The sequence below is a fragment of the Microbacterium sp. Gd 4-13 genome (assembly GCF_003095395.1).
GTDB lineage: Bacteria > Actinomycetota > Actinomycetes > Actinomycetales > Microbacteriaceae > Microbacterium.
Window position 1 is genome coordinate 1 of record NZ_QEIJ01000003.1, and the last position, 56,403, is coordinate 56,403.

Below are 56,403 nucleotides of genomic sequence, written 5' to 3' on the forward strand. Positions count from 1 at the left end.
ACCTGCAACTCAGCCTCATCAGCCTCGCCCGCAGGGCAACTTCACTACCTTATCCCACCCACACCGACTGTCAAATCGACGTTTCCGACTCCGTAAAGAGCCGAGAGCGCGCCGAATAGACGCCCATGTGGCGGGCAACCCGATTCCCTGACCTGACGGCCAGCCGCACTCTACGTGCGAAGGATTCGGGAGGTGTTCTCCGCTTGAGGGTGGGGCAAGTCTTTCGGACTTTCCGCTCTTCCCTGTGGGGCGAACAGATAGAAACTTACGCGGGATGCGGCGTCTCGGCGAATCGTGCTGCATCCCGGGCGTGTCGCGGCGTCGGAACGGCCGTCATCCGGTAGTAGATCCGCGTGATTCCGCGGATCGAGAGCGAATCACCGTCACCACTGCGGCGAGCACGAGCGTTGCCGCTCCCCACGCGCCGGCAGCCGCCGGAAGAACGCGATACGCCAGGTGCTGGATCGTCCACTCCGGCGTGATCGGTCCGTACGTGACGAGCCCCACCGCCCACGCGGAGACGAGGACGAGCGGCAGGGACAGCCACCACACCGCACGAACAGCCGACGGCAGCATCCGGTGCACCTCGCTCGCGTCGCGACGGCCGATCCACACCGCCGCCCAGATGCCGATGATCACCAGGCCGATGACCGACGAGCCGTGCTGGAGCCACTTGTAGCCGATCATCGGACCCCAGGTATCGGCGAGCGCCGGGAACAGCGCAACGCCCCACCGCCCCTCGTGGGTGAAGAGATCCCAGACGATGTGCGTGATCACGCCGAACAGCAGCGACACGACGAGCAACACCACCGACGGCACCGTGATCCTGTCGCGGGCGTCGGCGAAGGTTTCGCGGAGCGCGCCCCGCGGGCCGGCCGACCACGACGCCGGAAGCCGCTCGGCGACCCATCGCGGCGAGAGCTCCCCCGCCGCCGGGCGCAGCACGCAGCGCCACACCAGCAGCAGCACCAGGGCGACGGCGACCGTCACCGGGAGTGCCGACGCGCTGTGCGTGATGCCGTAGAGCGGGAGCCCGGTGCGGACGAACAACGGAAGATCGGGCGTCATGGCGCCGATCGCGATGGCAGCGGGGATCAGCGGAGTGCGCACGAACGGCAGAGCCACCACGGCATGGCTCGGCGTGAACGGCATGATGCGCCCCGGTCAGCCCGCGACGAAGAGGCCGGCGAGGGTCTTCTTGCCGCGCCGGAGCACCGACACTCCCCCGGGCAGGCTCCCGGTGACCACCGCGTCGTCGGCCTCGATCCGTTCGCCGTCGAGCGAGACGCCGCCCTGGGCGATCGCCCGACGCGCTTCGCCCAGGCTCGAGACGAGTCCGGTCTCCACCAGCGCCTGCACCACCGTCGTCCCCGGCGCGACCTCCGCGTGCGGCAGCTCGTCGAGGGCTTCGCGCAGCGTCCGCGCATCGAGACCCGACAGGTCGCCCTGCCCGAAGAGGGCGTCGGATGCGGCGATCACGGCCGCCGTCGCATCTGCACCGTGCACGAGGGTCGACACCTCCGACGCAAGACGCTTCTGCGACGCACGCCGGAAGGGCTCGGCCTCGACGAGACGCCCGTACTCCTCGATCTCGGCACGGGTCAGGAACGTGAACACCTTCAGTCGCTCGACCACGTCGGCGTCGTCGGTGTTGAGCCAGAACTGGTAGAACGCGTACGGGCTCGTGAGATCGGCGTCGATCCAGATCGCGTTGCCCTCGCTCTTGCCGAACTTCGTGCCGTCGGAGTTCGTGATCAGCGGTGTTCCGATCGCGTGCACCGAGGTGCCCTCGACGCGGTGGATCAGATCGGTACCGCTGGTGAGGTTGCCCCACTGGTCGCTGCCGCCGGTCTGCAGCACACAGCCGTACTGGCGGTGCAGCTCGAGGAAGTCGAGCCCCTGCAGGATCTGGTAGCTGAACTCGGTGTAGCTGATCCCCGCCTCGGAGTTGAGACGCGCGCTCACGGCGTCTTTCTTCAGCATCGTGCCGACGCGGTAGTGCTTGCCGATCTCGCGGAGGAAATCGATCGCGCTGAGGGGCGCGGTCCAGTCGAGGTTGTTGACCATGCGCGCGGCGTTCTCGCCATCGAAGCTCAGGTAGCGCTCGACCTGCTCGCGCAGGCGTTGCACCCACTCCGCGACGGTCTCGCGGGAGTTGAGGGTGCGCTCGGCCGTCGGTCGCGGGTCGCCGATCAAGCCGGTCGATCCCCCGACGAGCCCGAGCGGACGGTGCCCGGCCAGCTGCAGGCGTCGCATGGTGAGCAGCTGCACGAGGTGGCCGAGGTGCAGACTTGGAGCCGTCGGGTCGAACCCGCAGTAGAAAACGATCGGCGGCCCGGCGAGCGCCTCGCGCAGGGCCGACTCGTCGGTCGAGACGTGCACGAGTCCTCGCCAGACGATCTCGTCCCAGACGTTGTCGAAGGTCGGATCGATCATCGGTTCGGCGGCGTCAGACACGACGTCGAGCGTATCAAGCGGGACGGTGACCGCCCGACGTCACAGCCCGAGCTCGTGGGCGAGTGTCTGGGCGCGGGCGACGAGCTGCGCGCGCTGCTCGGCGACGCGCTCGGGAGCGGTGCCGCCGACCCCGGTGCGACGGCCGACCGAGCCTTCGATGGACAGCACCTCGCGCACGGCCGGCTCCAGCAGGGGCGAGACCGACGCGAGCAGCGCGTCGTCGGCGTCTTCGAGCCCGATCCCGCGGTCTTCGCACGCGCGCACGAGCTCGCCCGACACCTCGTGGGCGTCGCGGAACGGCACGCCGCGGGTGACGAGCCATTCGGCGACGTCGGTCGCGAGCGAGAAGCCCTGAGGGGCGAGTTCGGCCATGCGGTCGGTGTCGAAACGCAGGGTCGCGATCATCCCGGTGAAGGCGGGAAGCACCGTCTCGAGGGTGGCGACGGTGTCGAAGACCGGCTCCTTGTCTTCCTGCAGGTCTCGGTTGTACGCGAGCGGGAGCCCTTTCAGCGTGGCGAGGAGCCCCGCCACGTTGCCGATCAGGCGACCCGACTTGCCGCGCGCGAGCTCGGCGATGTCGGGGTTCTTCTTCTGCGGCATGATGCTCGAGCCGGTCGAGTACGCGTCGTCGAGGGTGACGAAGGAGAACTCCCGCGTGTTCCAGAGGATGATCTCCTCCGACAACCGTGACAGATCGACCCCGATGAGCGCTCCGACGAAGGCGAACTCGGCCACCACGTCGCGCGCGCTCGTGCCGTCGATCGAGTTCTCGGACGGGCGGGCGAGACCGAGTTCGTCGGCCACCAGCTGCGGGTCCAGGCCCAGCGTGGACCCGGCGAGCGCACCGCCGCCGTAGGGAGAGACCGCCGCGCGCGCCGACCAGTCGCGCAGTCGTTCGAGGTCGCGCACCAGCGGCCAGGCGTGCGCCTGCAGATGGTGTGCGAGCAGCACCGGCTGCGCGTGCTGCAAGTGCGTGCGCCCGGGCATGATCGCGTCGGCGTGGGCGTCGGCCTGCGACACGAGGGCGTCGATGAGCCGCACGACGTCGCGGGCGATCACCCGGGCGTGGTCGAGGAGGTACAGACGCACGAGGGTCGCGATCTGGTCGTTGCGGCTGCGCCCGGCGCGGAGTTTGCCGCCCAACGCAGGACCCACGATGTCGATGAGGGCTCCTTCGAGGGCGCCGTGCACGTCTTCGTCGTCGGGTGCGGCGACGAGCGAGCCGTCGGCGACGCGGCGACCGAGCTCGTCGAGCCCCTCGTGCATGGCGGCGGCTTCGTCGGCGGTGAGGTAGCCGGCGGCGGTGAGCGCGGTGGCGTGCGCGTGCGATCCGGCGATGTCGTACGGCGCTAGCACCCAGTCGAAGTGGGTCGATCGGCTCAGGGCGGCGAGCTCGGGCGACGGCCCCCCGGCGAATCGGGCGCCCCAGAGCGCTCCCTCGTTCGTACCGTGACCGCTCGTCGTGCTCATCCTCTCAGCCTACCGAGGGCGCCACGCGGCTCCCGTCCGGGTCGCGCACCATCCAGCGCGCCGCGCGGTCGATCGCCGCCTCCAGCGGCCCGCGCCCGATGAGGAGCGCCCACAGCGTGCACCCGACGATGAGGCCGAGGGTCAGCGGCCAGAACGGTTCGAGCCCCCGGAAGGCGGTCAGCGCACTGGTCTCGCCGAGGACGGATCCGGCCCAGAGCGCCCACACGATCAGCTGTGCGCTGTACGCGGTGAGCGGCATCGCCCCGACTGCGCGCAGCGGCACGACGACCCACCGCAGCGGTGTTCGACACAGCAGCAGGCACCCGGCGATCACTGCCACGGCGAAGGCACCCGAACCGACGACCTCCAGCAGACCCGTCGAGTGCGCTTCGGCGGTCCAGACCGAGGCGAGGTAACCGCGATCGAACGTCGGGTCGGCCCCCGTGGTCACGGCGAGCGCCGAGAAGACGGTGGCGATCCCGGCCCCGACGGCGAGCATCGCCCCTTGCGCGGACAGGGAGCGCAGATCGATGCGGCCGAGGGCCATTCCGGTGAGCAGGAAGGCGATCCAGGTCGGGAACGGGTAGGCCCATCCGATCGAGACGGCCACCGTCTCTCCCAGGGTCGTCTCCCAGAACGGGAGGGCGTCGAGCCAGGCCTGCGCGAACGGCATCACCACCGCGACCGCCGCCGCGATGCCGAACAGCGCTGGCGCACGAAGGCCCAGGAACGGCAGGGACAGCAGGAAGAGGATCGCGTAGGCGGGAAGGATGACGTAGACCGGAACGCCGGTCGCCGCGAGCAGGAGACCCAGCACCCACAGCACGCCCGCCCGCACGGCGAGCCTGCCCGACGCACGGGCGCGGGCCCCGCCGCGCAGCGGCGTGCGCCCGCCGGTCACCAGCGCGATCGACACTCCCGCGAGGGTCGCGAACAGGATCGACGACCGCCCGTTCGCGATGTCGACCCACGTCTCGGGGCGCGCCGAATCCCACGGCTCGATCGACAGGAGGTGGGCGGCCAGCATCCCGACGACGGCCAGGCCACGTGCGAGGTCGAGCCCGGCCAGACGGCCGGGCCCGTCGAGGCGCGCCCATCGCGAGCGCACCCAGGAGGTCATTCCTGCCGCAGCAGCCACACCAGGAGGGCCTTCTGCGCGTGCAGACGGTTCTCGGCCTCGTCCCAGACCACGCTCTGCGGTCCGTCGATGACCTCGGCCTCGACCTCGTACCCGCGGTCGGCGGGCAGGCAGTGGATGAAGATCGCGCCGGGGTCGGCGAGCGTCATGAGCTCGCGCGTGACCTTGTAGGCGCCGAGGTCGCGCAGGCGCGCCTGCTTCTCCTCTTCTTTGCCCATCGACACCCAGGTGTCGGTGACGACGACGTCGGACCCTTCGGCCGCGCGCACCGGGTCGGCTTCGAGCACGACCGAACCACCCGTGCGGGCGGCGATCGCCTGCGCATCGGCGACGACGTCGGCCCGCGGGGCGTACTCCGCGGGAGAGGCGACCCGCACGTGCATTCCGGCGGTGACCCCGGCCAGGAGGTACGAGTGCGCCATGTTGCTGCGCCCGTCACCGAAGAACGACAGCGTCAGCCCGGTGAGCTCCCCCTTGTGCTCGCGGATCGTGAGCAGGTCGGCCAGCAGCTGGCACGGGTGGAAGTCGTCGCTGAGGGCGTTGACCACCGGCACCCGCGTGCCCCGCGCCATCTCCTCGAGCCCCGACTGCGCGTAGGTGCGCCACACGATCGCGGCCACCTGACGCTCCAGCACGCGCGCGGTGTCGGACGGGGTCTCCTTGCCGCCGAGCTGGCTGTTCGCCGTGGAGATGATCAGCGGCGAGCCGCCGAGATCGGCGATGCCGACCGCGAACGAGACCCGCGTGCGGGTGGAGGACTTGTCGAAGATCACCGCGACCGTCTGGGGTCCGGCGAGCGGCTTCTGCGCCCACCGGTCGCGCTTGAGCTCGATCGCGAGGTCGAGGATCTCGGCCTGCTCGGCCGGGGTCAGGTCGTCATCGCGAAGCAGATGGCGGGTCACGCGGGTACCTCCGCAGGTGTATCGGGTGTGGCGTCGGGCGTCTCGTCGAGGATCAGGGCGTCACCCACGGTCGCCAGCGACGCGGCGAAGAGGGCGAGGAACTCGCTCACCTCGGCATCGCCGATCGTGAGCGGTGGGGCGAGGCGGATCGTGTCGTCGTTCGCGGCGTTGACGATGAGCCCGTGCTCCTGGGCCGCAGCGACGACGGCCTTGGCGACCGGGTGGGTCAGCGCGACGCCGAGCAGCAGACCCGCCCCGCGGATGCCGCCGACGAGCGGCGACCCCAGGCCCATGATGCCTGCGCGGAGCTCTTCTCCGCGCGCGGCGGCGTTCTGCACGAGACCGGCCCGCTCGATCTCGTCGAGCACGGCGCCGGCGACGGCCGTCGCCAAAGCGTTGCCGCCGAAAGTGGAACCGTGGGTGCCGGGGAAGAACAGGTCGCTCGCGTGGCCGAAGGTCACGAGCGCGCCGATCGGGAACCCGCCGCCCATGCCCTTGGCGAGCGTGATCGCATCGGGCACGATGCCGGCGCGCTGGAAGGCGAACCACTCCCCCGTGCGCCCGGCGCCGGTCTGGATCTCGTCGATGATGAGCAGCGATCCGGATGCTTCGGTCAGCCGTCGAGCGGCCTCGAGGTATCCCTCCGGCAGCTCGACGACGCCGGCCTCGCCCTGGATGGGCTCGACGAGCACCGCGGCGACGCGCTCGTCGAGCGCCGCCTCGAGCGCCTCGATCGTCGGGTCGATGTGCTCGACGCCCGGGGTCATCGGCAGGAAGTCGGCCTGGAGCGCCGGCTTGCCGGTCAGCGCGAGGGTTCCCATCGTGCGTCCGTGGAAGCCGCCCTTGAGCGTCAGGATGCGGGGTCTGGCCGAGCCGCCGTGCAGGCGCGCCAGCTTGAAGGCCGCTTCGTTGGCTTCGGCCCCGGAGTTGCCGAAGTAGACCCGGCCCTCCGGCCCCGTGCCGGCGAGACGCTTCAGCCGAGCGGCAAGCGCCAGCTGCGGCGGGGTGGCGAAGTAGTTCGACACGTGCGCGAGGGTCGCCGCCTGCCGTGACACCGCGTCGACGAACACCGGGTGCGCGTGCCCGAGCGAATCGACCGCGATACCGGCGAGGAAGTCGAGGTACCGACGCCCCGTGTCGTCGAAGAGGTGGGAGCCTTCGCCGCGCACGAACAGCGCCATGCGGTCGCCGAAGCTCCGCACCAGGTCGCGTCCGGCGTCTTCCTGCCAGGTGGTGTCGGTCATGCGACGACCTCCGTTCCGATTCCCTTGCTGGTGAACAGTTCGACGAGCACCGAGTGCGGCACGCGCCCGTCGACGATGGCGGCCGTCGGAACGCCCCCGTCGACGGCATCGAGGCATGCCTGCATCTTCGGAATCATGCCCGACTCGAGCCGCGGCAGCATCGCGCGCAGTTCGGTCGAATCCAGGTGCGAGACGAGCGACTCCCGGTTCGGCCAGTCGGCGTACAGGCCCGCGACGTCGGTGAGCACCACGAGCTTCGTCGCGCCGAGCGCGACGGCGAGGGCCGCGGCCGCAGCATCCGCGTTCACGTTGAGCGAATGACCCGGGTGATCGAGATCGGGGGCGATGCTCGAGACCACCGGGATGCGCCCGGCGTCGAGGTGGTCGAGCACCGGGCGCGGGTCGACCGACACGACGTCGCCCACCCGTCCGAGGTCGTGCTCGACGCCCGCGACGGTGACACCGCGGCGCCGTCCGCCGAAGAGCCCGGCGTCCTCGCCGCTGAGCCCCGTCGCGAGGGGCCCGTGTGCGTTGATCTTCGCGACGAGCTGCGGATTGATCTGACCGGTGAGCACCATGCGCACGACGCTGATCGCCTCGGTCGAGGTGACGCGGTAGCCGCCCTTGAACTCACTCGGGATGGCGAGCCGGTCGAGCATGGACGAGATCTGCGGACCGCCACCGTGCACGACGACAGGCTTGACGCCGACGTAGCGGAGGTAGGCGATGTCTGCGGCGAAGGCATCCTGCAGCTCGTCGCTAACCATCGCGTTGCCGCCGTACTTGACCACCACGATCTGGTCGCGGAACTTCTGCAGCCAGGGCAGCGACTCCACCATGGTGGCCGCCCGCGCACTGGCGGTCGCGGGATCGGTGTCTTGCAGGTCGATGTCGCTCATGAGGAGTAGGCGCTGTTCTCGTGGACGTAGTCGTGCGTGAGGTCGTTCGTGTAGATCGTCGCGGTGGCATCGGCGACCTTGAGGTCGATGACGACGTCCGTCTCGCGCGGCGTCAGGTCGACCTCCTCTCGGGGCCGGTCGGGCCCGCCGTTCGAGCACACGCGCACCCCGTTCATCTCGACGTCGACCGCGTAGGGATCGAACTCCGCCTGGGTGGTGCCGATCGCGGCGAGCACCCGGCCCCAGTTGGGATCGTTGCCGAAGATCGCGGCCTTGAAGAGGTTGTTGCGGGCGACGGAGCGCGCCACCTCGACGGCTTCGTCTTCGGTGGCGGCGTGCACGACGGTGATCCGGATGCTGTGGCTCGCACCTTCCGCGTCGGCCTGCAGCTGCACGGCGAGGTCGAGACAGACCTCGGTCAGCGCACGCCGGAACGCGTCGGGGTCGGGGACGACGCCGGAGGCGCCGCTGGCGAGGAGCGTGACCTGATCGTTCGTCGACATGCAGCCGTCGGAGTCGAGCCGGTCGAAGCTGACGCGAGTGGCGGCACGCAGGTGCGCGTCGGCGTCGGCCGCGTCGAGGACGGCATCGGTCGTCAGGACGACGAGCATCGTGGCCAGGCCCGGCGCCAGCATCCCGGCACCCTTCGCCATACCGCCGATGGTCCATCCGTCGTGGCTGCGCACGACGGTCTTCGAGACCGAGTCGGTCGTCATGATCGCCTCGGCGGCGGCCTGACCGCTCTCGGCGTCCAGCGCCGCGACGCTCTGGGCGACACCCTCGAGCACCTTGGCGCGGAAGACCTCGTCACCGGTGCCGATGAGTCCGGTCGAGCAGACGAGCACGTCGCCCGCGCCGACCTCGAGCAGTTCACCGACGCGCTCGGCCGTCAGGTGCGTGGTCTGGAAACCGAACGCCCCCGTGAAGCAGTTGGCCCCGCCGGAGTTGAGCACGATGGCTTCCACGACACCGTCGCGGATCACCTGCTCCGACCAGAGGATGGGGTTCGCCTTGGCCCGGTTGGAGGTGAAGACGGCAGCGCCGACCTTGAGCGGTCCGCGGTTGACGACGAGGGCGACGTCGCGCTTTCCGGTCGACTTGAGGCCGACGGCCACTCCGGCCGCGTCGAATCCTGCGGGGGCGGTCACGCTCACGGGGCGACTCCGTTCACGGTGAGGGCACGGCCTTCGGGAAGACCGAGCGCGATGTTGAGCGACTGCACGGCGGCGCCGGCGGTGCCTTTGACGAGGTTGTCGAGCGCGGCGACGACGACGACGCGGTTCGCCGCCCGGTCGATCGCGAGGCCGAGAAGAGCGGTGTTCGCACCCAGCACGTCGGCGGTGCGAGGGAATTCGCCCTCGTCGAGCAGCTGGACGAAGGTCTCGCCCGCATATGCGTCGGCCCATGCCGCACGGATCTCGGCGTCGGTGACACCGGGGGCGATCGGCGCGGTCGAGGTGGCGAGGATGCCGCGCGCCATCGGGACGAGGACGGGCGTGAACGAGATGCGCACGTCGCCGACGGCTCCGGCGCCCACGAGCGCCTGCCGGATTTCGGGAATGTGCCGGTGCGAGCCCCCGACGGCGTAGGGGTTCGCCGACCCGAGGATCTCGCTCGCGAGCAGGTTGGTCTTGAGGCTCTTGCCCGCACCCGACGGGCCGACGGCGAGGACCGTCACGATGTCGGACGCATCGATCACTCCCCCGGCCACGCCCGGCGCGAGGCTCAGAGCGACGGTGGAGGCGTTGCATCCCGGGGCGGCGATCCGCGTCGCACCCGCGAGGAGGTCGCGCTGCTTACCGCCGTCGACGATGAGTTCGGGGACGCCGTACGCCCACGGCGCGTGGAACTCGCCGCCGTAGAACTGCGCCCAGGCCGACGCGTCGGTGAGGCGGTGGTCGGCACCCGCGTCGATCACGATCGGTGTCTCGGCCAGCGCGTCGGTGTACTGACCCGACTGCCCGTGCGGGAGCGCGAGCACCACGATGTCGTGGCCGGCGAGCACCTCGGGCGTGGTGTCCTGCAGCGTGAGGTGCGAGAGGGAGCGCAGGTGCGGCTGGTGACGAACGAGCGGCTGGCCGGCGTTCGAGTGCGCCGTGACGGTGCGGATCTCGATGTCGGGGTGCGCGGCGAGCAGGCGCAGGATCTCGCCGCCGGCATAGCCGGATGCGCCGGAGACGGCGACCGAATAGGTCATGCTTCCACCTTATTGTCTGGGTTCACGGGCCAAAGACGGCGACGCCCGTGCCGCACGACGGCGGGAAGCGGGGTCGCCTAGAGTCGGCGGCCGCGGCGCACGCCCACAACGCTCGTGACGAGCGAGACGGGGGCGGCGGAAAGCATGTCCCGACGATAGCCGCGCGGCCGCAGCATCCGCAAATCCTGCCACCGAAGCGGCGAATCCACACTCACGCGCTCGAATCCACACCCACGCGCTGCCGCGGAGTGCGGATTCGAGCGAGATCGGGTGGATTCGCTCGCGTGATGCTATTCGCGCAGGGTCGCACCGAAACGCTCGGCGGCGACGGCCACGCCCGCCAGGCGCGCCTCCGACGCCTCGGCCGCGGTAAGGGTGCGGTCGGGCGCGCGGAAACGCAGTGCGAACGTGAGGCTCTTGCTGCCGTCGGGGAGCCCCTGACCGCGGTAGTCGTCGACGAGGCGGAGCGACTCGAGCAGGCCTCCGGCCCCCTCGACGAGGGCGGCGCGCACGTCGCCCGCGGGAAGGGTCGCATCCACGACGAGCGAGACGTCCTGGGTCGCGGCGGGGAACCCCGAGAGCGACGCGGCCACAACGCGGTCTCCGCCGAGCGTCAGGAGCAGATCGAGATCGAGCTCGGCGACAACGACGCGACCGGGGAGGTCAGCGGCTTCGGACACGGCGGGCAGCAGCTCGCCGACGTAGCCGACCTCGGTCGCGCCCACCGTGACCACGCCCGCGCGCCCCGGGTGCAGCGCCGCACGGGTGGTCTGCGCCAGCTCGATCTCGACGCCGGCGGCCCCGGCGATGATCCGCACGGCGTCGATCGCGTCGGCGAGCCCGGCCGTGACGGCCGGCTGACCGGGCTGCTTGTCGACGATCGGCCCGGTGAGGAGCACGGCGACGTGACGGCGCTGCGGCGGGATGGATGCGTCGAGCGCGACGAGCGTCGCCGCGTCGGGACGCGCGCCCAGCGGCGGCACCGAGTCGGTGCCGTAGGTCACGCCGGGCTCGGGGAGGAACACCGCGCCGGCTTCGAAGACCGCGAGGTCGGTGAGACCGCGGGCGACGTTGCGGTGCGCCGCCTGCAGCAGAGCCGGCACGAGCGAGCGCCGCAGGAACGGCGCCTGCCCGTCGAGCGGGTTCGCCATCTTCACGCTCGGCAGGTGCTCACCGGTCGGCGAGCCGTGCAGATCGTTCTGCTCCTCCGTGGTGAACGGGAACGAGGGCGTCTCGACGTAGCCCGCAGCCGCGAGAGCGTTCGAGACCCGGCGACGACCCTGCTGCGCGGCGGTGAGGCCACGGCCCGAGGGCGGAACGGGCAGCACCGAGGGGATGAGGTCGTACCCCTCGATGCGCGCCACTTCTTCGGCGAGCGTCCACTTGTCGGTCACGTCGGGGCGCCACGACGGCGGCACGACGGCCCACGGTTCGACGGAGGTGTCGACGTCGCAGCCGACCAGGCGCAGGGCCGCGGCGATCTGCTCGTCGGTGTAGTCGACGCCGATGAGGCCCGAGACGAAACCGCGCGGCAGGGCGATCGCGTCGCGCTCGTACGTCGCTGACAACGATCCGCCGAGTTCGGTGTCGAGCGTGCCGCCGGCCAGCTGCACCATGAGCTCGGCGACGCGTTCGGCGGCGACGAACGGCACGAGCGGGTCGACGCCGCGCTCGAAACGACGGGATGCTTCGGACGGCAGCTTGTGACGGCGTGCGGTGCGCGCGATCGAAACCGTGTCGAAGGTGGCCGCCTCGATGAGCACGTTGCGGGTCGCGTCGCCCATCTCGGTCGTGCCGCCGCCCATCACCCCGGCCAGGCCGATGGGGCCCGACTCGTCGGTGATCAGGAGGTCTTCGGGGTGGAGCGTGCGCACCTGGCCGTCGAGGGTCTTGAGCGACTCCCCCGGCTCGGCGCGACGAACGGTGATGCCGCCGGTCAGGGCGTCGAGGTCGTAGCCGTGGATGGGCTGGCCGAGCTCGAGCATCACGTAGTTGGTGATGTCGATCAGCACGCCGAGCGAGCGGATACCCGCGAGCGACAGGCGCGCGATCATCCACGCCGGCGTGGGCCTGGTCGCATCCACGTCGCGGACGATGCGGGCGACGAACTCCGTCGCGCCCACACGGCCCCGGATGGGGAGGCGGTCGTCGACGACGATCGAGAATCCCGAGGGGGTGCGTGACGCCGCATCCGCGTGCCCGGCTCCGGGATCGCGGAAGGCGGCTCCCGTGGCGTGGGAATACTCCCGCGCCACACCGCGCATCGACAGCGCATACCCGCGGTCGGGGGTGACGTTGATCTCCACGGCGACGTCGTCGAGCCCGAGCAGCGCGATCGCGTCGGTACCGGTGGCCGCGTCGATGCCCAGTTCGGCCAGACGCAGAATGCCCGAGTGCTCCTGGCCGAGCCCGAGCTCCTTCGCCGAGGCGATCATGCCGTCCGAGACGTGCCCGTAGGTCTTGCGCGCCGCGATCGGGAAGGGCCCGGGAAGCACCGAACCCGGGAGGGTCACGACGACCTTGTCACCGGGGAAGAAGTTGCCCGCGCCGCAGACGATCCCCCGCGGGGAGTCCTCGCCGACGTCGACCTGGCACCAGCGGATCGTCTTGCCGTTGGACTGCGGTTCCTCGACGAACTCGAGCACCTGTCCGACGACGATCGGCCCCTGCAGCTCGAAGCCGTGGACGTCCTCCTCCTCGAAACCGACGCGCACGAGCGAGGCGAGCACGTCTTCGGGCGTGGCCTCGGGGGCGACGTCGACGAACTCGCGCAACCAGGAGAGCGGGACGCGCATCAGACCACCATTCCGAACTGTTCGCTGAAGCGCACATCGCCCTCGGCCATGTCGCGCATGTCTTGCACGTCGCTGCGGAACATCAGGGTCCGCTCGATGCCCATTCCGAACGCGAAGCCGGAGTAGACCTCGGGGTCGATGCCCGCCGCGCGCAGCACGTTGGGGTTGACCATCCCGCATCCGCCCCACTCGATCCAGCGCGCACCGCCCTTGAACGTCGGGTGCCAGAGGTCGAGCTCGGCGCTCGGCTCGGTGAAGGGGAAGAAGTTCGCACGGAACCGGGTCTTGGCCTCCGGGCCGAAGAGCACGCGGGCGGCGTGGTCGAGGGTTCCCTTGAGGTTCGCCATCGTGATGCCCTTGTCGATGACGAGTCCTTCGAACTGCGTGAACACGGGCAGGTGGGTCGCATCGAACTCGTCGGTGCGGTAGACCCGCCCCGGGCACAGCACGTAGATGGGCAGATCGCGCTCGAGCATCGATCGCACCTGCACCGGCGACGTGTGCGTGCGCATGACGAGGTGGCGATCGACCGGGTCGACGAAGAACGTGTCCTGCATCTGACGCGCCGGGTGGTCGACGTCGAAGTTGAGCGCGTCGAAGTTGAACCACTCGTGCTCGAGCTCGGGGCCTTCGGCGATCTCCCACCCCATGCCGACGAAGATGTCGGAGATCTGCTCCTGCAGGAGCGAGATCGGATGCCGCGCGCCCACGCGCGCGCGGCGCGGCACAGCGGTGATGTCCACGCGCTCGGCCTCGAGCTTCGCGGCCGTCTCAGCCTCGGCGAGCTCGGTCTCCCGGGCGCCGAGCGCCTGGGTCACGCGCCCGCGGGCTTGGCCGACCAACTTGCCGAAGGCGGCCTTGTTCTCGGGGGCGACCTGGCGCAGTCCCGCGTTCAGCCGCGCCAGGGGCGAGCCTTCTGCGGTGTGCGCCGCTCGCGCGGACTTGAGTTCGGCGGTGGTGGTCGCGGCGGCGATGGCAGCGAGGGCTGCATCGACCGCGGCGGCTACCGCTTCAGGGGTGATCTCGGGGGCATCGGACACGAGAGACGAGTCTACCGACGGGCGGATGCTGCGTTCCGCGCACCGTCCGCGGTCCGGCCCTCGGCGATCGCTTCGCGCCGCACCCGACCGCGGGCCGGACCGTCGCCGGCCGGGCTTTCCCGGTCGCGACGATCAGCGAGCGTTCGCGCCGCCGCCGAGTCCGCCGCCGCCCAGACCGCTGCCGCCCATGTCGTACTTGCCGAGGCCGCGCTGCGCCACGATGAGCTCGGTGTCCGTGACCTCCTGGGTCGCCTGATTCGCTCCGGCGACGTTGCCGCCGGTCTTCGCCGAGCGACGCAGTCGCTTCTCCACGGTGGTGGCGACGAGCGAGAGGAGAAGGCAGAGTCCGATGTAGATGGCGCCGATGATGATCGTAGCCGGCACGATGGGCGAGCCGTAGGTCGCCTGCCCGCCGATGTAGCGGGCGTAGAAGAGCAGCTCGGGGTAGGTGACGATGAAGCCGAGGGCGGTGTCTTTCAGGGTGACGACGAGCTGGGCGATGATGACGGGCATCATGGCGCGAACGGCCTGCGGCAGGAGCACGAGACGCATGACCCCGGCTTTGCGGAGTCCGATCGCGTAGCCCGCCTCGTGCTGGCCCCGCGGCAACGATTCGACACCGGCACGGATGACCTCGGCGAGCACCGAACCGTTGTAGGCGACGAGGGCGATGACGACCGCCCAGTAGGGCTCCATCCTGATGCCCAGGACGGGCAGCCCGTAGTAGAGCAGGAACATGAAGATCAGCACCGGCACGGCGCGGAGGACCTCGACGATCGCCGTGAAGGGCCAGCGGATCCAGCGGTGGTTCGACATGCGTCCGATGGCCAGCACGAAACCGAGCACGAGCGCACCGACGGCCGCCGAGGCGAAGGCACCGAGGGTCGCCAGCGCGGCCTGGCCGATGCTGAGCCAGACGTTGGAATAGGTGAACGCCGACCACTTCTGCGCGGTGAACTGGCCCGTCACGGCCAGGCGCCAGACGAAGAACCCGAGGATCGCCAGAACCACGAGCACGGTGACCACACCGAAGATGCGGTTGCGCGCGATCGCGCGCGGACCCGGGACGTCGAACAGGACACTGCTCATCGCGCCACCCTCCATCGGTTCTCGAGACTGCGCTGCAGCCAAGACAGAAGCAGCACGAGCGCGACGAAGATGACCGCGACCCAGAGGATCACGAACAGCTGATTCTCACCGCGCTCGCTGAGATAGCTGCGGACGGAGCCGAGGTTGATCACGCTGAATCCGGCGGCCACGGTGGTGTTCTTGAGGAGGGCGATGAAGACGCTCATCATCGGGGGGATCACCGAGCGGAATGCCTGCGGCATCACGACGGAGCCCATCACCTGGCCGAACGTGAGACCGAGGGCGCGTGCGGCCTCCGCCTGCCCGACGGGCACGGTATTGATGCCCGACCGGATCGTCTCGGCGACGTACGTCGCCGTGTAGATGCCGAGCGCCGCCACACCGAGGATGAGCGGGTCGATGCGAATCTGCAGCAGGGGCGGAAGGGCGAAGGCGAACCCGAAGAAGACGAGCGTCAGCGGGGTGTTGCGGATGGTGTTCACGTAGAGCGTGCCCATCCAGCGTGCGATCGGAATCGGAGAGACCCGCATGCCGCCCACGATGATGCCGAGGACGAGAGCCAGGAGACCGCCGCCGAAGAAGAGGATGAGCGTGCCAACCAGGCCGTCCCACCAGATGTCGGTGTTGTCGGTGATGATGTTCACGACATCGCCTTCCTACGTGTTCGAACGGACGAGGGTGGGGGCGGCCGGAGCCGCCCCCGGGGATCACTCGTCGACCGCGGGCTGCGTTCCGGCGATGCCGGCCGGCTCGAGGTGGAGGTCGAACAGGGACGTCCAGACGTCGCCACCGTCGGTGAGGAGGGTGTTGATGTGGCTCTTCAGGGCGGTGTCGCCCTTCTCCAGGCCGATGCCGTAGCGCTCCTCGCTGAACGGCTCTCCGGCGATCTTCAGGGCGTCGGGCTCGAGAGCGACATAGCCGGCGAGGATAGCCTCGTCGGTCGTGATCGCGTCGACCTGACCGCCCTTGAGCTGCTCGACGCACTGCGAGTAGGTGTCGTACTCGACCGTGTTGCCCGGGCTGTACTCGTCGCGGATACGCTGCAGCGGGGTCGAACCCGTCACGGAGCAGACCGTCTTGCCGGCGAGGTCGTCGGGACCGTTGATCGAGTCGTCGTCAGCGGCGACGAGCAGGCCCTGGCCGGTGATGAAGTACGGACCGGCGAAGTCGATCTGCTCTTTGCGCTTGTCGGTGATCGAGTAGGTGCCGACGTAGTAGTCGATGTCACCGTTGACGATGGCCTGCTCACGGTTGGCCGACGGGATCGTCTGGTAGGTGATCTTGTCTTCGTCGAACCCGAGCGAGGCGGCGACCCAGCGAGCGATGTCGACGTCGAACCCGGTCCGATCCCCCGAGGCTGCGTCTTCGTAGCCGAGACCGGGCTGGTCGTTCTTGACGCCGATGACGACGCCGTCGCGCTCGACCATGCGGTCGTAGGTGGGGCTGTCGGTCAGGGAGACATCGGTGGCAACGTCCCAGAGTGCGTCGTCGCTGCCCGCTTCAGGCGCGCCGGGACTGGTGGGTGACCCGCTGTTGCAGGCGGTGAGCACGAGGGCCGCGACGGCCGCGAGGCCGAATCCGGCGATCATTCGTGTCTTGCGCATGGAATCTCCTTGGTGTGGGTGCTGTGTGGTCGCGGATCTGTTGTGCAGATCCGACGTCAGGGAGGGAGGTGCCGACGTCCTCCGAAATCAGTGGGTGATGAGCTTCGAGAGGAAGTCCTTCGCTCGCGCGCTTTCCGGTCGCGTGAAGAACTGCTCGGGCGCGGCCTCTTCGACGATCTGGCCGTCGGCCATGAAGATCACGCGATCGGCGGCCTTACGCGCGAAGCCCATCTCGTGGGTGACGACGATCATCGTCATGCCGTCGCGAGCGAGGCCGACCATGACGTCGAGAACCTCGTTGATCATCTCGGGGTCGAGGGCGCTCGTCGGCTCATCGAAGAGCATCAGCTTCGGCTTCATCGCGAGGGCACGCGCGATCGCGACGCGCTGCTGCTGCCCGCCCGACAGCTGCGCGGGCAGCTTGTCGGCCTGCGCGACGATCCCGACCCGCTCGAGCAGCACGCGCGCCTCGCGCTCGGCGTCGGCCTTCTTCATCCCGCGAACCTTGATCGGTCCGAGCGTAACGTTCTCGAGGATCGTCAGGTGGGCGAACAGGTTGAACGACTGGAAAACCATTCCCACGTCGGCGCGCAACTGCGCGAGGCCCTTCCCTTCTTTGGGAAGCTCCTTGCCGTCGATCGTGATCACACCCGAGGTGATCGTCTCGAGACGGTTGATGGTGCGGCACAGGGTCGACTTGCCCGAACCCGACGGGCCGATCACGACGACGACCTCACCGCGCGAGACCGTGAGGTCGATATCTTTCAGCGCTTGGAAGTCGCCGTAGTGCTTCTGCACATCGCTCATCACGACGAGCGAGTCGCCGGCCGGCCGTGGATCAGAGGTCGCCATGACTTCACCCTACGAGTCCTGTGAGACCCGCGACACGTATTGACGCGAGCCTTAACCGATCTGTAACAGCAGCAGTACGCGTCGTGTCACTGATTCGCGCGCTGCGCGAACGCCGTCTCGTACAGGCAGACGCTCGCCGCGGTGGCGAGGTTCAGCGACTCCGCCCGACCGTAGATCGGCAGTCGGAGCGCCAGGTCGGCGTGGGCCAGGGCCGGCTCTTCGAGCCCGCGTGCCTCGTTGCCGAACAGCCACGCGGTGGGCTCGGCGAGCAGGTGCCGTGAGGCGAGGAAGTCGGTGCCGTCGACGTCGGCGGCGACGACCCGCATGCCGGCGGCGTGGGCACGCTCGACCGCCGCCTCGAGCTCGCCCCCCACCGCGATCGGCAGGTGGAACAGCGATCCGGTCGTCGACCGCACGACCTTCGGGTTGTAGGGATCCACGGTGCGCCCGGTGAGGACGACGGCGTCTGCGCCCGCAGCATCCGCCGCTCTGATGATCGTGCCCAGATTGCCGGGGTCGCGCACCTCTTCGCAGATCGCCACCAGCCGCGGGTTCGAGGCGAACACCTCGCGCATCGACGTGGGCTGCTGACGCGCGACGGCGACGATCCCCTGCGGGGTCACCGTGTCGGCCATCGCGTCGAGCACCGCCTCGGTGGTGTACTCCACCTCGAGGTCGGCGGCGCGCGCCGCGTCGCGGATGTCGGAGTGCTTCTCCATCGCCGTCGGCGTCGCGAAGAGGTCGACCAGCGACTCGGGCGCATACTGCAGCGCCTCGCGCGCGGCCTGCGGACCCTCCAGGAGGAAAAGACCCGTCTCTTCACGCGCACTGCGCTTGGCCAGCTTCGCGACCGCGCGGACGCGCGGCGAACGGGGATTCTCGAGCACGGGGCCAGCCTAGGGCTCCCGCGCCGTCCGCCCCGCGACCGACGCGGTCGGTGCAGCAGAAAGGGCGCCCTCCCGGAGGAGGACGCCCTTTCGCGGAAACGGATGCTTACGCGGTCTTGGCTGCGTTCACATCGGCCGGGAGCGCGGCCTTCGCGGTCGCGACGAGCGACGCGAAAGTGGCGGGCTCGTTGACCGCGAGCTCGGCGAGTATGCGACGGTCGACCTGGACACCCGCGAGGCCGAGGCCCTGGATCAGACGGTTGTACGTGAGGCCGTTCTGACGCGATGCCGCGTTGATGCGCTGGATCCACAGACGACGGAAGTCGCCCTTGCGCTTGCGACGGTCACGGTACGCGTAGACGAGCGAGTGGGTGACCTGCTCCTTCGCCTTGCGGTACAGGCGCGAACGCTGTCCGCGGTAACCGGAGGCGCGCTCGAGGATGACGCGACGCTTCTTGTGGGCGTTTACTGCCCGCTTGACTCTAGCCATTTCTTATCGTTCCTAACGTGCGTCGGCGCTCAAAGGCCGAGGAGCTTCTTCGCGACCTTGGCGTCGCCCTTGGCCAGGACCTGCTCCTGGTTCAGACGGCGGGTCCGCTTCGAGGCCTTGCCCTCGAGGTTGTGCCGCATGCCGGCCTGCTGCTTCATGAGCTTGCCGCTACCGGTCAACTTGAAGCGCTTCTTGGCACCCGAGTGGGTCTTCTGCTTCGGCATCTGTCTTTCCTTCGTTGGGTTTCCCGCGAGGCGGGAGTCTGGGGGCCTACTCGGCGGATGCCGCGGCAGGCTCGGAGTCGGAGGAGTCCGGGCGCGAACCCGAGCGGGCCGCTTCCTTCGTCGCAGCGCGCTGAGCGTTCTGCTCCGTCTTGACCTCGGACTTGTTCTTGTGGGGTGCGACCACCATCACCATGTTGCGGCCGTCGATCGTCGGGTTCGACTCGACCGTGCCGAACTCGGCGACATCCTCCGCGAACTTGCGGAGCAGGCGCACACCCTGGTCGGGACGCGACTGCTCGCGACCACGGAACAGGATCATCGCCTTGACCTTGTCGCCCGCCTGGAGGAAGCCCTCAGCGCGCTTGAGCTTGGTTATGTAGTCGTGGGCCTCGATCTTCAGACGGAACCGCACCTCTTTGAGGACGGTGTTCGCCTGGTTGCGACGCGCTTCCTTTGCCTTCTGCGCAGTCTCGTACTTGAATTTGCCGTAATCCATGATCTTGACCACGGGCGGCTTCGAGTTCGGGGCTACCTCGACGAGATCGAGGTCGGCCTCCTGGGCCAGGCGCAGTGCCACCTCGATGCGGACGACGCCGACCTGCTCACCAGCGGGACCCACGAGGCGGACCTCGGGGACGCGGATGCGGTCATTGGTGCGGGGATCGCTGATGCGGGACTCCTCTTACGTTGCGGGAGACCACCGCGACACGGGAGCGTCGCGGGCGGAAGAAGACGCATTCCACCCGACTCGACGTGCGAAACGCCGGCTCTACACCCGTGCAACCCCGGGCGACCGGAGCGGAGTGCGTGGACCCGGTAGCCTTGAGCGGCAAGCGCGGGTGGGATGTGATCCTCTTTCGTTCGGAACAGAAAAGCTCCGAAGCCCGCCACAGTCTAGCAGAGAGAAACACGTGCACACGATTCCCGGTAACGACGCCCCCTCCGACTCCCCCGAGGGCGGCGACGAACGACTCACGCGATGGGAGGAGGACGGCGAACGCTCGGCCGAATCAGCGGGACGCGACCTCGCCGACGTCCCCGCCGTCGAGGTGATCACCACCACCGCCGTGCACCTCATGAGCGCCGCCGCCGTCAAGGTCGGTCTCGCCGACGACCCGGCGCACCAGACCGACCTCGACGAGGCCCGCAAGCTCATCAACGCACTCGCGGGCCTCATCACCGCCGCCGCGCCCGAGATCAGCGACATGCACGCGCGCTCGCTCCGCGACGGCCTGCGCTCACTGCAGCTCGCCTTCCGCGAAGCATCCGTCATCCCCGACCCCATCGGCAAAGGTCCGGGCGAGAAATGGACCGGGCCGGTCAACTGACTCGTCGTTCCAGGAGACCGTGACGGGGTTCCGGTCTGCGGGCTGCGACTCCGGGCTCCGGGATGTCGCCCCCGAACCAAGAGAGGGGCCCCTACCCCGATTGGCTCGGGGACGACATCCCTGCACCCTCCGGCGCGGCCCGCAGACCTCGCCGCGTCGCGCGCTCCCGGCCGCGATCGTCCACCTCGGGAGAGAGGCGGATGCGGTGCATCCGATTGGCTCGAGGGGAACATCCCTGCGCCCTCTGTCGGAGTCCGGGGCGCTCCGTCGTGCCACCCACCCCCGGCCGCGATCGTCGACCTCGGGAGAGAGGGGCGGATGCGGCGCATCCGATTGGCTCGGGGACGACATCCCTGCACCCTCCGGCGCGGCCCGCAGACCTCCCGCGTCGCGCGCTCCCGGCCGCGATCGTCGACCTCGGGAGAGAGGCGGATGCGGCGCATCCGCGGGCGTGGGAGCGGGGCTACTCGCGGTGGAGTTTGACCGTGAGGGAGTCGACCAGCACGGCAATGCGGTCGTCGGCGGCCCAGCGGCGGGCGAGACGGGCGAGGACGGCGTCGAGCTCGTCCTGCTCGAGACCCTGCATGAGCTGCAGGTGGACGATGAGCTCGGGCCCCCGGAGGCGATCGGTCGGGTCTCCCGGCTCGACGGCGAAGTCGAGCACCGCGAGCTCGGCTCCGACGCTCTGCTGCAGCCCCGTGAACACCTCGGCCGACGTGTGACTGGGCTCCCACGCGATGCCCTGGCCGATCGCCCACACCGCTGGCCGACGAAGCACGAACTCGGTGTCGGAGCCCGGGTCGATCACGATCAGCTCGGTGTCGTCTCCGGCCGCGGCGACCGCCGTGCGCACGCCGTCCGCGGGGATGGGCCTGGCCACAGAATCCCACCGCTTCATCGCGTCCACCGACGTGAAGACCGGCAGCACCTTGCGCCCGTCGGGGGCCGCCACGGTGACGATGGAGAGTTCCTGCGTCTTGTCCACGACGAGACCGTGCTGACCTACGCCCTCGTCGCCCTTGTCGGCGACCAGCGGAATGAGCAGGCGAGCGGTGCGATAGGCCTCGACGACCGCGCGCGCATCCCGCGCACCGTCGGCGTCGGCGGTCAGCGCGACCAACAGCGCCGGATCGGCGGAACCGTCGTCGGCCGCGTGGCGATTGTCTTCGAAGCGTCGCCCCTCCCAGGGGACCCCTGCGGAGTCGCCCGCGGGAGTGTCAGCCTCCGGCGACATCCAGTGCCTCGGCCAGGGTGAACGCCCCGGCGTAGAGTGCCTTGCCCACGATCGCGCCTTCGACGCCGAGCGGCACGAGTTCGCGAAGGGCCGCGATGTCGTCAAGGCTCGAGACGCCGCCCGAGGCCACGACAGGCTTGGGTGTGCGCTCGGCGATCTCGCGGAGAAGGTCGATGTTCGGGCCCTTGAGCGTGCCGTCCTTCGTCACGTCGGTGACGACGTATCGGCTGCAACCGGCGTCTTCGAGACGCGCGAGGACGGTCCAGAGGTCACCGCCGTCGCGGGTCCATCCCCGCGCGGCGAGTGTCGTCCCACGCACGTCGAGGCCGACAGCGATCGCGTCGCCGTAGCGGCCGATGACGTCGGCGGCCCACTCGGGGTTCTCCAGCGCCGCGGTACCGAGGTTGATGCGGCTGGCGCCGCTGTCGAGAGCGGCCTCGAGCGAGCGGTCGTCTCGGATGCCCCCGGAGAGCTCCACCTGGACGCCGCGCACCTGCTTGATGACTCGACGCATCACCGCGGTGTTGTTGCCGCGCCCGAAGGCCGCATCGAGGTCGACCAGATGGATCCAGCCCGCGCCCTGGCGTGCGAAGTCGGCGGCCGCATCGACCGGATCGCCGTAGTTCGTCTCGGTACCCGCCTCGCCCTGCGTCAGCCGCACGGCCTTGCCGCCTGCGACATCGACGGCGGGGAGGAGGATCAGCTCGGGTGTTGACGCGAAATCGTTCATGGCTCCTCGTGCACGCGGACGCCGGTCGCTCGCTGTGGCACGAGGTTAGACAGTAGCGGCGCCGAGGCCGTCGATCCAATTGGCGAGCAGGCGGATGCCCGCATCCCCCGATTTCTCGGGGTGGAACTGCGTCGCGGCCAGCGGACCGTTCTCGACCGCGGCGAGGAACGGCTCGCCGTAGTCGCACCACGTCAGCGACGGCGCCGGGAAAGGCGGCTGCACGTCGAGTTCCCAGCGCTGGGCGGCGTACGAGTGCACGAAGTAGAAGCGCTCGTTCTCGATGCCGGCGAACAGGCGCGACCCCGCATCGGGGCGAACGGTGTTCCACCCCATGTGCGGCAGGACAGGCGCCTCGAGCTGGGTCACGGCACCCGGCCACTCCCCCAACCCCTCGCTGTCGACGCCGCGCTCGACGCCCCGCTCGAACAGCACCTGCATACCGACGCAGATACCGAGCACGGGGCGGCCTCCGGCGAGGCGCCGATCGATCAGATCGCCCCCGCGGTGAGCGCGCAGCGCCCCCATGACGGCCTCGAAGGCACCGACCCCGGGCACGACCAGGCCGTCGGCCTCCAGCACGAGGTCGCGATCACGAGTGAGGCGCGCGTCGGCACCGGCTGCCACCAGAGCCTTGACGGCGGAGTGGACGTTGCCCGATCCGTAGTCGAGCACCGCGACGACGGGACGCGCGCTCACAGGGCGCCCTTCGTGCTCGGGATGCCGTCGACCAGGGGGTCGAGCGCCTTCGCCTGGCGGAATGCACGCGCGAACGCCTTGTACTCCGCCTCCGCGATGTGGTGAGGGTCACGGCCGCCCAGAACGCGGACGTGCACGGTGAGGGCGCCGTTGAACGCGATCGCCTCGAACGTGTGGCGAACCAGCGAGCCTGTGAAGTGCCCTCCGATGAGGTGCTGCTCGAAACCGTCGGGTTCACCCGAGTGCACGAGGTAAGGGCGTCCGCTGATGTCGACGACCGCCTGAGCGAGGGCCTCGTCGAGCGGCACCAGGGCATCGCCGTACCGCGAGATGCCGGCCTTGTCGCCGAGGGCCTCGCGGATCGCCGTGCCGAGCACGATCGACACGTCCTCGACGGTGTGGTGGGCGTCGATGTGCGTGTCACCCGCCGCGCGGACGGTGAGATCGGTCAGCGAGTGCTTCGCGAACGCCGTCAGCATGTGGTCGAAGAAGGGAACCGACGTGTCGATCGAGCTCTTGCCCGAGCCGTCGAGGTTGAGCTCCAGCTCGACGCTCGACTCGCTGGTCGCGCGGCGGATCGAGGCGGTTCGGGAGGGGCCGGTCATGAGCCCGATCCTACCGAGGCCAGTGCGTCGAGGAACGCGGTCGTCTCGTCGGCCGTGCCTGCCGTGACTCGCAGGTGGTGAGGGATGCCGATGTCACGGATCAGCACTCCACGGTCGTACAACGCCTGCCAGGTCGCTGCCGGGTCGGATACGCCCCCGAACAGCACGAAGTTCGTCCACGACTCGTGCGCCTGATATCCGAGGGCTTCGACGGTCGCGGAGATCCGGTCGCGCTGCGACACGATCTCGTCGACCATGCCGAGCATCGTGGCGGCGTGTCCGAGAGCCGCCGTCGCCGCCGCCTGGGTGAGCGCACTCAGGTGATACGGCAGCCGTACGAGTCGTAAGGCGTCGATCAGCGCGGGATCGGCCGCGAGGTATCCGACCCGTGCTCCCGCGAAGGCGAAGGCCTTGCTCATCGTGCGAGACACGACCAGGCGCTCTCGCCCGGGGAGGAGGCTGACCGCCGAGGGCGCGTCGTGCGGGGCGAACTCCTGATACGCCTCGTCGACGATGACGATGCCCTCGGTCGCGTCATAGGCGGCCTCGATCACGTCGAGCGACATCGGGGTTCCGGTTGGGTTGTTCGGCGCGCAGAGGAAGGTCACGTCAGGGCGCACCTCCGAGATCTGCTCGGCCGCCGAGGCGGCCGACACGGTGTAGTCGTGCGACCGCGCACCCGACACCCATCGGGCGCCCGTGCCTCGCGTGAGCAGCGGGTACATCGAATACGTCGGATCGAACGAGAAGGCGGTGCGACCGGGCCCCGCGAAGGCCTGCAGCAGGTGCTGAAGTACCTCGTTCGACCCGTTGCCGGCCCAGATCTGCTCGCGAGTGAGCCCCTCGCCCAGGTAGTCGGCGAACGCTTCGCGAAGTGCGGTGAACTCGCGGTCGGGGTAACGGTTCACATCGCGCAGGGCACGTGCCACCGCGTCGAGGATGTCACCGGCGACGTCGTCGGGCACCGGATGCGTGTTCTCGTTCACGTTCAGAGCTACCGGCAACGCCGCCTGGGGCGCACCGTAGGGTTTCATTCCGCGCAGATCGTCGCGGAGCGGAAGGTCATCGAGCCTCGTGGTCACCCTTCGATGGTAGGGCGGGCTCAGGGGGCCGAGGAGTACTCCGCCGGAATGGCGAGCCGCTGGCCCGCGGAGAGCGCCACCCCATCGAGGGCGTTCAGCCGCACGATCGCGTCGACCACGTCGCGCGGATCGGCGGACGGCGCGACCTCCTGGGCGATGCCCCAGAGCGACTCACCCGCCATGACGGTGACCTCGGTGAACGTGCCCGCTGGCGCACCCGCATCGCGGGATGCCAGCGCAGAACCGCCGCTGATCGCCGCGACGGCGATGGCCACCACGAACGGGAACGCGGCGAGACCGGTGAGCACCCGGCGACCGCGCGCAGTCAGACGAAGACGCGTGGTCGGGACGACGGGGGCGATGCCGATGCTGGTCATGGGGTTCCTCCTCAGGTGAGAGATTCGCATCCGGCGCTCGGGCCGGAGTACCGGATGCGAAGCTCTCTTCCGAATCTATCTTCGATACAGTCAGGGTGTCAACACCGTTCTTCTCGGAGATGGATCGAACGCGACACGCGGCAGGCAGCCGCTGAGTGCGTGCGAATCCGTATACGGTTTCGACAGGGAGACACCATCACGGACCTCCGACATTCGAAGACCGGCGCCCCTCGGGCGCGAGAGGGAGCAGCCAGAATGAGCGACGCGATGCCGTCCGGCGCCCGGGACAAACCGCAGACCCGCCGCCGCAAGAGCCTGAGCGACAAGCAGATGGCGATCCTCGAAGTGATCCAGCGCTCGATCAGCCGTCACGGGTACCCGCCCAGCATGCGAGAGATCGGCGACGCGGTCGGACTCAAATCGCTCTCCAGCGTCACGCACCAGCTCAACCAGCTCGAATTGAGCGGCTACCTCCGTCGCGACCCCGGCAAGACGCGCGCGATGGAAGTGCTGATCGACCTCCCCGGCACGTCGGTCGAGAACCCCGCCGACAACGCCCCGGCCGTGGGTGACGCCGCGCTCGTCCCCCTCGTCGGGCGCATCGCCGCCGGGGTTCCCATCACCGCCGACCAGCAGGTGGATGAGATCTTCCCCCTGCCCCGACAGCTCGTGGGCAAGGGCGATCTGTTCATGCTGAAGGTCTCGGGCGAGTCGATGATCGACGCCGCCATCTGCGACGGCGACTGGGTGGTCGTGCGTTCGCAGCAGAACGCCGAGAACGGCGAGATCGTCGCGGCGATGCTCGATGACGAGGCCACGGTGAAGACGTTCCGCCGACGCGACGGCCACACCTGGCTCCTCCCGCGCAACAGCGCCTTCGAGCCGATCCTCGGCGACGACGCCGTCGTCCTCGGCAAGGTCGTGGCGGTGCTGCGGGCCGTCTGATCCCCGTCCGACCCCCGCCCTAGGGTGAGGGGATGGATTCCCCGCTCCCCTACGGTTCCTGGCCCTCCCCCTTCCGTGCGACGTCTGTCGCCGCTGCGTCTCCGCGCACCGACGGAGCACGTTTCGTCGGCGACGACATCTGGTGGGGTCAGACGATGCCCTCCGAGGGCGGACGAACGACGGTCCTGCGCCGGCGACCCGACGGATCGATCGACGATCTGCTCCCCGCTCCGCTCAGCGCGCGCTCGCGCGTCCACGAGTACGGAGGCGGTGCGTGGACGGCCGCCGACGGCGAGCTGGTCTTCTCCGAGAAATCCGACCAACGCGTGTGGGCACTCACGCCCGGCGGTCGCCCGCGCCCGCTCACCCCCGATGACCCCTCCGCGCGATTCGCGGGACTCACGTGGGGCGCAGGGACGCTGCTGGCCGTCCGCGAACGCCACGAAGGAGCCCCGGTACCCGCTCGCGACATCGTGCGGATCCCGCTCGACGGGTCGGCCGCCGACGATGCCGATCGCCTCGTGAGCGTGGCGGGCGGCACCGACTTCGTCGCGCAACCCGCGATCTCTCCCGACGGCGCGCGTCTGGCCTGGGTCGCGTGGAACCACCCCGACATGCCCTGGGATCGCACGCAGCTGCGCATCGCCGAGATCGTCGACGGCCGCGCATCCGCTCCGCGGACGATCAACGCCCGCGGCACGGCCGCGCTGCAGCCGGTGTGGACGGCCCCGAACGAGGTGACCTACGCCGATGACCCGACCGGACGGTGGAACCTCTGGCGTGCAGACGGCGACGCCGCGCCCGTCGCCCTGGCTCCGGCAGACGCCGACACCGGCGGCGCGCTCTGGGTGCTCGGTACGCGCTGGTTCGGAGCGCTCGACGACGGTCGCCTCGTCGCGGTCCGCACGAACGGGGCCGACGAACTCGTCATGGTCGACGGCGACCGGGTCGACCCGCTGCCGGTACCGATCGTCGCCGGCGCTGCCGTCGAGGACGTCTCGACGACGCGCGCGCTCGTCTCGGGTGCGACCGCCTCGGGCGGCGCAGGTCTCTGGCTCGTCGACGCGAGCGATCTCGGTGCTCCGACGGTGGAACGCCTCGCCGGCGGCTCGAACGGCCCGGGCCCGGAGTGGTTCCCGACCGCGCGGTCGATCACCGCCCCCGGACCCCACGGGCCGGTTCACGCCTTCGCCTACCCTCCGACGAATCCCGAGGTGACCGCCCCGGCGGATGAGAAGCCGCCGTACCTCGTGCTGGTGCACGGGGGTCCGACGTCGCACGTGGGTCCTGCGGCGTCGGCCAAGATCGCGTACTTCACAAGCCGCGGAATCGGTGTGCTCGACGTCAACTACGGCGGTTCGACCGGCTACGGACGCCCCTACCGCGATCGCCTTCGCGGGCAGTGGGGCGTCGTCGACGTCGACGACGTGGCCGCCGCCGCGACCGCTCTCAGCGACGACGGGCTCGCCGACCCGTCGCGGATCGCGATCGAGGGCGGCTCCGCCGGCGGATGGACGGTGCTGTCGGCCCTCGTCCGCACCGACGTCTTCGCGGCCGGTATCTCGCGGTACGGCGTCGGGGACGCCCGTGCCCTCGCCGCCGACACGCACGACTTCGAAGCGCGCTATCTCGACGGCCTCATCGGCCCGCTCCCCGAGGCCGAGCCGCTCTACATCGAGCGCTCACCGCTGACGTCGGCCGACCGATTCCGTGTGCCGATGCTCATCCTTCAGGGGTCGGAAGACGCCGTTGTACCGCCCGCGCAGGCCGAGGCCATCCGCGATGCCCTCGTCGCGCGAGGGGTCCCGCACGCGTACGTCCTGTACGACGGCGAGGGGCACGGCTTCCGCACCGCCGAAACGATCGTCCACGCTCTCGAGAGCGAACTGGCGTTCCTCGGTGCGGCCTTCGGATTCGACACGCCCGACGTGCCCGAGCTCACTCTCGACTGACGACTCGTCCGCAGCATCCGGCCCCGGCACAGACGGATGCTGCGGAGACGGATGCTGCGGAGAGGTCAGGCCAGGAACGGCTGCAGGTCGGAGGCCAGCTTCGCCCCGACGTGGGCGTGCAGGAATGTTCCTTCGGCCTGGTGCTCCTGCGAGACGATGATGCCGCTCTCGTGCGCCGCGGAGACCAGATCACCGCGGTCGTACGGCACCACGGCGCGCACCTCCACGGCGGGCAGAGGCAGGGCCTCCTCGATCACCGCGCGCAGCTCGTCGATTCCCTCGCCGGTACGCGAGGACACGAACAGCGCGGAGGACTCGAGGCCGCGCAGCACGAGACGCGAGTCGGCATCGATGAGATCCGCCTTGTTGAAGACGACGATCTCGCGTGTCGATCGCGCACCGACGTCGCCCATGACATCGCGAACCGTCGCGAGCTGCGCGGCGGGGTCGGGGTGCGAGCCATCCACCACGTGCACGATGACGTCGGCGTCGCCGACCTCCTCGAGCGTGGAACGGAACGCCTCGACCAGCTGGTGCGGGAGGTTGCGTACGAAACCGACGGTGTCGGTCAGCGTGTACACGCGCCCGTCTGCGGTCTCGGAGCGGCGCACGGACGTGTCGAGCGTGGCGAACAGCGCGTTCTCCACGAGGACACCGGCGCGAGTCAGACGGTTCAGGAGGCTCGACTTGCCCGCGTTGGTGTATCCCGTGATCGCGACGGCCGGAATGGTGTTGCGCTTGCGCTCGGCCCGCTTCGCTTCGCGCGCGGGCGCGAAGTCGCGGATCTGGCGGCGCAGCACGGCCATCTTGGTGCGGATGCGCCGGCGATCGAGCTCGATCTTCGTCTCACCCGGACCACGAGACCCCATACCGGCACCGCCGGCACCGACCTGGCCACCGGCCTGGCGGCTCATCGAGTCACCCCAGCCGCGCAGGCGCGGAAGGAGGTACTCGAGCTGGGCGAGTTCGACCTGCGCCTTGCCCTCGCGGCTCTTGGCGTGCTGGCTGAAGATGTCGAGGATGACGGTGGTGCGGTCGATGACCTTCACCTTGATGACGTCCTCGAGCGCGCGCCGCTGGCTGGGTGCGAGCTCGGTGTCGACGATGACCGTGTCGGCGCCGACCGATGCGACGATGTCGCGCAGCTCCTGCGCCTTCCCACTGCCGATGTAGGTCGCGGGGTCGGGGTTCGGACGCCGCTGCAGCACGCCGTCGAGAACGACCGCGCCCGCGGTCTCCGCGAGGGCGGACAGCTCGCGCAGCGAGTTCTCGGCCTCTTCCTGCTGTCCTTGCGGGTGCACGCCGACGAGAACGACGTTCTCGAGGCGCAACTGTCGGTACTCGACCTCGGTGACGTCTTCGAGCTCGGTGGACAGACCGACCACGCGGCGCAGGGCGGCGCGGTCCTCGCGGTCCCACTGGTCGCCGTCGGTGTCACCGTACGAAACGGTTCTGTCGTCCTGGAGCGCCTGGGCTGCTCCGAACACACGCACCCCGGAGTGCGCTTCGGCGCGCGCGAGCACTCGATCCACCGGGTCGACCGGCATCTCATCCGCGCTCTGGGGGATTGTGGTGTCTGTCATCTGTTCCTTCCATCGCGCCGCCCTCGGCCGAAGGCCGGGGCCGCAGCATCCATAAACTCTAATCCTCCCGTCGGGAGGACGATCTCTCCGATACGCTCTCCGCATGGGGAGCGACCACTACTTCACCGGGTCTCCCTCCAGCGCAGAGAACCTCCGGCGCCTGCGAGTGACCCTCGCCGGCCGCGATGTCGAGGTTGTCACCGCTGGTGGCGTCTTCAGTCCCGACCGTCTCGATGCCGGCACCGCCGTGCTGCTGGCCAACACGCCGTCGCCCCCTGCAGGCGGCGATTTCCTCGACCTCGGGAGCGGGTGGGGGCCGATCTCGCTGTCCCTCGCACTCGACGCCCCGCACGCCACGGTGTGGGCGGTCGATGTCAACGAGCGAGCACTCGACCTCGTGCGTCGCAACGCGGAGATTCTCGGGCTCACCAATGTGAACGCCGTGCGGCCCGAGAATGTTCCCGCCGACGTGGCCTTCCGCACCATCCGCTCGAATCCCCCGATCCGAGTGGGCAAGAACGAACTGCACGGAATGCTGGAAACCTGGCTCCCCCGGCTCGAGGAGAGATCGGACGCGTGGCTCGTCGTGCAGCGCAACCTCGGCTCGGACTCCCTGCAGCGCTGGCTCGGTGCCACGCTTCCGCGGGGCTTCAGCGTTCAGCGCGCGGCGACGGGGCGCGGGTACCGCGTGCTGAAGGTGCGCCGACACGGTACGCCCGCGACCGCGGCGATCGACATCGTCTCGGCCGACGACGGCGACGTTCAGACCAGCGAGACCTCACCCGAGTAGACGAGCACCGCCGGTCCTGACAGCAGGACGTGCTCGCCGTCGGACGCATCGACGATGCGCACGCCCAGCGTGCCGCCGGGTACGTCCACCTGCCACCGTCGCGGAGCCGCAGGACCCGCCCAGTGCCGCACCGCGAGAGCGGCGGCCGCGACGCCCGTGCCGCACGAGAGGGTCTCGCCGACGCCCCGTTCGAACACGCGCATCCGCACTTCGCCGACCCCGTCGCGCACCAGCGGGTCGCCGGGCACGACGAACTCGACGTTCGCACCGTGGCGCGGCTCGGGGTCGAGGATCGGGCGGTAGGCCAGGTCGAGCGCATCGAGCTCGGTGTGCGACGACAGAGCGACCACGACGTGCGGGTTGCCCACATCGATGCCCGTGCCCGGCCGGGCGACGTCGAGGCCGCGTGCGCGCACCAGGATGTCGTCGGGCTCCGCACGCCAGACCCCGAGGTCGACCTCGAATCCGCGGTTACTGCGGGTGAGCGTCTTCACGCCCGCTCGGGTGCCGATGCGCAGGCCGCCGTCGATGGAGGCGAGACCGGCGTCGACGAGGTAGCGGGCGAACACTCGCGTTCCGTTGCCGCACATCTCGGCCTTCGAACCGTCGGCGTTGCGGTAGTCCATGAACCACTCGGCCCCGGATGCTGCAGCCTCGGCTCCTTCGTCGATCGCCGTGGAGCGGACGACGCGGAGGAGGCCATCGGCGCCGATGCCCATGTGCCGATCGCAGAGCGCGGCGATTTGGTCGTCGGTGAGGTCGAGGGAGCCGTCAGGGTCGGCGATCACGACGAAATCGTTGCCGGTACCGTGACCCTTCGTGAACGGGAGGGTGCGCGACATGCGACCCAGTCTACGAGTCGTGCGAACCGGGGTCGGGAGCCTGGGTCGCGCCGACAAGAGTTCGCTCGACGAGCGCCGCGGTGTCGACTGAGCGGGAGTCGACCCACGCGACGTCGCGATAGCGCCGGAACCACGACACCTGTCGTCGGGCGTAGCGGCGGGTCAGCGCCTGCGTCTGGGCGATCGCCTCCGACTTGGTGAGTTCGCCTCTGAGTTGCCCGAGGGCCTGCGCGTAACCGATGGCCCGACGCGCCGTGACGCCATCCTCGAGCCCGCGTTCGCGCAGCGCCGCGGCCTCGGCGACGAGGCCGTCGCGCCACATGCCCTCCACGCGCGCGTCGAGCATGGGCACGAGCTCGGCGCGTTCGATACGTGTTCCGACGGCGGTGGTCGCCTCGTGCCACAGCACCGGCTCGTCGGGCAGCGCGGCGCCATGGGTGTCCTCGCCCTGCGCGAGCACCTCCAGCGCGCGCACGATGCGTCGGCCGTTCTTCGGATCGACGCGTGCCGCCGTGACCGGGTCCTGTTCCTGCAGCCGGGCGAAGAGCATCCCGGGTCCGAGACGCTCGAGCTCGGCCTCGAGCTCGGCGCGGACGGCGGCGTCGCGGGGCGGGAACGCGAAATCGAACACCACGCTGGAGACGTAGAGCCCCGAACCCCCGACGAGCACCGCGTCTGCTCCGCGGGCGTGGATGCGACGCACGACATCTCGCGCAGCATCCTGGTACCAGGCCACGGCGGCTTCGTCGGTCACCTCCAACGCGTCGAAGAGGTGGTGCGGGATGCCACGTCGTTCGTCGTCACGCAGCTTCGCCGTTCCGATGTCCATGCCGCGGTACAGCTGCATCGCGTCGGCGTTGACGATCTCGGCCGCCGTTCCCCGGGCGGCGAGCGCCTCGGCGAGCGCGAGGGAGAGCCCGGTCTTGCCGGTGCCGGTGGCACCGACGACGGCCCAGAGCCTCGGCGGGCGGCTCACACCCCGACGCGCAGCGACGGCAGGCCGAGCGAGATCGCGCGAGGCGCGCCCGCTTCGCCGGCGGGGGCCGGTACACCGCACGACTCCGCCTGGGATCGATCCCAGGCGTCGCCCGCACGCGTGCGCCGGATGCGCAGCGGCGCACCGTCGGGCGCGTCGGCGAGGAGGTAGTACGGTGCCGCGCGGGTGATCCCGACCGTCACGATGTCGCCCGGGCGCGGGACGGCAGATCCGGCCGGCAGTTCGAAGTGCACGAGGCGGTTGTCTTCGGCTCGACCGGTCAAGCGGTGCGTCGAAGCGTCTTTCTTGCCCTCGCCCGTCGAGACGAGCACCTGGACCTCCCGGCCCACCTGCATCGCGTTCTCCTCGAGCGAGATGCGGTCCTGCAGGGCGAGGAGACGTTCGTAGCGCTCCTGCACGACGGCCTTCGGAACCTGGTCCGCCATTGTCGCCGCCGGGGTGCCCTCGCGAATCGAGTACTGGAAGGTGAAGGCGCTGGAGAACCGGGATGCTTCGACCACCCGCAACGTCTCTTCGAAGTCGGCCTCGGTCTCGCCCGGGAATCCGACGATGATGTCGGTCGTGATCGAAGCCTGAGGGATGAGCGCGCGCACCCGCTCGAGGATGCCCAGGAACTTCTCGCTCCGGTACGACCGGCGCATGGCTTTGAGAACGCGGTCGCTTCCCGACTGCAGCGGCATGTGCAGCTGCGGCATCACGGCGGGCGTCTCGGCCATGGCGGCGATCACGTCGTCGGTGAAGGCGGCCGGGTGCGGGCTCGTGAACCGGATGCGCTCGAGCCCTTCGATCTGACCGGCTGCTCGGAGCAGTTTGCCGAACGCGAGGCGGTCACCGAACTCGACGCCGTACGAGTTGACGTTCTGCCCGAGCAGCGTCACCTCGATCGCGCCGTCGTCGACGAGCATGCGGATCTCGTTGAGGATGTCGCCCGGACGGCGGTCCTTCTCCTTGCCGCGGAGGCTCGGCACGATGCAGAACGTGCAGGTGTTGTTGCACCCGACCGAGATGGAGACCCAGCCTGCGGCGACGCTGTCGCGTTTGGTCGGCAGGGTCGAGGGGAAGACTTCGAGCGCCTCGAGGATCTCGAGCTCCGCATCGCCGTTGTGACGCGCGCGCTCGAGCAGGCTCGGCAGCGATCCCATGTTGTGCGTTCCGAAGACCACGTCGACCCAGGGCGCCTTGTCGAGCACCGCCTGCTTGTCCATCTGAGCCATGCACCCGCCGACCGCGATCTGCATGCCCTCGCGGACGTCCTTGCGCGATTTGAGGTGACCGAGGGTTCCGTAGAGCTTTCCGGCGGCGTTGTCGCGTACCGCGCAGGTGTTGATCACGACGACGTCGGCGTCCGTGCCCGCCTCGGCGGGCAGGTAGCCCGCGCTCTCGAGCGAGCCCGAGAGGCGTTCCGAGTCGTGGACGTTCATCTGGCACCCGAAGGTCCGCACCTCGTAGGTGCGCGGCTGACCGTCGAGGCGCAGGGCCGCGGGCGACCGATCGATCACCGTCGGGGTGCGAGAAGGCATGCTCATGATGGGCCCATTCTACGAGCCGCGCCCCGTGCGGGCCCGCGACCCGGTCGGCTCGACCGGGTCGCTCACGGTGCCGTGACCGGCCCTGCAGAAGCCGTGCCGAGGGTGACGCGCGCCATGCTCGAGGGGGTCAGCGCATCGGCCAGCCCGATCCGCAACGCCGAGACGAGGTACTGCGGCGTGGAGTCGTCGGTACCGGCGATGTACGTCGATCCGGGCGGTGCGCCCGGGCGGTCGGGTTGCACGTTGACCATCAGCGACAGGATCGACGGCAGCACGTTCACGACGGAGCCCACGCGAGCGACGATCGTGTTCACGGCGGTGGAGAGCGTCGCGCCGAGCGCGGTGATCGCGCCGAGCGCGGTTGTGGTGATCTGGTTCGCCACGGCGGCGACCAGCACGGACGAGAGCAACTCGACCGAGGCGATCAGCTCGTCGACGGTCGGAAGGCCCAACCTCTGGAGGAGGATGTTGATCGCCCCCACCGCGCCCGCGGCCTCCGCATCGATCGCGAACGTCGCCGTGCCGTCGAGCACCGCGCCGACCGTGCCGACATAGTCGATCGACACGTCGAGCACGTCCAGACCGGGCAGGATGCTGATCCCCGGTGCGCCGATGACGGCGCTCAGATCGATCGTCAGGGTGGCCGCACGCAGGTTCTGCTGCAGCGCTTCGGTGATCTGCGACGTCCAGGTGTTCAGCAGATCGCCGACCCGGGTGACGATCGGCGCCAGCACGTCGGAGTTCACGACGATCTCGGTGTTGGGTGGGGCGTCGTTGAGCGACGGGAGCACAGCATCCAGATCGATGTCGACCATGCCGCTCTGCAGATCGACCGTCACCACGCCGTCCGTCAACGGCGTGGACAGCAGCGACGCCACCGCTCCCCCGAGATTCAGCCCGGAGAGGGTGACGTTTCCGCCGATGCTCGTGGTCAGGATGCCGGGAAGAGCGAGATCCAGGCGGGCCCCGATCGCCGACGAGATCAGACCCGACGAACCGAGGAGCGAGGCGATCGCCGAGTTGACGTTCGTGATCCCCGTCGTGGCGGTGCCCGCCAGCTCGCCGACAGCCGGCACCTCGACGTCGAGACCGAGGCCCGCGACGGCATAGCTGCGCGTGCTCCCCGTGACCATGCCGTCGCCCCACGTCGACGACCTCAGCGCGGCGCAGCCGTCCAGCTCCGAGCTCGCACCGACGGCGCCCACCCGCAGATCCGCGCCCGCGATCCCCGTGAGGAGGGGAAGCAACTCGTCTAGGCGGATGGTCGCCGGCGACGGCAGGGAACCGCTCGGAGTCGTTCCGGCCGTGACGACGCCGCTGTCGTTCACCAGGCCCGAGGCACCGGCGGCTGACCCGAATCCCGACACCCGCGCGTACTGGTTGGCGGCGCCGAGCGCCGCGCCGGGCACCGGCACCTCGAATCCGCTCATGTCGACCCCCGCGATGCCCAAGAGGTCGACGTCGAAGGGATTGGCGTAGGTGAGGGCGGCGAGATTCACGGCGTCCGGGGGCTGAACCGACAGCACGCCGTCGGCCCCGAGCACGAGCCGCATCTCTTCGAGGTCGGCCACAGGGTCGAGGTCGGCGCCGAGCAGATCGCCCGAGAGGAAGCGCCCGTGCGACGTCGACGCGAAGCCGGCGTATTCCCCGCACCGCAGCGACGACGTGCCGATATCTCCGTTCGCCCACTCCTCGTCGGTCCACGCGGCGGTGGTCGCCGTGACCGACAGCGGAACGACGACGACCGCGACCGCGGCGAACGCGAGCGCCGTGAGCGACCGTCGCATCACCGCTCCCCTCGGAACGGTCGCATCCGCAGGGCCGCACCGAGACCCAGAAGACCTGCCGCCATCGAGCCCACCGCCACCCAGAGCCACACGTCCGCCCCCGTCGCGGGAAGAACGCCGCCCCCTCCCGGCGGACCGACCGCAGGATCGACCGCGACGGCGGTGAGGCCGATGCCCATCGTTCCGACCAGGCCCATCAGCGACGCATCCGCTCGCGCATCGGTCGAATCCTCCACGGCCAGGGTCACGAGCAGGAACACCGGGGCGGATGCTGCGCGCGACCCGAGCTGGAACGTCGGGCTCGACGCCGCGTACTCGTCGGACCGCGTCGCGACGGCGACCGGTGTTGCCGCGCCGGCGCACACCGGGGCCTCGCCCAGGCCGGTCCAGGGGACGTCGCATTCGTCCACGGTCATCTCGAGCCCCCGCGGGTGCGATACGAGTTCGCCGGTCTTGCGCAGTTGCACCGAGAGTGTGGCTCCGACGGCGTCCTCGAGGCGGGCGGCCACCTGCCAGTAAGACGGATCGCCCGGGCTGAGATCGAGGAACTCCGCGGGGTACGGATCGGAAGACAGCACCAGTCGGCCGGGATGCCCCGTGGGCGGGACGTCGACCAACGCCGCGCGGGCAGCGGCGCCGGCGATGAGGCCCCCGCCGACCAGCAGCGCGAGTGAGACCACGGCGGTCAGCACCGCCGCGACGGTGCGTCGCAGAGGGAGGCGTGGGAAGGGCATCCGGGGTTCCTCTACTGCGGTCGCGGGACGCGAGAAGCGGGGGCAGGCCACAGCGCCCACGCGACCGCGGCGGCGACCACGAGAGTGATCCCCCCCATCGCGGCGGGAGTCTTCGCCGCGATCACCACCCACCCCGCTCCGGGCGCACCGACCATGACGCGACGCACGTCCTCGACGATGTACGGGTCGGGATCGTCGATCGTGTTCGCGTCGCCGCGAAGCACGAGGCTGCGGGCCTGCGCGTTGCCGGGTACGCCGTCGATCGCCACGACCCGGTGGGTGACCGGCGCCGTGGAGTTCGGGCGTGGCACCGTGACGATATCTCCCACCGCGAGTTCCGACGCCGCGACCTCCCGGACCACGGCGGCCGATCCCGTCGGCAGCGACGGGCCCATCGATCCCGTCACGAAGACGATGATCGACAGCCCGAGCGCGGCGGACGCGACGAGCCACACGATCGTGAGGATCCCGACCACTCCGAGCACCGCGATGACGGCATCTCGAACGACGTCCCGACGTCGCGGAGTCGCTGCCGCGTGCGCCGCGACCGGCCCGCCGGCCCGCGCGTGGTGCGCGGGTCCGCGGGCCGGCGCCTCGGTGAGAGAGGGCACGACGGGTGTCAGGACGTGGCCGCGAACTGCCAGGCGGGAGCGCCGGTGAGGCCCATGTAGTCCTCGACGTCCACGCCTGCGGCCGGGACGAAGGGGTCGGGCAGCGAGACCTCGAAGCAGTAGTACTGGGTGGAGTCCGCCGCAGCGAGGAGCGACTGCGCAGACGTGCCGCCGGACGCGAGCAGCGGCCCGTCGGCGATGAGCACGGGCGCGCCGGGTGCACCGCTGAATGCGGTGGCGTCGCACGTGAAGGGGGCGTCGTCGGTGACGACACGCACACCGAGGGCGGCAAGGAGCAGGTCGTCGGGGTCGGTCACCGCCACCCCGGCGGCGGGGACGGCGGGCTGGAGCTCCACCTCACCGGCAACCGACGCGACAGTCGTTCGCAGGGCGACCGGCGCGTAGACCGCGTCGCCGGGCGAGAGCGCCAGCGCGGCGAGGCCGAAGACGATCTCGCCGCCGGGGTTCTCCTCCTCGTCGGTCCACGTCGCGTCCGCGAAGGGTGGCACGGTGTTCTGCTGAACCTCGAACGTCGACGTGCCGACCCCGGGCCCGCCGGCGCCGTTGCCGCCGAACACCCACTCGGTGTCGGTCCACGCGGCCAGCGTGGCCGATACGCCCAATCCGAGCACGGCGGCACCCGCCGTGACCGCGAAGACCTTCCGTCGCGTCGCTCGACGCCGCTCCTGTGTTTCCATGTCTACTCCCGCTCGTCTCCTGCGTCCGGAGGGCCCTACGCACACCGGCGATCGTGTGATCTGTGAGGACGCTAGAGCGCGGTGGGCCGACGCACGCGCCCCGCGCAGCGTTCCCGGTGAAAGATGCGAAAGCCGATCCGGATAGGGAGCGCAACCCCTTGGACCCAGAGCACGATGCGGGTAATTTTCGCGGTACTGGTGTCGTACCCCAGTGGTCGGTTGGGGGGATTCTTCCGCTACCGGGTAGTACGAGATCAGTAGGGTTGAAGATCCGCGCGGCAGGGCTGAGCCGCGACTCTCTCTGTCAGGTGCACAAGTGGGGGCCGCGAAAGCATGAGAACTCATCGAGATGACGACGGCGTCATAGGTGACGATCGCGATGTAGCGCGCGTCATCGATCTGCTGGAAACGGGCACGAGCATCGTTCTCGTCGGTCCGCTCGGAAGTGGGAAGAGCCACTTTCTCCGGCAGGTGATAGGCCGGTTGTCGACGACCTCGGACGAGCCTGTCGTCCTGCGCTCGATCGGGCCGCACGCCGCGGTGCCGCACGGAGCGCTGACGGCGTCGAGAGACCCGCGCGCCGCGCGCCTCCGCGACGGCCGGCCCGAGGAGACCGAGCGTCCGATCGTCATCATCGACGACGCGCAAGAGCTGGATTCGGCTTCGGTGTCTGCCGTCGTGCGTGCGGTCTACAGCGGGCACGCGACCGTACTGTTCGCTCTCACGGTGTCGCGCGAAGGGTCGACACGGCCGGCCGACGGCAACCCCGATGCGGCTCAGATGGCAACCGATCTCTGGCTGCGGGGCCTCGCGGAACGAATCGACCTCGCAGCCCTCACACCACGTGACGCAGATCTTCTCCTCGACCAGTTCGCTGCACCCGAACTCGACGCCATGACGCGTGCGTCGATCGTCGCCCTGGCCGACGGTTCCCGGATGCTGCTGAGAGAACTCGCCGCCGAGGCCGGTCACGCCCTCCGGCGCGGCCGGGATCCCATCGATGCGATGCGTGAGAGCCTGCCCAACGGGCGTCTCTCCGACGCCCTCGCGGCACACGGCGCTCAGCTGACGTCCGTGGAGAGGAGCACGCTGGCGACGCTGGGCAGGGTTCCCGGCATCTCCCGGGCCGACGCCGCGCGGTTCCTGCCCACGGCCGCCCTCGACTCACTCGTCAACGCGCGCCTCGTGCACGACGACGCGACCCCGACCCATCGCCTGACGGCCAACGCCGCACTTGCTCACGAGGTCGAGCGACGAAGGGGAGCCGACGCGGTCACGCCGCTCCTGGACGGCGCGATTCGTCGAATGTTCGCACCGTCGAGCGAGTGGTGGTGCCCGCCGCTCGCCGTGCTCGCCGCACAATCATGGCTGCAGGAGGGCTCCCTCGGACCCGACTACGAATCGGTACCGCCCGCGATCCGCAACAAGGCCTCGCTCGAGGCGGCCCGACGGGCGAACGACCAGGGCGAGCCCGCGCAGGCCGTCGCACACGCGAGCCTCGGCCTGCGGGACGACGATGACGCCTTCCTCCTTCTGGAGCATGAGTTCGGGCGGGCGGCTCAGGGCGGCACCATCGACGTCGATGCGTTGATCGAGAGTCTCTCGGGGGTCCTCGTCGACGCCACGACCCTCCTTCGGTGCGTCCGCGTGGTGGGGCTCGCCGGACCGACGAACGCCGATGCCCTCGAGGCAGCCGTCGACCGGGTGGCCGCGGTGGAGTGCCCCGACCCCCGCGGCTCCGCAGAACTCGCCATGATGCGCGCCGACATCCTCGGCGCGCGTATGGAGTGGTCATCGGCCGTGGCGATCGCCGAGGCGGTCTTCGCCCAGCAGAGCAACTCGGCGTCCCTGCGCGTTCGAGCGGCCGCCCTCGCCGGGCTCGGGCACTCGTGCCTCGGAGCCGTGAGTGAGGCGCAGACATGGTTCCTGCGGGTTCACCGCACCGCCGGAGAGCGTGGAGGCATCACACCGATCACGACGGTCGACCGGCTGCGGATCGCCTGCAGCGAGATCGTGGCGGGCGCGGTGGCTGATACCGATCTCGGTCCGGTGCTGGCGAGGCTCGGCGGCGAGGTCGACGCGGCCGCCCGCCAAGGCGATGCGGAGTCGATTGCGACGGCCGGCCTCGTGCTGTCGTGCGCCTACGCCGTCACCGCAGACCCCGAACGCGCCGCGCGCGAGCTGGATGTCGCGGTGCGCCGGGCACGGCCACCCGCCGCCGCAGACCTGGTGCCGCTGGCGCAGATCGCCGTCGCGCATTCGCTCGCGCTCTTCGACCACGCCCACGAAGCGCGCCAGCTGCTCGACCGTATGGACCCTGCGGCCTTCGACGGTCTGCCGACCCTCGAGCACGCGCGAATGGTCGCGCAGACGTATGTCTTCACCGCACTCGGTCAACCCACCGAGGCCCTCGACGCCGCCCGCTCCGCTGTCACGGCCTCCGAGACAGCACCCGCGCTCCAGGCGCGCGATCTCTTCCAGATGGTGGCCCTGGGTGCCGATGACGACGCCCTCCCCCGGATGCAGCGGATGGCCGCGTCCTCCGACGCACCGGCGACGCAGAGGCTGTCCGCCGCAGCCGAAGCGTTGTCGGCACTCGACGACCCCGAGCGCGACCTCGTCGCGGCCATGCGACGAGCGACGACGTGGGGCGACAACGGTCCCACGCGCGGCATCGGTATCGCGCGCGACTCACCGGCACCGAACGGCGCTCAGCGCGGCGCGTCGTCTGCCACCACCGACGTGGAGCTCACGCGTCGCGAACGCGAGATCGCGCTGCTGGTCGCAGAAGGCCTCGGCAACCGCGAGATCGCCGAGCGTCTCTATCTCTCGGTGCGCACAGTCGAGTCCCACGTCTACCAGGCGCGCACGAAGCTGGGCGCGGCGTCGCGCGTGGAACTGGGGCGGACCGTCGCTCCGCGCGGCGGCACGTCGCAGAAGACGCACACCGTGCGAGGCCTCTGAGACGAGTCGATCGACGCGAGGTCGGATGCCTACAGCTCGTCGAGCGCCTGACGAGCGGCAGTCATCGACACCGACGAGGGGTAGCCGCGTCGGGCGAGCTGACCGAGAAGCCGCCGCAAGGCCGTCTCTCGGTCACGCGCTCCCAGAGAACGCGCCTTGGTGCGTGCGAACTCGAGAGCGCGTTCGAGATCGTCATCGGGCATCTCCGACAGGACGGTCTCGACGACGTCACGCGGGATGCCTCGCCGTGTCAGAAGTGGCGAGATGGCCTGCCGCCCCTGCCCCTTGCGCTCGACGGCCGCCCGCACGAGCTGCTGGGACAGCGACACATCATCGAGGTACCCGAGGCGTTCGAACTGGTCCAAGAGCTCGTCGGCGGCACCGCCGGTCATTCCCGCAGCGATGAGCACACCCCGCGACTCGGAAACGGACAACTGCCTCGTCCGGAGCTTTCGAAGCAGACTCGCCTCAGCCGCGTCGCGCACCTCGCTCGGATCGACCGCCTCGGCACCGGGCGCTCCGTCGTCGGCCGACACCTCGGCGGCCCTCCGGCCCTCCGACGATCGCCGAGCGTTGGATTCGGGGGTGACCCAACTCGCGTGCCACGGGATCTCGGTGTCGCCGCGGGATGCCTCCGCCCGTGGCGCCTCCGGTGGCACCGAACGCGGGCGGTCGCTGCGCGGGGCTTCCCGGCGCCCGGAATACTCACCGCCGAAAAGCGGGATCACGGGGGCGAGAGCGGATTCCTCGCTCTCACCCCCGTCGATCGGCGCCATGTCAGGCGGGGCGGCGAGCCGCGAGCTCGTCTGAGACGGAGGCGTCGTCGCGGGCGCCGCCGATACCGAGCTTGCTCTTGATCTTCGACTCGATCTCGGTGGCCATGTCGGGGTTCTTCAGCAAGAAGTTGCGGGCGTTCTCCTTGCCCTGCCCGAGCTGCTCGCCGTCGTAGGTGTACCACGCACCCGACTTCTTGACGATCGCGTGTTCGACCCCGAAGTCGATGAGGCTGCCCTCGCGCGAGATTCCGATGCCGTAGAGGATGTCGAACTCCGCCTGCTTGAAGGGCGGGGCCATCTTGTTCTTGACGACCTTCACACGCGTGCGGTTTCCGACCGCCTCGGTGCCGTCCTTCAGGGTCTCGATGCGTCGGATGTCGAGGCGCACCGAAGCGTAGAACTTCAGCGCCTTTCCGCCGGCGGTCGTCTCGGGCGAACCGAAGAAGACACCGATCTTCTCGCGCAGCTGGTTGATGAAGATCATCGTCGTGTTGGTCGTGTTCAGGCCACCGGTCAGCTTGCGCAGTGCCTGCGACATGAGACGTGCCTGCAGACCGACGTGGGAATCGCCCATCTCGCCTTCGATCTCGGCGCGCGGCACGAGGGCTGCGACGGAGTCGATGACGACCAGGTCGACGGCACCCGAACGCACGAGCATGTCGGCGATCTCGAGGGCCTGCTCACCGGTGTCGGGCTGCGACACCAGCAGGGAGTCGATGTCGACACCGAGCTTCTTCGCATAGTCGGGGTCGAGGGCGTGCTCGGCGTCGATGAACGCGGCGATGCCACCGGCTCGCTGGACATTGGCGATCGCGTGGAGCGTCAGGGTGGTCTTACCCGAAGACTCGGGACCGTAGATCTCGATGATGCGGCCGCGCGGGAGTCCGCCGACCCCGAGAGCGACGTCGAGCGCGATGGATCCGGTGGGGATGACCTCGACGGGAGCACGGTCGTCGCTGCCCAGTCGCATGACCGAGCCTTTTCCGAACTGCCGATCGATCTGGGCGAGTGCCGATTCCAGGGCCTTCTCGCGGTCTGCGGGTGATGGCATGACGTGCTCCTCTTGTTCGCGTTCCGTCGCCTGTAGGCTGTCGCGCTCCTCGCCGACGGCGGGGATGCAGAGACAAGGCGTGGGTGTCATCCGACGATGTCCACGCTAGGGAGGGCCACCGACATCGAGCCGGGGCTGCGCCCGAACGCGGACACTCACGTCCTCGAACACCACTGTGCAGGAGACTACGCCGGTATCGAACACTTCTTCGATGACACGCCGACGGGAGCGAGGTCGGATTCGTCGGTGATTTCCGTCAGCGCCGACGCGGTTCGAGGCGTCCTGCGCCGTACCGGCGACTCTCGGGGACGTCGGTCTCGGCGCACAGCGCCAGCCAGACGTCTCGCGGAGGCACGCCCGCCGTCAAGGCCTCACGCGCGGTTCGGCCGCCGAGCGCCATCAGCGACAGGTCTGCGGCGAGCGAATCGCCTTGCGGGCCGAACTCGTCGGAGACGGCTCGATCGAACTCGCTACGACGCACAGTCGACGAAGAGTGCGCTCAGCGCAGGGACAGCTGGGGCTCGACAGAGGCCACCAGGTCGTCGGGAACGACGTCGGGGAAGGTCTGCAGGCCCTCGATCACCGAGAGCCGGTCGCCGACCTCGCGCATGATCGTGGAGATGGGCACGTCGAGTGCCTCTGCAACCGAAGCGAGGATCTCGCTCGACGCCTCTTTCTGACCCCGCTCGACCTCGCTGAGGTAACCCAGCGCCACACTCGCACGGCTCGCGACCTGACGAAGGGTGCGACCCTTCTGCTGGCGGAGATCACGAAGGACTTCACCGATCTCTTGACGTACCAGGATCATTTGGGGCCCCTCCTCACTTCGATTCCGCCGTCTATCCGAGTGGACAACGGTACAACACCTGCTCTGCAAATCTAGCGCCGTGCGCTGGACAAAGGGTGGGAATCGCCGAATGTAACGGAGCAGAAACACGTTCTGTTCCCGCTGCTCGCGGCGGATCTCACAGCGCCGCGAGAGCGCGACGCACAGCGATGCGCGCGGACTCCTGCCGGATGGCCTCGCGGTCGCCGGTCAGCTCGAGGGAATCGACGCGGGTTCCCAACGGGGTGGAGATCGCGATATGCACCGTTCCGACCGGCTGCCCGTCGGGCGACTCGGGGCCGGCGATACCCGTCGTCGCGATGCCGACGTCGGCGGGTCGCCCGCCGACGACCAGCGCGGCGCGGACGCCCTTGGCCATCTGCCGCGCGACGCGGGGGTGCACCGCGCCGTGCGCCTCCAGGAGCGTGGGATCCACACCCAGCAGCGACTGCTTGATCGCCGAGTCATAGGCGACGATGCCTCCGCGCAGCGCCCGCGACGCACCGGGCACACCGACCAGCGACGAGACGACCAGGCCGCCGGTGAGCGACTCGGCGACCGCCACCGACCAGCCGAGTTCGGCGAGCCTGTCGATCAAGCGTGCGGCGCTCTCCTGCGGATCACGGACGAGCGTGGACTCGAGATCGTCGGGCAGCCCGTCGATCACGCGGTACGACGCTTCCGGGCGCCGCGGACCTCGGATACGACGTAGTCGAGACCGCTCGCGATCGTCAGGATCACCGCGGCCCACATCGTGACGATGTTCAGCCACACGATCCAGTCCCCCACGACCGCCGCGAGCGGAAGGAGCGCGAGCGAGAGGGCGATCGACTGCGCGACCGTCTTCAGCTTGCCCATCCATGCCGCGGCCAGGACGTGATCGCTCACGACCATGAATCGGTAGACCGTTATGCCGATCTCCCGCACGAGGACGATGATGGTCACCCACCAGTCGAGCTCGCCCAGGATCGACAGCCCGACGAACGCGGCGCCCGTGAGCACCTTGTCGGCGATCGGATCGAGCAACTTGCCCAGATCGGTCACGATGTCGTACCGGCGGGCGATGTACCCGTCGATTCCGTCGCTGGCGATCGCGACGATGAACAGCACGGCCGCCCACCAGCGAAGGGCTCCGTCGTCACCACCGTCTGCGAGCAGCATCCAGAGGAAGATCGGCGCGCACAGGATGCGCACGATCGTGATCGCGTTGGGGAGTTGACGGGGCACGGACATCAGTCTCTCCCGGTCAGCTGCCACATGTCTTCATCGCCCTCGTCGCCGTCGACGACCTCGAGCCCTTCGAACTGCGCGTCGACCGGGTCGGGGGCCGGTGCGTCCTGGCCGCGCAGGCGCGCGAGCACGGCGGGGAGCTGCTCGTTCGTCACCAGCACGTCACGGGCCTTGGACCCCTCGGACGGGCCGACGATCTCGCGCGACTCCATGAGATCCATGAGACGCCCTGCCTTGGCGAAGCCCACGCGGAGCTTGCGCTGGAGCATCGAGGTCGACCCGAACTGGGTCGACACGACCAGCTCGGCGGCCGCGAGCAGGAGCTCGAGGTCGTCGCCGATGTCGGCGTCGATCTCTTTGCGCTCGGCGGATGCGGCGACGTCGGAGCGGTACTCGGGACGCGCCTGGTTCGTGACGTGGGCGACGACCTTCTCGATCTCGGACTCGCTGACCCACGCGCCCTGCACGCGCAGCGACTTGTTGGCGCCCATCGGCAGGAAGAGCGCATCGCCCTGGCCGATGAGGCGGTCGGCGCCGGGCTGGTCGAGGATGACGCGCGAGTCGGTCACGCTGGTGACGGCGAACGCGAGACGCGAAGGCACGTTGGCCTTGATGAGCCCGGTGACGACGTCGACCGACGGGCGCTGGGTCGCCAGCACGAGGTGGATGCCGCTGGCGCGGGCGAGCTGGGTGATGCGCACGATGGAGTCCTCGACGTCGCGAGGGGCCACCATCATCAAGTCGGCGAGCTCGTCGACGACCACCAGCAGATACGGGTAGGGCTTCAGCACGCGCTCACTGCCGACAGGCAGCGTGACCTCGCCAGAGACGACGGCCTTGTTGAAGTCGTCGATGTGCCGGTACCCGAACGACGCGAGGTCGTCGTACCGCATGTCCATCTCCTTCACGACCCACTGCAGCGCCTCGGCCGCCTTCTTGGGGTTCGTGATGATGGGCGTGATCAGGTGCGGAACGCCCGCGTACGACGTCAGCTCGACGCGCTTCGGGTCGATGAGCACCATGCGCACCTCGGAAGGTTTGGCGCGCATCAGCAGGCTCGTGATCATCGAGTTCACGAAGCTGGACTTACCCGAACCGGTGGAACCCGCGACGAGGAGGTGAGGCATCTTCGCGAGGTTGGCGACGACGTAACCGCCGCCGACGTCCTTGCCGACACCGATCGTCATGGGGTGGGTGGATGCTGCGGCGTTGCCCGAGCGGAGCACATCGCCGAGCGTGACGATCTCGCGGTCGGCATTGGGGATTTCGACACCGATCGCGCTCTTGCCCGGAATCGGCGCGAGGATGCGCACCTCGTTCGAGGCGACGGCGTAGGCGATGTTGTTCGTGAGCGCGGTGATGCGCTCGACCTTGACTCCGTGCCCGAGCTCGATCTCGTACTGCGTGACGGTCGGTCCGCGCGAGAAGCCGGTGACCCTGGCATCGACCGAGAACTGCTGGAGAACGCTCTCGAGAGCCTTCACCACCGCGTCGTTCGCCGCGGAGCGTTCTTTGTGCGGCGGGCCGGCAGCCAACGCCGTGTCGGACGGCAGACGGTAGTCGGATGTCGGCGGCATGCCGGCGCTGTCGCCGCCGAGCCCCGAGATCGTGCCGAGCTCGTCGTCGGCGCTGTCGGAATCGTCGCGCAGGCTCACGGCCGCGGCAGGCGGCGTGGCGATCGTCGGACGCGCGAACACCTCTGTCAGCGCGTCGGGCATCGGCGGGAGCGGCGGCGCCTCCGGCGCCTCGAAGACCTGCTCGAACCCGCCCTCGGACGTCCCCGGGGTGAGCAGTTCGGTCAGATCCTGCGAGCCGAGCGCACCGTCGGCGTCCTCTTCACGACCCGATCGATTGCGACGCCACCACGGGCGCGCCTCGCGGCCGGACTCGTCGTCGTCGGTGTCGACGGCGGCGTCTTTCGAGCGGTCGGACGGAGCCGCCCGTTCGGCGTCGAACATCCAGGCGTACAGGTCGCCGAGACGGGTGCCGATGCGGTTCGGCGGAGTCTTGGTCAGAATCAGGATGCTGAGGATACCCACGAGCGAGAGCACGATGCCCGCGCCGATCGGCGTGATGAGCATCGCGAGAGGTTCGCCGGCCATCCAGCCGAAAAGACCTCCGGCGGAGCTCAGGGCGGGGAGCCCGGCACTCGGCTGGGGACGATCGCCGAGAACGTGGCAGAAGCCCGCCACCGCGATCACGAAGAGGGCGAAGCCGATGCCGATGCGACCGTTGTCGTGCACGGATGAGGGGTGGCGGAAGAGCCATCCCGCGAGCAGCAGCAGCAGCACCGGGAAGACGAAGGCCTCACGACCGATGAGACCGCCGACCGAGTAGGCGCTGATGGCGGCGGCGACGTCGGAGCCGATGAAGAACCACTCGACGGTCGCCCCGGCGGCCGCGAGCAGCACCAGGAGGAAGGGCAGGCCGTCGCGGCGCTGATCCTTCTCGAGATTCTCCGGGCCGAACGCGCGGAACACACCCCCCACGGCGTGGGCGACGCCGAGCCATGCTCGGACGGCGACGGCCGGCTTGTCGGGCTCGCCGACGTACTTCTTGGGTGCGGGCGCGGGCTTGCGGGCGCGTGAGGCGCTCTTCGCGGGCGCGCGACCGCTGGTCGCCGGAGTACTGCGGGGCATGCCTCCACGGTAGGCGTGACCTACGACGTTTGCCCGGAACGACGCGGCGATCAGCGCAGGAGCTTGACCATGGTGTCGCGGCCGATGCCGCTCTGGGTGACCGCGAACCCCTCCGATCGATAGAGCGCGACGGCGTAGTTGCCCCGCTCGACGCTGAGGCTCAGGCGCGCGTACCCGCGGGCCCGTGCCTCGTCGGCGAGACGGTGCAGCAGCATCCGCCCGATCCCGTGCGCCCGCCAGATCGGGCGGACGCCGATGACGAGCTCGGGCACCCCCGTGCCGACGTACCCGAACCCCGGTTCGCTGCGCGGGAAGAGCCGGAACCACGCCGCACCGACGGCCTCCCCCGTCGGCACCTGGGCGACGACGCCCACGTCGGCCGGCCGCATCCAGCCGGTGAGATAGCGCTGATAATCGGCGGAGGTGAGCACCTCGTGCCGCGGGCGGGCCGCGCCCTCCCTCCAGTTCGCCGCCTCCACGACCATGTCGGCCAGGAACGCGCCGTCGGACTGCGTGGCGGCGCGAACGACGAAGGCGGGCATGCCCGGAATACTAGCGATCCCCGGCCTGCCCGCCTCGGCGGATTTCTACGCCTCGATGACGAGGGGCACGATCATCGGTCGACGGCGCAGCGACTGGTTGACCCAGCGGCCGATCGTGCGCCGAACGATCTGCGACAGCGCGTGCGGGTCGCGGACGCCCGACTTCGCGGCCTCCGCGAGAGCGGCGGCGATCTTCGGCTTCACGGCCTCGAACACCTTGGTGTCTTCGGCGAAGCCTCGCGCGTGGATCTCGGGCCCCGTGACGACGCGGCCGGTGGCCGAGTCGACGACGACGATGACCGAGATGAAGCCCTCCTCGGCGAGGATGCGGCGGTCCTTGAGATCGGCGTCGGTGATCTCGCCGACGGTCGACCCGTCGACGTAGACGAAGCCGATGTCGAGCTGGCCGACGACCGTGGCGACACCGTCGCGCAGGTCGACGACGACACCGTTCTCGCCCAGGATCGTGCGCTCGGCGGGGATGCCGGTCTCCTGTGCGAGTTTGGCGTTCGCCGTCAAGTGGCGGTACTCGCCGTGGATGGGGAGCACGTTCTTCGGCTGCAGGATGTTGTAGCAGTAGATCAGCTCGCCCGCGGCGGCGTGGCCCGAGACGTGCACCTTGGCGTTGCCCTTGTGCACGACGTTCGCGCCGAGCTTGGTCAGGCCGTCGATCACGCGGTACACCGCGTTCTCGTTGCCCGGGATGAGGCTCGAGGCGAGGATGACGGTGTCGCCGGGGCCGGGCTCGATCTCGTGATCGAGGTTGGCCATGCGACTGAGGACGGCCATCGGCTCGCCCTGCGAACCGGTCGACATGTAGACGATCTTGTCGTCGGGGATATCGCGGGCCTTCTTGTAGTCGACGAGCACCCCGTCGGGCACCTTCAGATAGCCGAGCTGCTCGGCGATCGTCATGTTGCGCACCATGCTGCGGCCCATGAGCGCGACCCGGCGCCCATTGGCTGCCGCCGCATCCAGCACCTGCTGCACGCGGTGCACGTGACTCGAGAAGCTTGCGACGATCACCCGGCGCGGAGCCTTCGCGATGACCTGGTCGAGCACGGGGCCGATGCTGCGCTCGGTCGGGGTGAACCCGGGCACCTCGGCGTTGGTGGAGTCGACCAGGAAGAGGTCGACGCCCTCCTCCCCCAGCCGGGCGAAAGCGCGGAGGTCGGTGATGCGGCCGTCGAGCGGCAGCTGGTCCATCTTGAAGTCGCCGGTGGCCAGCACCAGGCCCGCGGGCGTGCGGATCGCCACGGCGAGGGCGTCGGGGATGGAGTGGTTGACCGCGATGAACTCGAGGTCGAACGGGCCGACCTGCTCGCGCTGCCCTTCCTTCACCGTCAGCGTGTACGGCTTGATGCGGTGCTCCTTGAGCTTCGCCTCGATCAGCGCGAGCGTCAGACCCGAACCGATGAGGGGCAGGTCGCCCTTGCGCTTGAGGAGGTACGGCACGGCGCCGATGTGGTCTTCGTGACCGTGGGTGAGCACGATGCCGACGATGTCGTCGAGGCGGTGCTTGATCGGCGAGAAGTCGGGCAGGATCAGGTCGACACCGGGCTGGTGCTCCTCGGGGAACAGCACTCCGCAGTCGACGACGAGGAGCTTCCCCTCGTACTCGAAGACGGTCATGTTGCGTCCGACCTCGCCGAGTCCGCCCAGCGGGTACACGCGGAGCGTGCCGGGGGCGAGGGCGGGCGGGTCGTAGACGGTGGTGGGCATGGATTGCCTCCTCGGGACGCCGCGTGCGCAGCATCCGCTCTCTGTGCCCGCGCAGCTCTTCCGCGCGAGCGTCGTTATCTGGTCGTGCCGTGCACCTTCGGCAGTGCGCCACCGGCGGCGGCGTTGCGGTCGGGGCGGAAGTTGGAGAAATCGGCGCCGGGCACGTCGCGCACGAGGTCGAGCTCGTCCTCGATCGCGGCGGCCTCCCACTCCTCGGGACCGACGAGCGGCAGGCGCACGCGCGGACTGCCGATGCGGCCGAGGCCGTGCAGGATGTACTTCGCCGACACCGTGCCGGGTACGTGGGTCATGACGGCGCGCACGAGGGGCTCGAGGCGCTGGTGCTCGGCTGTCGCCGTGGCGAGATCACCGCGGTTCACCGCGTCGACGATCGTGCGGTACGGGGCAGCCGCGATGTTCGCGGTGACCCCGATGAGGCCCGTGGCGCCGATCGCGAGGTGCGGGAGCACGTTGGCGTCGTCGCCGGAGAAGTACATGAGGTCGGTCTGGTTGAGCACGCGGCTGACCTCGCTGAAGTCACCCTTGGCGTCTTTGATGGCGAGGATGTTCGGATGCTTCGCCAGGCGCAGGATCGTCTCGTACCGGATCGGCACACCCGTGCGTCCGGGGATGTCGTAGAGGATCACGGGGAGATCGGTGGCGTCGGCGACGAGGCGGAAGTGGGTGAGGATGCCCGCCTGGGTGGGCTTGTTGTAGTACGGCGTGACGATCATGATGCCGTCGGCGCCGGCCTTCTCGCTCGCGCGGTAGAGCTCGATGGCGTGGGCGGTCTCGTTCGAGCCGCCGCCGGTGACGATCTTGGCCCGACCCGCGGCGACGTCCTTGCCGACCTCGACGAGGCGGATCTTCTCGGGGTCGGTCAGGGTCGACGTCTCGCCCGTGGTGCCCGTGACGACGATGCCGTCGGCGCCCGCCGTGATGACGGCGTCCATGTGCTTCTCGACCGCGGGCCAATCGACTTCGCCGTCGGCCGTCATCGGAGTGACGAGCGCGACGAGAACCTGTCCGAAAGGATTGCCCGTGTGCGTCATGGGTCCAGGCTATCGGTCCGCGGGCCGCTGGCTGGAGGCCGACCCCGCACGAACTGAGGAGATCTCACCGGCGGAGGACCGGCGTGCACGATATCGTCCGCCCTCCGTGACATGTCCTCCGGGGATCGCGCCGGACTCAGCGCCCGCGTTCGGCGGCCCGCATCACCAGCGCGTCCGGCAGCACGCGCGACAGCGCGACGAGCGCCCTGTACCGTGCCGACGGGATGGAGACGGACCGACCGCGCGCGACGTCGCGGAGCGCTTCGGACACCACCGCCGGCGCCTCCAACCACATCCCGTTCGGAACGCCCTCTTCTCCCGGCGGCAGTCCGAGCCGCTCGTGGAAGTTCGTGTGCACGAATCCCGGACACACCGCGGTCACGGTGACCCCTCGCCGTCGATAACGGGCGTTCGCCCAGCGACTGAACTGGATGAGCCAGCCCTTGACCGCACCGTAGGTGCCGCGCGGCACGAAGCCGGCGACGGAGGCGACATTGACGATGCGCCCGCTCCCCCGCTCGAGCATGCGCGGCAGCACCGCGTGCATCAGCCGCATCGGCACCTCCACGTGCAGAGCCAGGTGCCGCGCCTCGTCGTCGACGTCGTTGGTCTCGAACGCGAGGTCGAGTCCGTACCCGGCGTTGTTCACGAGCATGTCGATCGGATGCTGCGGGTCGGCCAACCGCGCCGCGACCGCGTCGCGCTGGTCGGGGTCGAGGAGGTCGGCGACCAGCACCTCGACGGCGGCGCGCCCACCGCGCACCTCGGCAGCCACGGCCTCGAGCGCCGACCGGTCGCGGGCGACCAGCACCAGTCCGACCCCGCGCGCCGCGAGCTGGCGGGCGAACTCGGCGCCCAAGCCCGAACTCGCCCCCGTGATCAGTGCCGTGCGCGCCATGGCGGCCAGCCTAGGCCTGTCGATAATCTGGCGCGATGACGCGTGCCTGGCTGACCGGATGGGAGTGGAGCTGCTGCGGGGATCCTTTCCGGGTCGGGGATGCCGTGGACTTCGGCGTCGCCCGTCGCGGGGCCTCTCACGAGTTGACGCAACTGCTCGGGGCGGATCTCGCTGCCACGATAGATGCTGTCGAATCACACCACGAAGAGGAATTCCTCGACCGCGTGCGCGGCAGAGTCACCGCCATCGCGGCCGTCCAGGTGGAACAGATCGAGCACCATGAGCTCCGGCGCCCGGGCTTCGGCGCACCCCCTCACGCCGTGGCGCCGCCGACGGGCGAGGACTGGCCCTTCGTCGGTCGAGAGCTCGAGAACGGGATGCGTATCGGCTCGTATCCCTCTCGGTACGTCGTCGTGGCGGAGCCGGTGCCCGAAAGCACCACGACGCGTCCCGTCGACGGCATCCGCCTCACCGACGATTCCACGCCCCCGCACGAGCAGCCCGCTTCGCCTACCGGCCCTCCCCCGGACCGCCGGGTACTGGTCGGGGTCGGGTGGATCGTCTCGATAGACGAGGACTGACTACGGCGAGACGCGGCCGTTGGCGTTGAAGGCCGCGTGGGTGAGCGGCATCAGCCCGGTCCAGATGGATTCCATCTTCTCGGCGCACATCTCGATCTCGCGCTGCGGGAACGACGGGAAATGCGTCCCCTCGACCTTCGTGCGGAGGGAGAGGAAGTTCATGAGCGCTCGCGAGTTCATCGTCACGTACATCGACGAGTAGATGTTCAACGGCAGCACGATGCGAGCGACCTCGCGGGCGACGCCGGCGTCCAGCATCCGCTGGTAGGCGAGGAAGGCGAACTCCGACGCATCGCGGGTGGCGGTGTCGACCAACGCGTGCTGCTCGGGCGTGCCGGGCAGGAACTCGTATGCGCCGGGCTTGCCGACCTGCAGGAGGTTGCGCTCGGGCGCGGGGACGTAGAACACCGGCCGCAGCTCGCGGTAGCGGCCCGATTCCTCGTTGTAGGAGGCGATGCGGTGCCGCATGAACTCGCGGAACACGAAGATCGGCGCCTGGATGTAGAACGTCATCGAGTTGTGCTCGAAGGGCGAGCCGTGGCGGTCGCGCATGAGGTAGTTGATGAGGCCGCGGTCTTTCGCGGAGGCCTCCGTGCCGGCCTGAGCCTCGCCGAGGGTCTGCTCACCCTGCGTGGACACTCGGGCGGCGAACAGGACGTCGGAGTCACTGGCGCTCGCGCGCACCAACTCCACCGTCACATCGCTGCGGAACTGGATCTCGGTCGCGGGGCTGGCTTCGACGTCGCTCACGGGTGCCACTTTATCCGCCACACCGCGCCCTCTGTTACGCCACTCGCGTCATAAGGGGCATCACCGGCCTCCGACGCCCGCACAGCCATTAGCGTGGACTGCTATGACTTTCGTGGAAGCCCTGATCGGCCTCGCCGCCCTCCTCGCGGTAGCCGTGCTGGTGGGCGTGGTGCTGCAGGTACGGCAGGGACGCGCCCGCTCCCACGTGCGATCCGAGATCGTGGAGCCGCAACGTCTGGGCGCCGACAGCCTCGGCGAGCAGGCGACCCTCCTGCAGTTCAGCACCGAGATGTGCTCGCGCTGCCCCGGAGTGCACCGCACGCTCTCGGCTCTGGCGTCCGAGCACGACGGGGTGCGTCATCTCGACGTCGACCTCACCCACCGTCCGGACATCGCCCGGCACTTCCAGGTGATGCAGACTCCCACCACTCTCATCCTCGACCGCCGCGGCGCGGTGCAATCCCGCATCGGCGGGGTGCCCAACCTCCACGTCGTGCAGCTCGAGCTCGCCCGTCTCGCCGAGGAGACCGCCGATGTCTGACTCTCCCGCCCGCGGAATCGATCCGCGCGGACCGCGCTTCGCCGCATCCGTGACGACCGTGCTTCTCGCGATCGCCGTCGTGCTCTCGCTGGTCGGGCTGTCGACGGCTCGCGGCATCGGGAACTTCGGAGCGTTCGCCTCGGCGCCGGCGGGCGACTTCGCGTTCGTCGCCGGATCCGACCCGTGGGCGCTGCCGGCCGCCTCGGTCGCCCAGCGCGTGCTCGACCCCGCATTCCTGCTGCTGCTCGTCGTCGCGCTCCTGTTCGTCTGGGGCGTCGTCTCGCCGCGCACCGCGCCGTGGGCGGTGCTGTTCCGCAAGGTCGTGCAGCCACGCCTCGCCCCGCCGCGCGACCTCGAAGACCCCCGCCCGCCGCGCTTCGCGCAGGGCGTCGGACTCTTCGTCGTGACCGTGGGCCTCATCCTGCAGCTCGCTGGCGTGCCGTGGGCGCTGCCGATCGCGGCGGCGATGGCCTTCGTCGCGGCCTTCCTCAACGCGGTCTTCGGCCTCTGCCTCGGTTGCCAGCTGTATCTGGTGTTCCAGCGCGCGGGTCTGATCGGTCGGGCCCGCGCGGCCGTCTGATCACCGCGAGTACCACGGGCGCTCGCCCGCTGTCGAGGCACGCCCGTGACAGCCACCCGGTGGCTAGGCTGGCGCTCGACGTGCCGTGCCGCGCGGCGCGAACTATCGGAGGTCACGATGTCGGTCACCAGCGAAGCCACCACCGCCTGGAAGGGCACCCTGTTCGAGGGCTCGGGATCCGTCGCACTCGCGTCGTCGGGTGCCGGAACGTTCGACGTCGATTGGAAGGCTCGCAGCGAGGGTTCCAATGCGGTCACGACCCCCGAGGAACTCCTCGCCGCGGCGCACTCGTCCTGCTTCAGCATGGCGCTCTCCAACGCGCTCACCGAGAACGGCACTCCGCCGGAATCGATCGATGCGACAGCATCCGTCACCTTCACACCGGGCACCGGCATCACCGGCAGCCACCTGAACGTCAACGCCGTCGTCCCCGGTATCGACGCTGCGGCGTTCGACGCGATCGCTCAGGACGCGAAGGCGAACTGCCCCGTCTCCCAGGCGCTCGCGGGTATCGAGATCACGCTCGAGGCAACGCTTGCCTGAGCCTCGTCGCGTCGTCGTCGCCGGCGCTTCCGGACTGATCGGCGAGGCCCTCGTCGCCTCCTTGCGCGCCGACGGCGTGGCCGTGACGACGCTCGTGCGCCGCCCGCCGGCACGCGATGACGAGGTGCAGTGGCTCCAGGATGCGACTCCTCTCGCGCCGTCCGTCCTGGAAGGCGCCGACGCGGTCGTGGGCCTCAACGGCGCGAGCATCGGGAAGTTCCCGTGGACGCGGTCGTACAAGAGCACGCTGCTGTGGTCGAGGATCACACCCACGCGCACGCTCGCCAGCGCGGTCCGCGCGCTGGGCGAGGACGCCCCGGCTCTCATCAACGCCTCGGCGACGGGCTTCTACGGCTCGGCGCCGGGCGCCCGCCTCACGGAAACCTCGCCCCGGGGCGAAGGGTTCATGGCCGATCTGACCGGCGAGTGGGAGAACGCCGCTCGCGGAGCCGGCGGGAAGGCCCGCGTGGCGCTGCTGCGCACCGCGCCCGTGGTGCACGAGCGGGGCGTACTCAAACCGCTGCTGCTGTTGACGAAGTTCGGAGTGTCGGGCCCGATCGGGCGGGGCACGCAGGTGTGGCCGTGGATCTCGCTCGATGACGAGGTCGCCGCCATCCGGCACGTCATCGCCCGCGACATCGACGGACCGGTGAACCTCACCGGCCCCACGCGCGCCACGGCGAACGACCTCGGCTTCGCTCTCGCCCGCCGCATGAACCGCCCGTACGTGCTGCGGGCACCCGTGTTCGCGGTGAAGCTGGCCCTCGGGCGCGACGCGACCGAGGGGCTCCTCACGAACGACGCGCACGTCGTGCCCGAGGTGCTGGAGGCGTCGGGTTTCACCTTCTCGCAGCCGACCGTCGAAGACGCCGTCGCGCACGCGGTGCCCGGCGCCTGAACCGGCTTCAGGCGCGGCGGGTGGCCGACTCGAGCTTGATGGCGGTTCGGATGGCTCCCCGGGCACGGCGGCGGTCGCCCGAGCCGTCGTAGGCCAGGCCGAGCCGGTACCACGAGCGCCAGTCGTCGGGGTTCTTCTCGACCTCTTCCCGGTAGGCGGGGAAGACGGCGTCGGCGTCGTCGCGCACGACGCGGCCGCTGGGGCGCACCTCGAGCTCTTCCGCGGGCAGCGCATTGTCGGCGGCGAGCCGCTTGCCGAGCTGTTCCGCCCGCACGCCGAACCAGAGTTCGCGCCCGAGGCCCCAGATGGCCACCACGGGCAGCACGACGAGGGCCACGCCGAGGCCGATCCCGACGCCGTCTCCGCTGGAGAGAAGCACCCAGGCGCGCTGGCCGACGAGGCCGATGTACAGCAGCAGAAGCACCGCCATCACGGCGACGCCGATGCGAGCGGTCATGCGTCGGTCGCGCGGTCGAAGGCCGTCGCGCTGGCGACCTGGCCGGGCACTCCCGAGTCGTCGATCGGCTTCGTCTCGCGCTCGCGGGGCGTGCGCAGGCCGAGGTCGATGAAGGTGTCGAGGCCGACGATCACCCCGCGGGCGTCGCGGGCGGCGGCGAGGGCGATGCGGATGCCCGGGGCGTAGGCGAGCGCCGGTTCGATCGTGTCGTGGACGATCGTGACCGACTCCCCCGGGCCCGACAGAACCGTCTCCTGGCGGGCCACCACGCCCGGGCGGCGCAGCGAGTGGATGGGCACGCTCGCGACCTGCTGACCCCGCGCGCGCTGGTCGGCATGGGGCGACTCGACCGGGCCCGCCGACGAGCGCGCGGCCGCGATCATCTCCGCGGTGCGCACGGCCGTGCCGCTGGGCGAGTCGATCTTGGTGTCCCGGTGCGCTTCGACGATCTCGATGGATGCGAAGAACGGGGCCGCGGCGGCCGCGAGGGCCGAACCGATGATCGAGCCGAGCGAGAAGTTCGGGATGAACACGACGCCCGTCCC

Annotated in this window: 57 protein-coding genes (1 of these 57 only partly in view); 10 read left to right on the plus strand and 47 right to left on the minus strand. The window is 69.8% G+C overall.

Translation table 11 applies throughout. From position 1 onward, the window contains the following. Nucleotides 1–333: 333 nt before the first annotated feature. The 19 genes from DEA06_RS07135 to infC all read right to left on the minus strand — a co-directional run bounded on the left by DEA06_RS07135 (nt 334) and on the right by infC (nt 19,958). Nucleotides 334–1,152 (minus strand): DUF4184 family protein, encoded by an 819-nt coding sequence (locus tag DEA06_RS07135; protein ID WP_116647305.1) that lies wholly within the window; start codon nt 1,150–1,152, stop codon nt 334–336. 12 nt (nt 1,153–1,164) lie between these two features. After that, nucleotides 1,165–2,436 (minus strand): tyrosine--tRNA ligase, encoded by a 1,272-nt coding sequence (gene tyrS / locus DEA06_RS07140; RefSeq protein WP_116647629.1) that lies wholly within the window; start codon nt 2,434–2,436, stop codon nt 1,165–1,167. Between the two features lie 60 nt (nt 2,437–2,496). Then, nucleotides 2,497–3,927 (minus strand): argininosuccinate lyase, encoded by a 1,431-nt coding sequence (gene argH, locus DEA06_RS07145; protein ID WP_116647306.1) that lies wholly within the window; start codon nt 3,925–3,927, stop codon nt 2,497–2,499. Between the two features lie 4 nt (nt 3,928–3,931). Then, entirely contained in the window at nt 3,932–5,065 is a 1,134-nt protein-coding gene (locus tag DEA06_RS07150) for a heparan-alpha-glucosaminide N-acetyltransferase domain-containing protein (RefSeq protein ID WP_240606858.1), read from the minus strand. Beyond that, nucleotides 5,044–5,967 carry an ornithine carbamoyltransferase gene (argF, locus tag DEA06_RS07155; RefSeq protein ID WP_116647308.1) on the minus strand — a complete coding sequence of 308 codons (924 nt, stop codon included), beginning with the start codon at nt 5,965–5,967 and terminating at the stop codon, nt 5,044–5,046. The genes DEA06_RS07150 and argF overlap by 22 nt, the downstream gene beginning before the upstream one ends. After that, entirely contained in the window at nt 5,964–7,211 is a 1,248-nt protein-coding gene (locus DEA06_RS07160) for an acetylornithine transaminase (protein WP_116647309.1), read from the minus strand. The genes argF and DEA06_RS07160 overlap by 4 nt, the downstream gene beginning before the upstream one ends. Next, nucleotides 7,208–8,110: an acetylglutamate kinase gene (gene argB, locus DEA06_RS07165; protein WP_116647310.1), complete on the minus strand. Its 903-nt coding sequence runs from the start codon at nt 8,108–8,110 to the stop codon at nt 7,208–7,210. Before argB ends, DEA06_RS07160 begins: the two co-directional genes overlap by 4 nt. Continuing rightward, nucleotides 8,107–9,264 carry a bifunctional glutamate N-acetyltransferase/amino-acid acetyltransferase ArgJ gene (gene argJ, locus DEA06_RS07170; protein WP_116647311.1) on the minus strand — a complete coding sequence of 386 codons (1,158 nt, stop codon included), beginning with the start codon at nt 9,262–9,264 and terminating at the stop codon, nt 8,107–8,109. Before argJ ends, argB begins: the two co-directional genes overlap by 4 nt. After that, nucleotides 9,261–10,307: an N-acetyl-gamma-glutamyl-phosphate reductase gene (gene argC / locus DEA06_RS07175; RefSeq protein ID WP_116647312.1), complete on the minus strand. Its 1,047-nt coding sequence runs from the start codon at nt 10,305–10,307 to the stop codon at nt 9,261–9,263. The genes argJ and argC overlap by 4 nt, the downstream gene beginning before the upstream one ends. Nucleotides 10,308–10,597: 290 nt before the next feature. Continuing rightward, nucleotides 10,598–13,102, minus strand: coding sequence for a phenylalanine--tRNA ligase subunit beta (gene pheT / locus DEA06_RS07180; protein ID WP_116647313.1), 2,505 nt, complete (start codon nt 13,100–13,102; stop codon nt 10,598–10,600). Then, nucleotides 13,102–14,142 carry a phenylalanine--tRNA ligase subunit alpha gene (gene pheS / locus DEA06_RS07185; protein WP_116647314.1) on the minus strand — a complete coding sequence of 347 codons (1,041 nt, stop codon included), beginning with the start codon at nt 14,140–14,142 and terminating at the stop codon, nt 13,102–13,104. Before pheS ends, pheT begins: the two co-directional genes overlap by 1 nt. A 132-nt stretch (nt 14,143–14,274) precedes the next feature. Further along, a complete protein-coding gene (locus DEA06_RS07190) occupies nt 14,275–15,231 on the minus strand; it encodes an amino acid ABC transporter permease (protein ID WP_116647630.1) in 957 nt (318 codons plus the stop codon). After that, entirely contained in the window at nt 15,228–15,875 is a 648-nt protein-coding gene (locus tag DEA06_RS07195; RefSeq protein ID WP_116647315.1) for an amino acid ABC transporter permease, read from the minus strand. Before DEA06_RS07195 ends, DEA06_RS07190 begins: the two co-directional genes overlap by 4 nt. A 63-nt stretch (nt 15,876–15,938) precedes the next feature. Continuing rightward, on the minus strand, nt 15,939–16,835 hold the full coding sequence (locus tag DEA06_RS07200; protein WP_116647316.1) for a glutamate ABC transporter substrate-binding protein: 897 nt from the start codon (nt 16,833–16,835) through the stop codon (nt 15,939–15,941). An 87-nt stretch (nt 16,836–16,922) separates the two neighbouring features. Further along, a complete protein-coding gene (locus DEA06_RS07205; RefSeq protein ID WP_116647317.1) occupies nt 16,923–17,687 on the minus strand; it encodes an amino acid ABC transporter ATP-binding protein in 765 nt (254 codons plus the stop codon). A gap of 86 nt (nt 17,688–17,773) precedes the next feature. Continuing rightward, on the minus strand, nt 17,774–18,574 hold the full coding sequence (locus DEA06_RS07210) for an RNA methyltransferase (RefSeq protein ID WP_116647318.1): 801 nt from the start codon (nt 18,572–18,574) through the stop codon (nt 17,774–17,776). Between the two features lie 106 nt (nt 18,575–18,680). After that, a complete protein-coding gene (gene rplT / locus DEA06_RS07215) occupies nt 18,681–19,064 on the minus strand; it encodes a 50S ribosomal protein L20 (RefSeq protein ID WP_116647319.1) in 384 nt (127 codons plus the stop codon). Between the two features lie 29 nt (nt 19,065–19,093). Continuing rightward, nucleotides 19,094–19,288: a 50S ribosomal protein L35 gene (rpmI, locus tag DEA06_RS07220; RefSeq protein ID WP_055835219.1), complete on the minus strand. Its 195-nt coding sequence runs from the start codon at nt 19,286–19,288 to the stop codon at nt 19,094–19,096. A 46-nt stretch (nt 19,289–19,334) separates the two neighbouring features. Further along, nucleotides 19,335–19,958 carry a translation initiation factor IF-3 gene (gene infC / locus DEA06_RS07225; RefSeq protein WP_116647320.1) on the minus strand — a complete coding sequence of 208 codons (624 nt, stop codon included), beginning with the start codon at nt 19,956–19,958 and terminating at the stop codon, nt 19,335–19,337. A gap of 241 nt (nt 19,959–20,199) precedes the next feature. Here infC and DEA06_RS07230 point away from each other — a divergent pair, with 241 nt between their 5' ends. Next, complete coding sequence (locus tag DEA06_RS07230; protein ID WP_187266807.1) at nt 20,200–20,616, plus strand: DUF1844 domain-containing protein; 417 nt, start codon at nt 20,200–20,202, stop codon at nt 20,614–20,616. A 463-nt stretch (nt 20,617–21,079) separates the two neighbouring features. On the opposite strand, the gene DEA06_RS07235 is transcribed toward DEA06_RS07230, so the two are convergent. Genes DEA06_RS07235 through DEA06_RS07260 form a run of 6 tightly spaced genes read right to left on the minus strand, consistent with a single transcriptional unit; the run spans nt 21,080 to nt 25,340 of the window. Then, nucleotides 21,080–21,850 carry an SseB family protein gene (locus tag DEA06_RS07235; protein WP_116647321.1) on the minus strand — a complete coding sequence of 257 codons (771 nt, stop codon included), beginning with the start codon at nt 21,848–21,850 and terminating at the stop codon, nt 21,080–21,082. After that, a complete protein-coding gene (gene priA, locus DEA06_RS07240) occupies nt 21,834–22,580 on the minus strand; it encodes a bifunctional 1-(5-phosphoribosyl)-5-((5-phosphoribosylamino)methylideneamino)imidazole-4-carboxamide isomerase/phosphoribosylanthranilate isomerase PriA (protein ID WP_116647322.1) in 747 nt (248 codons plus the stop codon). The genes DEA06_RS07235 and priA overlap by 17 nt, the downstream gene beginning before the upstream one ends. A 45-nt stretch (nt 22,581–22,625) precedes the next feature. Continuing rightward, nucleotides 22,626–23,276, minus strand: a complete 651-nt coding sequence (gene hisH, locus DEA06_RS07245; RefSeq protein ID WP_116647323.1) for an imidazole glycerol phosphate synthase subunit HisH — start codon at nt 23,274–23,276, stop codon at nt 22,626–22,628. Next, nucleotides 23,273–23,881 (minus strand): imidazoleglycerol-phosphate dehydratase HisB, encoded by a 609-nt coding sequence (gene hisB / locus DEA06_RS07250; RefSeq protein WP_116647324.1) that lies wholly within the window; start codon nt 23,879–23,881, stop codon nt 23,273–23,275. The genes hisH and hisB overlap by 4 nt, the downstream gene beginning before the upstream one ends. After that, nucleotides 23,878–24,963 (minus strand): histidinol-phosphate transaminase, encoded by a 1,086-nt coding sequence (locus DEA06_RS07255; RefSeq protein WP_116647325.1) that lies wholly within the window; start codon nt 24,961–24,963, stop codon nt 23,878–23,880. The genes hisB and DEA06_RS07255 overlap by 4 nt, the downstream gene beginning before the upstream one ends. Nucleotides 24,964–24,983: 20 nt before the next feature. Continuing rightward, nucleotides 24,984–25,340: a LysM peptidoglycan-binding domain-containing protein gene (locus DEA06_RS07260; RefSeq protein WP_116647326.1), complete on the minus strand. Its 357-nt coding sequence runs from the start codon at nt 25,338–25,340 to the stop codon at nt 24,984–24,986. 267 nt (nt 25,341–25,607) lie between these two features. Here DEA06_RS07260 and lexA point away from each other — a divergent pair, with 267 nt between their 5' ends. Both lexA and DEA06_RS07270 read left to right on the plus strand, forming a co-directional pair. Next, nucleotides 25,608–26,285 carry a transcriptional repressor LexA gene (lexA, locus tag DEA06_RS07265; RefSeq protein ID WP_116647327.1) on the plus strand — a complete coding sequence of 226 codons (678 nt, stop codon included), beginning with the start codon at nt 25,608–25,610 and terminating at the stop codon, nt 26,283–26,285. Nucleotides 26,286–26,317: 32 nt separating this feature from the next. Then, nucleotides 26,318–28,237: a prolyl oligopeptidase family serine peptidase gene (locus DEA06_RS07270; protein WP_116647328.1), complete on the plus strand. Its 1,920-nt coding sequence runs from the start codon at nt 26,318–26,320 to the stop codon at nt 28,235–28,237. Nucleotides 28,238–28,302: 65 nt separating this feature from the next. Here DEA06_RS07270 and hflX read toward each other — a convergent pair whose 3' ends face one another. Further along, nucleotides 28,303–29,820 carry a GTPase HflX gene (gene hflX / locus DEA06_RS07275; RefSeq protein WP_116647329.1) on the minus strand — a complete coding sequence of 506 codons (1,518 nt, stop codon included), beginning with the start codon at nt 29,818–29,820 and terminating at the stop codon, nt 28,303–28,305. 103 nt (nt 29,821–29,923) lie between these two features. Here hflX and DEA06_RS07280 point away from each other — a divergent pair, with 103 nt between their 5' ends. After that, nucleotides 29,924–30,610, plus strand: a complete 687-nt coding sequence (locus DEA06_RS07280) for a methyltransferase (RefSeq protein WP_116647330.1) — start codon at nt 29,924–29,926, stop codon at nt 30,608–30,610. Here the strand turns inward: DEA06_RS07280 and dapF are convergent. From dapF to DEA06_RS07315, 7 genes are all read right to left on the minus strand, one after another. Further along, nucleotides 30,583–31,452 (minus strand): diaminopimelate epimerase, encoded by an 870-nt coding sequence (gene dapF / locus DEA06_RS07285; RefSeq protein ID WP_116647331.1) that lies wholly within the window; start codon nt 31,450–31,452, stop codon nt 30,583–30,585. The two genes, DEA06_RS07280 and dapF, sit on opposite strands and share 28 nt — an antisense overlap. Before the next feature lie 10 nt (nt 31,453–31,462). After that, nucleotides 31,463–32,428 carry a tRNA (adenosine(37)-N6)-dimethylallyltransferase MiaA gene (gene miaA, locus DEA06_RS07290; protein WP_116647332.1) on the minus strand — a complete coding sequence of 322 codons (966 nt, stop codon included), beginning with the start codon at nt 32,426–32,428 and terminating at the stop codon, nt 31,463–31,465. Next, complete coding sequence (gene miaB / locus DEA06_RS07295; RefSeq protein ID WP_116647333.1) at nt 32,425–33,975, minus strand: tRNA (N6-isopentenyl adenosine(37)-C2)-methylthiotransferase MiaB; 1,551 nt, start codon at nt 33,973–33,975, stop codon at nt 32,425–32,427. The genes miaA and miaB overlap by 4 nt, the downstream gene beginning before the upstream one ends. Nucleotides 33,976–34,040: 65 nt before the next feature. Continuing rightward, on the minus strand, nt 34,041–35,765 hold the full coding sequence (locus DEA06_RS07300; protein ID WP_116647334.1) for a choice-of-anchor G family protein: 1,725 nt from the start codon (nt 35,763–35,765) through the stop codon (nt 34,041–34,043). Further along, nucleotides 35,765–36,499, minus strand: a complete 735-nt coding sequence (locus DEA06_RS16535) for a hypothetical protein (RefSeq protein WP_116647335.1) — start codon at nt 36,497–36,499, stop codon at nt 35,765–35,767. The genes DEA06_RS07300 and DEA06_RS16535 overlap by 1 nt, the downstream gene beginning before the upstream one ends. 11 nt (nt 36,500–36,510) lie before the next feature. Further along, the gene (locus DEA06_RS07310; RefSeq protein ID WP_165817953.1) at nt 36,511–37,110 is read right to left on the minus strand and encodes a signal peptidase I; all 600 of its coding nucleotides are present in this window, start codon (nt 37,108–37,110) and stop codon (nt 36,511–36,513) included. A gap of 8 nt (nt 37,111–37,118) precedes the next feature. After that, complete coding sequence (locus DEA06_RS07315; RefSeq protein ID WP_116647337.1) at nt 37,119–37,808, minus strand: SipW-dependent-type signal peptide-containing protein; 690 nt, start codon at nt 37,806–37,808, stop codon at nt 37,119–37,121. A 483-nt stretch (nt 37,809–38,291) separates the two neighbouring features. On the opposite strand from DEA06_RS07315, the gene DEA06_RS16905 reads away from it, so the two are divergent. Further along, a complete protein-coding gene (locus DEA06_RS16905; RefSeq protein WP_276308347.1) occupies nt 38,292–40,772 on the plus strand; it encodes a LuxR C-terminal-related transcriptional regulator in 2,481 nt (826 codons plus the stop codon). A gap of 29 nt (nt 40,773–40,801) precedes the next feature. On the opposite strand, the gene DEA06_RS16810 is transcribed toward DEA06_RS16905, so the two are convergent. From DEA06_RS16810 to DEA06_RS07375, 11 genes are all read right to left on the minus strand, one after another. Beyond that, on the minus strand, nt 40,802–41,206 hold the full coding sequence (locus tag DEA06_RS16810; protein WP_240606859.1) for a regulatory protein RecX: 405 nt from the start codon (nt 41,204–41,206) through the stop codon (nt 40,802–40,804). 343 nt (nt 41,207–41,549) lie between these two features. Next, entirely contained in the window at nt 41,550–42,599 is a 1,050-nt protein-coding gene (gene recA, locus DEA06_RS07330; RefSeq protein WP_116647339.1) for a recombinase RecA, read from the minus strand. A gap of 256 nt (nt 42,600–42,855) precedes the next feature. Next, the gene (locus DEA06_RS07335) at nt 42,856–43,080 is read right to left on the minus strand and encodes a DUF3046 domain-containing protein (RefSeq protein ID WP_116647340.1); all 225 of its coding nucleotides are present in this window, start codon (nt 43,078–43,080) and stop codon (nt 42,856–42,858) included. A gap of 18 nt (nt 43,081–43,098) precedes the next feature. Beyond that, nucleotides 43,099–43,407, minus strand: coding sequence for a helix-turn-helix transcriptional regulator (locus DEA06_RS07340; protein ID WP_116647341.1), 309 nt, complete (start codon nt 43,405–43,407; stop codon nt 43,099–43,101). Between the two features lie 157 nt (nt 43,408–43,564). Continuing rightward, a complete protein-coding gene (locus tag DEA06_RS07345) occupies nt 43,565–44,092 on the minus strand; it encodes a CinA family protein (protein WP_116647342.1) in 528 nt (175 codons plus the stop codon). Then, complete coding sequence (gene pgsA / locus DEA06_RS07350) at nt 44,089–44,658, minus strand: CDP-diacylglycerol--glycerol-3-phosphate 3-phosphatidyltransferase (RefSeq protein ID WP_116647343.1); 570 nt, start codon at nt 44,656–44,658, stop codon at nt 44,089–44,091. Before pgsA ends, DEA06_RS07345 begins: the two co-directional genes overlap by 4 nt. Then, a complete protein-coding gene (locus DEA06_RS07355) occupies nt 44,658–47,294 on the minus strand; it encodes a DNA translocase FtsK (protein ID WP_116647344.1) in 2,637 nt (878 codons plus the stop codon). The genes pgsA and DEA06_RS07355 overlap by 1 nt, the downstream gene beginning before the upstream one ends. A gap of 50 nt (nt 47,295–47,344) precedes the next feature. Further along, nucleotides 47,345–47,836 (minus strand): GNAT family N-acetyltransferase, encoded by a 492-nt coding sequence (locus DEA06_RS07360; protein ID WP_116647345.1) that lies wholly within the window; start codon nt 47,834–47,836, stop codon nt 47,345–47,347. A gap of 45 nt (nt 47,837–47,881) precedes the next feature. After that, nucleotides 47,882–49,558, minus strand: a complete 1,677-nt coding sequence (locus DEA06_RS07365) for a ribonuclease J (RefSeq protein ID WP_116647346.1) — start codon at nt 49,556–49,558, stop codon at nt 47,882–47,884. Nucleotides 49,559–49,632: 74 nt separating this feature from the next. Then, nucleotides 49,633–50,610: a 4-hydroxy-tetrahydrodipicolinate synthase gene (gene dapA / locus DEA06_RS07370; protein WP_116647347.1), complete on the minus strand. Its 978-nt coding sequence runs from the start codon at nt 50,608–50,610 to the stop codon at nt 49,633–49,635. A 136-nt stretch (nt 50,611–50,746) separates the two neighbouring features. Further along, a complete protein-coding gene (locus tag DEA06_RS07375) occupies nt 50,747–51,508 on the minus strand; it encodes an SDR family NAD(P)-dependent oxidoreductase (RefSeq protein ID WP_116647348.1) in 762 nt (253 codons plus the stop codon). A 35-nt stretch (nt 51,509–51,543) separates the two neighbouring features. Here DEA06_RS07375 and DEA06_RS07380 point away from each other — a divergent pair, with 35 nt between their 5' ends. After that, nucleotides 51,544–52,089 carry a DUF6578 domain-containing protein gene (locus tag DEA06_RS07380; RefSeq protein WP_133241716.1) on the plus strand — a complete coding sequence of 182 codons (546 nt, stop codon included), beginning with the start codon at nt 51,544–51,546 and terminating at the stop codon, nt 52,087–52,089. Here DEA06_RS07380 and thyX read toward each other — a convergent pair whose 3' ends face one another. After that, entirely contained in the window at nt 52,090–52,839 is a 750-nt protein-coding gene (gene thyX / locus DEA06_RS07385; protein WP_116647633.1) for an FAD-dependent thymidylate synthase, read from the minus strand. 103 nt (nt 52,840–52,942) lie between these two features. On the opposite strand from thyX, the gene DEA06_RS07390 reads away from it, so the two are divergent. From DEA06_RS07390 to DEA06_RS07405, 4 genes are all read left to right on the plus strand, one after another. Next, nucleotides 52,943–53,380: a thioredoxin family protein gene (locus DEA06_RS07390; RefSeq protein ID WP_116647350.1), complete on the plus strand. Its 438-nt coding sequence runs from the start codon at nt 52,943–52,945 to the stop codon at nt 53,378–53,380. After that, on the plus strand, nt 53,373–53,960 hold the full coding sequence (locus tag DEA06_RS07395) for a DUF4395 domain-containing protein (protein WP_116647351.1): 588 nt from the start codon (nt 53,373–53,375) through the stop codon (nt 53,958–53,960). The genes DEA06_RS07390 and DEA06_RS07395 overlap by 8 nt, the downstream gene beginning before the upstream one ends. 117 nt (nt 53,961–54,077) lie before the next feature. After that, a complete protein-coding gene (locus DEA06_RS07400; protein ID WP_116647352.1) occupies nt 54,078–54,503 on the plus strand; it encodes an OsmC family peroxiredoxin in 426 nt (141 codons plus the stop codon). Then, the gene (locus DEA06_RS07405) at nt 54,496–55,401 is read left to right on the plus strand and encodes a TIGR01777 family oxidoreductase (protein ID WP_116647353.1); all 906 of its coding nucleotides are present in this window, start codon (nt 54,496–54,498) and stop codon (nt 55,399–55,401) included. Before DEA06_RS07400 ends, DEA06_RS07405 begins: the two co-directional genes overlap by 8 nt. 7 nt (nt 55,402–55,408) lie before the next feature. Here the strand turns inward: DEA06_RS07405 and DEA06_RS07410 are convergent, their stop codons facing one another. After that, entirely contained in the window at nt 55,409–55,858 is a 450-nt protein-coding gene (locus DEA06_RS07410) for a hypothetical protein (RefSeq protein ID WP_116647354.1), read from the minus strand. Next, on the minus strand, nt 55,855–56,403 hold the 3' portion of the coding sequence (gene dapB, locus DEA06_RS07415) for a 4-hydroxy-tetrahydrodipicolinate reductase (RefSeq protein ID WP_116647355.1). Its footprint extends 282 nt past the window's final position; 549 of the gene's 831 nt are visible here — the last part of the coding sequence; its start codon lies off the right edge, out of view; the stop codon is at nt 55,855–55,857. Before dapB ends, DEA06_RS07410 begins: the two co-directional genes overlap by 4 nt.

Excerpts from the sequence above, each read along its gene's own strand:
- DEA06_RS07135 (WP_116647305.1), bottom strand. The coding sequence starts at position 1,152 with ATGCCGTTCACGCCGAGCCATGCCGTGGTGGCTCTGCCGTTCGTGCGC.
- tyrS (WP_116647629.1), bottom strand. The coding sequence starts at position 2,436 with ATGATCGATCCGACCTTCGACAACGTCTGGGACGAGATCGTCTGGCGA.
- argH (WP_116647306.1), bottom strand. The coding sequence starts at position 3,927 with ATGAGCACGACGAGCGGTCACGGTACGAACGAGGGAGCGCTCTGGGGC.
- DEA06_RS07160 (WP_116647309.1), bottom strand. The coding sequence starts at position 7,211 with ATGACCGACACCACCTGGCAGGAAGACGCCGGACGCGACCTGGTGCGG.
- argB (WP_116647310.1), bottom strand. The coding sequence starts at position 8,110 with ATGAGCGACATCGACCTGCAAGACACCGATCCCGCGACCGCCAGTGCG.
- argC (WP_116647312.1), bottom strand. The coding sequence starts at position 10,307 with ATGACCTATTCGGTCGCCGTCTCCGGCGCATCCGGCTATGCCGGCGGC.
- pheT (WP_116647313.1), bottom strand. The coding sequence starts at position 13,102 with ATGCGCGTCCCGCTCTCCTGGTTGCGCGAGTTCGTCGACGTCGCCCCC.
- DEA06_RS07190 (WP_116647630.1), bottom strand. The coding sequence starts at position 15,231 with ATGAGCAGTGTCCTGTTCGACGTCCCGGGTCCGCGCGCGATCGCGCGC.
- DEA06_RS07200 (WP_116647316.1), bottom strand. The coding sequence starts at position 16,835 with ATGCGCAAGACACGAATGATCGCCGGATTCGGCCTCGCGGCCGTCGCG.
- DEA06_RS07205 (WP_116647317.1), bottom strand. The coding sequence starts at position 17,687 with ATGGCGACCTCTGATCCACGGCCGGCCGGCGACTCGCTCGTCGTGATG.
- rplT (WP_116647319.1), bottom strand. The coding sequence starts at position 19,064 with ATGGCTAGAGTCAAGCGGGCAGTAAACGCCCACAAGAAGCGTCGCGTC.
- rpmI (WP_055835219.1), bottom strand. The coding sequence starts at position 19,288 with ATGCCGAAGCAGAAGACCCACTCGGGTGCCAAGAAGCGCTTCAAGTTG.
- DEA06_RS07235 (WP_116647321.1), bottom strand. The coding sequence starts at position 21,850 with ATGTCGCCGGAGGCTGACACTCCCGCGGGCGACTCCGCAGGGGTCCCC.
- priA (WP_116647322.1), bottom strand. The coding sequence starts at position 22,580 with ATGAACGATTTCGCGTCAACACCCGAGCTGATCCTCCTCCCCGCCGTC.
- hisB (WP_116647324.1), bottom strand. The coding sequence starts at position 23,881 with ATGACCGGCCCCTCCCGAACCGCCTCGATCCGCCGCGCGACCAGCGAG.
- DEA06_RS07260 (WP_116647326.1), bottom strand. The coding sequence starts at position 25,340 with ATGACCAGCATCGGCATCGCCCCCGTCGTCCCGACCACGCGTCTTCGT.
- lexA (WP_116647327.1), top strand. The coding sequence starts at position 25,608 with ATGCCGTCCGGCGCCCGGGACAAACCGCAGACCCGCCGCCGCAAGAGC.
- DEA06_RS07270 (WP_116647328.1), top strand. The coding sequence starts at position 26,318 with ATGGATTCCCCGCTCCCCTACGGTTCCTGGCCCTCCCCCTTCCGTGCG.
- hflX (WP_116647329.1), bottom strand. The coding sequence starts at position 29,820 with ATGACAGACACCACAATCCCCCAGAGCGCGGATGAGATGCCGGTCGAC.
- DEA06_RS07280 (WP_116647330.1), top strand. The coding sequence starts at position 29,924 with ATGGGGAGCGACCACTACTTCACCGGGTCTCCCTCCAGCGCAGAGAAC.
- dapF (WP_116647331.1), bottom strand. The coding sequence starts at position 31,452 with ATGTCGCGCACCCTCCCGTTCACGAAGGGTCACGGTACCGGCAACGAT.
- miaB (WP_116647333.1), bottom strand. The coding sequence starts at position 33,975 with ATGAGCATGCCTTCTCGCACCCCGACGGTGATCGATCGGTCGCCCGCG.
- DEA06_RS07300 (WP_116647334.1), bottom strand. The coding sequence starts at position 35,765 with ATGCGACGGTCGCTCACGGCGCTCGCGTTCGCCGCGGTCGCGGTCGTC.
- DEA06_RS16535 (WP_116647335.1), bottom strand. The coding sequence starts at position 36,499 with ATGCCCTTCCCACGCCTCCCTCTGCGACGCACCGTCGCGGCGGTGCTG.
- DEA06_RS07315 (WP_116647337.1), bottom strand. The coding sequence starts at position 37,808 with ATGGAAACACAGGAGCGGCGTCGAGCGACGCGACGGAAGGTCTTCGCG.
- recA (WP_116647339.1), bottom strand. The coding sequence starts at position 42,599 with ATGCCATCACCCGCAGACCGCGAGAAGGCCCTGGAATCGGCACTCGCC.
- DEA06_RS07340 (WP_116647341.1), bottom strand. The coding sequence starts at position 43,407 with ATGATCCTGGTACGTCAAGAGATCGGTGAAGTCCTTCGTGATCTCCGC.
- pgsA (WP_116647343.1), bottom strand. The coding sequence starts at position 44,658 with ATGTCCGTGCCCCGTCAACTCCCCAACGCGATCACGATCGTGCGCATC.
- DEA06_RS07355 (WP_116647344.1), bottom strand. The coding sequence starts at position 47,294 with ATGCCCCGCAGTACTCCGGCGACCAGCGGTCGCGCGCCCGCGAAGAGC.
- DEA06_RS07360 (WP_116647345.1), bottom strand. The coding sequence starts at position 47,836 with ATGCCCGCCTTCGTCGTTCGCGCCGCCACGCAGTCCGACGGCGCGTTC.
- DEA06_RS07365 (WP_116647346.1), bottom strand. The coding sequence starts at position 49,558 with ATGCCCACCACCGTCTACGACCCGCCCGCCCTCGCCCCCGGCACGCTC.
- dapA (WP_116647347.1), bottom strand. The coding sequence starts at position 50,610 with ATGACGCACACGGGCAATCCTTTCGGACAGGTTCTCGTCGCGCTCGTC.
- DEA06_RS07375 (WP_116647348.1), bottom strand. The coding sequence starts at position 51,508 with ATGGCGCGCACGGCACTGATCACGGGGGCGAGTTCGGGCTTGGGCGCC.
- DEA06_RS07380 (WP_133241716.1), top strand. The coding sequence starts at position 51,544 with ATGACGCGTGCCTGGCTGACCGGATGGGAGTGGAGCTGCTGCGGGGAT.
- DEA06_RS07390 (WP_116647350.1), top strand. The coding sequence starts at position 52,943 with ATGACTTTCGTGGAAGCCCTGATCGGCCTCGCCGCCCTCCTCGCGGTA.
- DEA06_RS07395 (WP_116647351.1), top strand. The coding sequence starts at position 53,373 with ATGTCTGACTCTCCCGCCCGCGGAATCGATCCGCGCGGACCGCGCTTC.
- DEA06_RS07400 (WP_116647352.1), top strand. The coding sequence starts at position 54,078 with ATGTCGGTCACCAGCGAAGCCACCACCGCCTGGAAGGGCACCCTGTTC.
- DEA06_RS07410 (WP_116647354.1), bottom strand. The coding sequence starts at position 55,858 with ATGACCGCTCGCATCGGCGTCGCCGTGATGGCGGTGCTTCTGCTGCTG.